This window comes from Natronococcus sp. JC468 (assembly GCF_012163165.1).
Lineage (GTDB): Archaea > Halobacteriota > Halobacteria > Halobacteriales > Natrialbaceae > Natronococcus > Natronococcus jeotgali.
This window is the reverse complement of record NZ_JAAVUO010000024.1, coordinates 1-53591: the sequence shown is the minus strand read 5'-3', so window position 1 is coordinate 53591 and position 53591 is coordinate 1. Positions and strand designations below refer to the sequence as shown.

Here is a 53591-nt window from a genome sequence, read left to right as displayed (position 1 = left end):
ATGTTAATGGTTTCAAACTCAGATGTGCTATTGACTGTGGACGGAGGAGTCAATTGTTGGATTCATCCCCGCGCTAAAGCACGGGGCTTTCTTCTTGCCCTTCCGTAACGCGCGGTCTCAGTCGACGGTCCGTGGCGCGGTCCCTTCCGGCGTCGACTCCCGGTCGGCAGCGTCCTTGTAGAAGATCCCCCACCCGGTCGCGCCCATCAGGAGCAACACGAGCGGCGAGAGGATCCCGAAGAAGTAGTACGGGGCGTACTCGATCACCGAGACGCCGAGCGCCGAGGCCATGAAGACCCCGCCCGAGCCCCAGGGGACGAACGCCGAAGTCGTCGTCCCGGAGGCCTCGACCGCCCGCGAGAGGTTCCGGCTCTCGAGGCCGTACTCGTCGTAGAGGTTCTGGAGCGTCATTCCGGGGACGACGATCGCCATGTACTGTTCCGCGGCGAGGAAGTTCATCGCGATGGTTCCCGCGGCCGTGCCGGCGGTGAGTCCGGCGACGCTGCCGACTGCCCGCCCGATAGCGTACGCGATCGTCGCCAGCACGCCGGTCTCCTGGAGGATTCCGCCCAGCGCGAGCGCGGCGACGACAATCGTCACGACCCACACCGAACCCGTGAGCCCGTCGACCGCGAGCAGTTCGTTCGTGAGTTCGACGCCCGTCTCGGGGCTCGTTCCGTTGTGGACGACGTCCCAGGCGGCGGCGAAGCCCGCACCCTGGACCGTCATGGTGATGCCGACGCCGACGAAGATCCCGGCCCCGAGCGACGGCAGCGCCGGGAACCCGTAGAACGCGAGCGCGAACGTGACCAGGAGCGGAACGAAGGTAAGCGGCGAGATGACGTAGCTCCCCTCGAGGCCGCCCTGGATCTCGGCGATCCGACCGGCGGGGATCGCCCCGCTCGCGTTCAGTCCCAGCACGACGAACAGCAGCAGCGAGCCGGTAAACGCGATCAGCGTCCCGGGGCGCATCGCACGGATGTGGTCCATCAGTTCCGTGTTCGTCACCGCTGCGGCGAGGTTCGTGGTATCGGACAGCGGCGAGTTCTTGTCCCCGGTGTAGGCGCCCGACAGGACGGCACCGGCGGTCATCGGCTCGGGAATCCCGAGACCGGAGCCGATCCCGATCATCGCCACGCCGAGGGTTCCCGCGGTCGTCCAGGACGAGCCGATCGCGAAGGCGACGATCGCCGAGAGGGCGACGGTGAACGGGAGGAAGATCCCCGGCGAGAGGAACTCGAGCCCGTAGTACATCAGCGTGGGAATCGTCCCGGAGTCGATCCAGGCGGCGATGAGCATGTAGATGACGAACAGGATCAGGATGGCCTGCAGTCCCGTCAGGATGCTGCGCCCGATCCCGTCGTAGAGCTCCGCCCAGGTGTACCCGAAGTAGTAGCGACCGAGCAACCCGGCGAAGGCGATCCCCCACAACAGCGGCATCTGCGGGTCCATTCCGAGCCAGATCATTCCGACCGAGAGGAACAGGATCATCCCCGCGATCGGGACGAGCGCCTCCGCCGTGGACGGGCGCTTCTTCTCGGGTATTTCGTCGTACGTTCGCGGTGTGTACTCCAGCGCCATGTCGTCGAACGGTTCCCGGTTTCGGCGGTGCTCCCAAATAACACCACCATTCGGGCTCGCACACGAGCGACACCAGTACCCGATCCTTTACCTGCCTGCACCCGCTACGAGCGTGTAGATGGGACAGGGAACGGACGGGGAGTTCGGACTGGTCGACCTCGAGGAGGCCGACGTGCCGGGCGACGAGTGGGAGGAGATCGACGTCGCCGATACCGAGGCCGACCGGATCGCCCGTAAGCGGGATCGGGAGTTCAACGAGTTTCAAGAGCGGATCAAGGACGCCGACCAGTTCAAGGTCGAACAGTCGGTGTTCGACGACGCGACCTTCGCCGCGCTGTACAAACTGGTTCAGGACGGCTACGTCGAGGCGTTCGGGGGGCCGCTCTCGACGGGCAAGGAGGCCAACGTCTACCACGCGCTGGGCGACGACCGCGAGGTCGCGGTGAAGATCTACCGGATCAACTCCTCGAACTTCCGTCAGATGCGCGACTACCTCGAGGGGGACCCACGCTTCGAGGGCCTCGGCGGAAAGAAAAAGGACGTCGTCCTCGCCTGGACGAAAAAGGAGCTGGCGAACCTCCGGCGGGCGAAAAAAGCCGGCGTTCGCGTCCCGGAGCCGATCGCGACCGAGCGCAACGTCCTCGTGATGGAGTACATCGGCGGCGAGGACGGCCGCGCCAAGCGGCTGGGCGAGGTCCACATCGAGAACCCGCAGACCGCCTACGAGGTCATGCGCGAGTACATGCGCCGGCTCTACGCGGCGGGGATCGTCCACGGCGATCTGAGCGAGTACAACGTCGTCTTCCACGAGGGCCAGCTCGTCGTCATCGACCTCGGGCAGGCCGTCACCGTCCACCACCCCAACAGCCGCGACTTTCTGGAACGGGACTGCGAGAACGTCGCGAGCTTCTTTTCCCGTCAGGGCCTCGAGACCGATCCCGACGAGTTACTCGAGTTCGTCACGAGTCCGGAACCGGACCCGTCCCGCGGGTAGGTCGATCACCGCGACTCCGACCGCGACCGGGAGACGCCCCACTCGATTCGATCCCAGACCCGCTCGTAGGCGTAGTAGGTGCCCGTCTTCAGGACGTTCGTCGCGAGCCCGATGCTGAGGGCCTCGCCCGCGTTCCCGGTGACGAGCAGGGCGATCGAAACCGTCACGAGCACCATCACCACTCGATAGAGGACGGTCTTGACGATCGCCCGTAGCCTGGCCTGACGGGGGTGTCGGCTCGCGAGACCCGCGCCGTTCATGGTACCAGCTACCGAGGCGCACGTATTAATCACTATGGGGTTCGAAACTCACCGTGAGAAACTACTTTCCGTTACCCCGTCGGTCCGGTGAGACGTCGCTGGACGGATTCGCCCGAACGCCTTAGTGACTCGCCGTCGCCCGACTCGGTATGAACGTCGGAATCGTTTCGGACACCCACGACAACCTCGAGGCGGCCGAGCGCGCGGCCGAGATCTTCGAGGCCGAGGGCGTCGAGGTCGTCCTCCACTGCGGCGACTTCGTCGCGCCGCCCCTGCTGGCGGCCTTCGATGGGCTCGAACTCCACGGCGTCCTCGGGAACAACGACGGCGAAGTATCCGGCCTCGAGGCAGCGTTCGACTCCCTCGGCGAGGGGAGCGCGCTCCACGGCCGGTTCGCCGACCTCGCGTTCGACGGGCTCTCCTTCGCGGTGGTACACGGGGAGTCGATGGCCGAGGTCGAGACCCTGGCCGCGGCCGAAACCTACGACTACGTCTGCTACGGCCACCACCACCGCCGCGAACACCGCGAGAAGGGGCGGACGACGCTGCTCAACCCGGGCGCGCACTTTCCCGCCGTCGAGGACGACCACCGCACGGTCGCGATCGTCGATACGCTCTCGGAGACGGTTCGGTTCCGCTCGGTCCTCGAGTAGCCGCGCTCGCGACGACGAGTCACCGGGGTATTTATCGAGACCCGCCGTTGCGACGAGTATGGGTCGAGATCGTCGCGATCGTCCGCCGGGCCGACTGACCCGCCCCGCCGAAACCCGGACGCGACGCTCCTGGTACGGGTACGGGAAGCTGGCGACCGTCGAGAAGAGCGGCGTCGGCTGCTTTCTTCACGACGTCACCTCCGTCTTCGGCGAGGTATCGATCCTCGGGCTGCCGGCGCTGTTGCTCGTCGCGGCGACGGACTCCGCCGGCGGCGCCGACGTCACGGGCGCTGCGTTCGGCGCGTGGCTGACGATGGTGCTCGTCGGGGCGTTGGTTCGGGGCGGCTGGGTCCGTCCGCCCGGGACGGAGACGCTCGGCTGGGTGACCCTCTCGGCCGCGCTGGTCGCGCTCCGTCTGGGCTACTACAACGCCGTTCTCCTGCTGGCGGGCTACGGCGGCGCGCTGGTCGGGACCGTCCTCGGGGTGCCGTGGTTCGCCCTCGTCGCGGCCGTCGGGATCGCGGCGGGATCGATGCTCGCCTTTCCGGCGCTCGGCGGGGCGGTCGCCCGTTCCCGGCGTACGTGATACCGTAACTTACATGAACATTCGATCGATCGGGAGGTGGCGTTCCTCCGCGCCGCCGGCCTCGATCGCTTCCATGCGATCGGCCAGTTCGCCGTAGTACCGGTTCATCGACTCCGAGCGCTCCCGGAGTCGTTCGTCCTCGACCTCGAGTCCGTACTCCTCCCGGAGAAAGGCCAGGTACCGGATGGCCGCCTCGAAGTCGGGGCCCGGGGGATGGATCGGCGTCACGACAGTGCCCGTCGGCGGGAGTTCGCCGGCGAGGCTTCGGCTCGTGAACTCGCCGGGAACGCCGTCGAGGACGCCGCCCCGGAGCGGGCCGAGGTCGGTCCCCTCGAGCCGTCGATCGCGGTACTCGGGGGTCGCGACGAAAAAGAGCGCGTGCTCGTCGGGGCCGTGCGGGAACGGAACGCCGTGGAGCAGCGTGACCTCCTCGAGTTCGCTCGAGGCGGCGAGGTTCTCGACCGCGTCGGCCAGCGCCGGCCCGGCCCACACCGGAACCACGATCTCGCCGAGAAGGACACAGTGGTCGCGGTCTGGCGCCGCGTAGAGCCGCATCGGGTGTCTGGGGGTACCGTCCTCGAACGGCGCGACGCTCGGAACGTTCCTGGCGCGAACGTGGCCGACCTGCTCGAACTCGAGCTGGGTGGTCAGGTGGTCGACGGCGGTCAGCCCCGCCAGCCCGAAGTTCGAAAGGCCGACGAGGAGGGGGCCCTCGAGCTCGCGGTCGTCCGAAACGACGATCTCGTACCGTGGGTCGCTCGCCATACGACGGGATACGTCGAAATAGGATATAGTGGTTCCACCGTCGATAGCGGACCAAGCGCTTAAACTCGCCGAGCGAGTACCGGAGAGCATGAAACACGTGAAGATTCCGCAGGACCGCATCGGCGTCCTCATCGGCGAGGGCGGCGAGACGATGCGCGAGATCGAGGCGGCGGCCGAAGTTCGGCTGGACATCGACTCGGAGAACGGTTCCGTGGCGGTCGAGACGGTCGGCGATCCCGTTCGCGGCCTCAAGGGTCCCGAGATCGTCCGCGCGATCGGCCGCGGCTTCCCGCCCGAGGAGGCGCTGCAGCTGCTCGAGGACGATATGATGCAGTTCGATGTCGTCGATATCGACGCCGCCGCGCGCAACAAAAACGACATGAAACGCAAGAAGGGACGGCTCATCGGCGAGGACGGGCGCACCCGCGAACTCATGGAGGAGCTCTCGGGCGCCGACGTCGTCATCTACGGCTCGACGCTGGGCGCGATCGGCACGCCCCAGCAAGTCGACGCCGTTCGTACCGCCGCGGAGATGCTACTCGAGGGCGCGCCACACGGATCGGTCTACTCGTTCCTCGAGGAGCGCCATAACGAGATGAAACACCAGGGGATGCAGTACCACCGCTACCCGGGCGGCGAGTCCTGATCGCACCCGATCACCTTTCGACCCCGTTCTGCGATTCCGCGTCACGTCGCCCCGCTCGAGTCCGGCGATCGCGGGCGGCGGACACCAAAAGAGTTATATAGAATAGCAATCAATCCTTCGTCTGACTATGGCACAACAGATGGGCAACCAGCCGCTTATCGTTCTCTCGGAGGACAGCCAGCGAACGTCCGGTAAGGACGCGCAGTCGATGAACGTCCAGGCCGGCAAGGCCGTCGCCGAGTCGGTACGGACCACGCTCGGTCCGAAGGGGATGGACAAGATGCTCGTCGACTCCTCGGGCAACGTTATCGTCACCAACGACGGCGTAACGCTGCTCTCGGAGATGGAGATCGACCACCCCGCGGCGGACATGATCGTCGAAGTCGCCGAGACACAGGAGGACGAGGTCGGCGACGGCACCACGAGCGCCGTCGTCGTCGCCGGCGAGTTGCTCACCCAGGCCGAGGACCTCCTCGACCAGGACATCCACGCGACGACCCTCGCCCAGGGGTACCGCCAGGCCGCCGAGGAAGCCACGGAGGCCCTCGAGGACGTCGCCATCGACGTCGACGAGGACGACGAGGAGATCCTCCACCAGATCGCCGCGACGGCGATGACGGGCAAGGGCGCCGAGAGCGCCCGCGACCTGCTCGCCGAGCTCGTCGTCAGCGCCGTCCAGTCGGTCGCCGACGAGGACGAGGTCGACACGGACAACATCAAAGTCGAGAAGGTCGTCGGCGGCTCGATCGAGAACTCCGAGCTCGTCGAGGGCGTCATCGTCGACAAGGAACGGGTCTCCGAGAACATGCCGTACTTCGCCGAGGACGCCTCCGTCGCGATCGTCGACGGCGACCTCGAGATCCAGGAGACCGAGATCGACGCCGAGGTCAACGTCACCGACCCCGACCAGCTCGAGCAGTTCCTCGAGCAGGAGGAGGCCCAGCTCCAGGAGATGGCCCAGAAGGTCGCCGACGCCGGCGCCGACGTCGTCTTCGTCGACGGCGGTATCGACGACATGGCCCAGCACTACCTGGCCCAGGAGGGCATCATCGCCGTCCGCCGCGTCAAGTCCAGCGACCAGAGCCAGCTGGCCCGCGCGACCGGCGCGACGCCCGTCTCGAGCGTCGACGACCTGACCGAGGACGATCTGGGCTTCGCCGGTAGCGTCGCCCAGAAGGAGATCGCGGGCGACCAGCGCATCTTCGTCGAGGACGTCGACGACGCCAAGGCCGTCACGCTGATCCTCCGGGGCGGCACCGAGCACGTCATCGACGAGGTCGACCGCGCGATCGAGGACTCGCTGGGCGTGGTCCGCACGACCCTCGAGGACGGCAAGGTCGTCGCCGGCGGCGGCGCCCCCGAGATCGAGCTCTCGCTGGCCCTGCGGGACTACGCCGACTCCGTCGGCGGGCGCGAACAGCTCGCCGTCGAGGCCTTTGCCGACGCGCTCGAGGTCATCCCGCGCACCCTCGCGGAGAACGCCGGACTCGACCCCATCGACTCGCTGGTCGAGCTGCGCGCCGATCACGACGGCGGCAACCAGGCAGCGGGCCTCGACGCCTTCACCGGCGACACGATCGACATGGGCGAGGAGGGCGTCTACGAGCCGCTTCGCGTGAAGACCCAGGCGATCGAGTCCGCCACCGAGGCCGCGGTCATGCTGCTGCGCATCGACGACGTCATCGCCGCTGGCGACCTCGCGGTCGCCGACGACGACGATGACGAGGAGATGCCGCCGGGCGGCGGCGGCATGGGCGGCATGGGCGGCATGGGTGGCGGTATGGGCGGCATGATGTAAGCGAGGTTCGAAGAATCCCGAACCCTCGAGCGGGAAGGGCGCGACCCACGGGGGTCAGCCCGGCCCGCTCGGGCACCCACCTGTCCACTCGCGTATCGTCTTCGATCGATTTGTCGGCCCACACGCCGATTTCTTTCGCTGACTCGCTCGAGAGCGCCCGCTGCTCGTTACTTAGCACCACTTAAGTACTCGCCCGCAATATTCGCCGACATGCAGACGCTTCTCCTGGACAGCGACGACGTCGACGAGCACGCGCGGATGGCGGACGTCATCGGTGCAGTCGAGGACGCCTTCGGCGCCTACGAGCGCGGCGACGCGCAGATGCCCGCCAAATCCTACATCGACCTCCCCCAGTACAACGGCGACTTCCGGTCGATGCCCGCGTATCTGGACGCGGGCGAGTGGGACGCGGCGGGGGTCAAGTGGGTCAACGTCCACCCCGACAACCCCGCGGACCACGACCTGCCGACCGTGCTCGGGACGATGATCTACTCCGATCCCGAGACCGCCTACCCGCTGGCGATCATGGACGGGACCGCGCTGACGATGAAGCGAACGGGGGCGGCGGCGGCCGTCGCAACCGACTACCTGGCCGTTCCCGACGCCACGTCGATGGGGATCGTCGGGGCCGGTGTCCAGGCCTACACGCAACTCGACGCGATCAGCGAGGTCCGCCCGATCGAGGAGGTCGTCGTCAGCGACCTCGACGACGAGCGCGTCGAGCGGTTTATCGACGCCTACGACGACGAGTTCGACGTCCGCGCGGGCTCGATCTCGGAGGCGGGCCACTGCGACGTCCTCTCGACGGTGACGCCCGTTAGAGATCCCGTCGTCGGCCTCGAGGACGTCGGCGAGCACACCCACGTCAACGCGATCGGCGCCGACGCCGAGGGCAAACACGAGCTGTCCGACGAGTTGTTGCTCGAGGCCCGCGTCGTCATCGACGACCACGAGCAGTGTACCCACTCCGGCGAGGTCAACGTTCCCTACAGTGAGGGGACGCTCTCGGACGAGGACATCTACGGCGAGATCGGCGAGCTCGTCACCGAAACGAAGGCGGCCCGCGAGGACGACACCGGCGTCACGGTCTTCGACTCGACCGGGCTTGCGATCCAGGACGTCGCGGCGGCCCGCGTCGTCTACCAGGATGCCCGGGAACACGAGGCCGGGTTCGACTTCGGACTGATTCACACCGACCGGTAGCGACGGTCGAAATCGCCGCGAAAAGACAGAGCGGTCAGTCGTCGCTTCCGCTACTGACTGCGTCGCCCCGTTCCGCGTCGCCGACGAGCGCCTTCTCGCGCAGGTCGTCCTCGATCTCCTCGAGGGAGCGTCCCTTCGTCTCGGGGACGAGCTGGTAACAGAAGACCAGCGCCAGCAGGGTCAACACACCGTACAGCCAGAACGTTCCGGACTGCCCGAAGACGTCGACGAGCCGGAGGAACGTCAGGGAGACGAGCAGGTTGCCGGCCCAGTTGAGGACGGTGACGACGCCCATCGCCGTTCCGCGGATCTCCATCGGGTAGATCTCGGAGATCATCAGCCAGAACACCGGACCGAGACCGATCGCGAAGAACGCGACGTACAGCATCAGGCTCCCGGTCGCGAGCCAGCCGAGCCCTCCCGAGAGGCCGGGCAAGAAGAACACCGCCCCCAGGATCGCGAGCATGACGGTCATGCCGCCCAGTCCCGCGAGCAGCAGGGGCCGACGTCCGGTCCGATCGATCAGCAGGACCGCGACGACGGTCATCACGACGTTCACGACGCCGATGCCGACCGTCGCCAGAAGCGAAGCGGTGTCCTGGAACCCGGTCGACTCGAGGATCGTCGGCGCGTAGTACATCACGGTGTTGATGCCGGTTACCTGCTGGAACAGGGCCAGGCCGACGCCGACGATGAGCATCGGACGCACCCAGGACTGGAACAGGTCCCGCAGCGTTCCGGACTCGGTCTGGATGGTCTCCTTGATCTCGCCGAGCTCCTCGGCGACCTGGTTCTCGGAGCGGGTTCTGGCCAACACCTCGCGGGCGTCGGCCTCCCGTCCCTGTTCGTAGAGCCATCGGGGACTCTCGGGCATGAACACCATTCCGGCGAAGAGGACGGCCGCGGGAACCATCCCCAGGCCGAGCATCCAGCGCCACTCGCCACCGTTCGAGAACGCGTAGTTCACGAGGTAGGCGATGAGGATCCCGCTGGTGATCGTCAACTGGTTCAGCGAGACCAGCGAGCCGCGGATCTTCGGCGGCGAGATCTCCGAGAGGTACAGCGGCCCGACGACCGAGGCGAACCCGACGCCGACCCCGTCGACGATCCGCCCGACGATCAGCACCTCGACGTTCGGGGCGACCGCCATGATGAGCGATCCCACGAAGAAGATGACCGCGCCGACCAGAATGAGGCGGCGCCGACCGAGGCGATCGGCGAGACGGCCACCGAACGCCGCGCCGACGATCGCGCCGATCATGGCGCCGCTCACGATGATCCCCTCGATTAGCGAGGGATCTATCGCGAACCCGAGAACGGTCGCCAGTTCGAACGTCTCCCGAATGTACAGCATCGCACCGGAGATGACTCCAGTGTCGAATCCGAACAGCAACCCGTTCAGCGCCGCGAGCGCGGCGACCACGTAGATAAACGAGTTCCGTCCGGAACCGTCGTGGTTTGCGTGTTCTGTTGACATGCGGACTACCGATGAAGAATTATTTCGATCCTCGGTAAACAAACCTGACGGTTTCCAGGATATGTAATGAAAGATATGGGTGTTGGACGGATATTTATCGTCTATTCGTATTATTCGTTATATCTCTCGAGGCGACGATCGACCGTGCGTTCCGACGGAACGACCGCGACGGGACTCGCTCGAGCGGTCACGCATCGGGCAACCGCCGCGGAATCGATCCCCAGATCGGCAGCCGACCGCAGTAGTGGACGACGGGATCGTCCGACGGCGTCGGCAACCCGTTGGCCGCGAACATCGTGTTTTCGCGGATCGTCGCGTCGGCCGGCCGGAGCGGCCACGGACCGTGTGCGATCTCGGCCGCCACGACGCCCCGTCCCGACGGCGCGTAGAACCGTCGGCGCTCGAGCAACCAGTACGCCAGCGAGCCCGTTCGGGGGGTGAAGGTCTCGCCCGTTGGACGGTACGACGCGACGAATCGGGCCGGATCGCCGGTCTCCGAACGCTGACGCTCGCTCGAGAACTCGATCCGATCGCCGTCGTCCTCGAGGGACATCCGGGCGGTGTAAACCGGGAGCCTGGTCGCCCGCCCGATCGTTTCGCCGATCGCCGGGTTGTCGACGTCGACGCTGAAGAAGTACAGCGCGGGATCGCCGCGGTGGCGCACGTAGGTGCGAACGTTGAGTTCGGTAATGCTGATCCGTGCGAGCGAGGGCGTCCCTCGCAGGCCGGCGTCCGCGAGGACGAACGGTAACACGCTCAGCCAGGCCCGCCCGTCCCTGGTCTCGAGGGTAAGCTGGTCGGGAACGTGGGGACGGAGCGCCTCGGGATCGATCGGCCAGTGGACGAACAGACCCTTCCGCCACGTCATCGCGCCGACGTAGGGGGCTTTCGGGCTCGCAACGTCGGCGACCGGCCACCGCGCGGGGTCCGACCGCTCTCGGCCGTCGTTTCTCATCCAGTATCGCCACTACCGACGGGTGCGGAAATAAAAGAACGGCCTGCCCGTTCCACGAGTCCCGCGCGGTCGATACTGCCGGCTCGAGGTCAGTTCCCGTCCTCGATCTCGATCGCCGGCCGTCCGGGCTCGGCGTTTTTCAGCACGCTCTCGTCGGCCTCCTCGGCGCGGCGAACGCTGACCGGTGCCTCGAACTCGCGCTCGAGCAGCCACGCGGCCGACTCGAGGGCGTCGTACTCGGCCTCGGGTTCGAGCGTCGTCGACAGCGCCTCCCGTTCGGCCTGCAGGTCCTGGCCGTAGTCGGCCGCGGCGTCACCCTGCTCGCGGATGTGGTCCTCCCCCATCAGCTCGCCGATCAGGTTGTCGGCGTCGCTCTCGACGGCGATCTCCAGGGCGTCGTACTTCCAGTCGGGCGCGACGACGACGTCGAGCTCAGTCGGGTCCTCGATGCCGGCGACGTCGACGATGTCGCGGACGTCCTCGCGGGTATTTTCGACCAGCTGGCGGCGCTTCCGGACGTGATCGCGGTCGACCTCGGCGGTCGGCCACTCGGCGGCGGCGGCGAACCCGTCGTAGCCGAGCTCGTCGTACAGCTCCTCGGCGATGTGGGGTGCGACGGGCGCCAGCAGCCGGACGACGGCCGACAGTCCGCGCTCGTAGGTGGTGGCGTGGGGTTCGGCGTAGTCCGCGTACTGCCGGAGGGTCCGCACTAGATCCTGGGTCTGTCGCAGCGCACGATTGAACGTCAGCTCGTCGTACTTCTCGGTCGCGATGGCGACGGTGGCGTCGATCTCGCTGTCGACATAGCTCGCGACGGCGTCATCTTCCCCGTTCGGCTCGTTCGCCGTGTAGTCCTCGACCATCCCCTTCAACCGGTTCAGGAAGGCGTACGTCGAGCGTACCCCTTCCTCGCTCCAGTCGAAGTCCCGCTCGGGCTGGGCGGCCTGCATCATAAAGAGGCGGGCGGTGTCAGCGCCGTACTCCTCGACGATGCGCTGGGGCGAGACGACGTTGCCCTTAGACTTGGACATCTTCTCGCCCTCGAGCTGGACCATGCCCTGGGCCAGCAGGTTGGCGAAGGGTTCGCGGTGCTCGAGCCCCTCGTGGTCGGCCAGCACCTTGGTGAAAAACCGGGAGTACAGCAGGTGCATCACGGCGTGCTCGATCCCGCCGACGTACTGGTCGACGGGCATCCAGTCGTTGGCTCGCTCGAGGTCGAACGGGGCCTCGACGAGGTCCGGCGAGACGTATCGCAGGAAGTACCACGAGGAGTCGACGAACGTGTCCATCGTGTCCGTCTCGCGGGTGGCGTCTCCACCGCAGTCGGGGCAGGTCGTCTCCTTCCACTCCTCGGCGGCGTCGAGGGGATTGCCGGTGGTGTTAATGAACTCCGGCAGCTCGACGGGCAGGTCCTCCTCGGGGAGGACGACCGATCCACAGCCGTCGTGACAGTGGACGACCGGGATCGGCGTCCCCCAGTAGCGCTGCCGGGAGATCCCCCAGTCCCGGAGCTGGTACTGGGTGGTCCACTCGGCGGTGTCGATCTCGTCGGTCAGCCGTTCGCGGGCGACGTCGCTCTCGAGGCCGGAGTACTCCCCGGAGTTGACGAGGACGCCGTCCTCGGTATAGGCCTCCTCGCTGACGTCGGGCGCTTCGGGAACGGTCTCGCCGTCCCAGTCCTCCGGCTCGGGGGCGACGACGGGGACGATCTCCTCGTCCATCTTCGTCGCGAAGGCGTGGTCGCGCTCGTCGTGGCCCGGCACGGCCATCAGCGCGCCCGTCCCGACGTCCGAGAGGACGAAGTCGGCGACGTAGACCGGGATCTCCTCGCCCGTGACGGGGTTCGTGGCGGTCAGGTCGGTCTCGACGCCGTTGGGCTCGTCGCCCTCGGGATCGGCCTCCTCCTCGATGAAGCGGCGAACGTCCTCGTCGGTCTCGGCCAGCCCCTCGCTGATCGGGTGGTCCGGCGCGAGCGCGAAGAAGGTCGCCCCGTGGATGGTGTCGACGCGGGTCGTGAAGGCGTCGACGGAGCCGTGCCCGTCTATGGAGAACTCGAGTTCGGTCCCCTCCTGGCGACCGATCCAGTTGCGCTGCATCTGGCGCACCGAGTTGGGCCACCCCTCGAGGTCGTCGATGTCCTCGAGCAGTTCGTCGGCGTACTCGGTGATCTTCAGGAACCACTGCTCGAGTTCGCGCTGCTCGACCGGCGTATCGCAGCGCCAGCAGAGTTCGGCCTCGCCCTCGACCTGCTCGTCGGCCAGCACGGTCTCGCAGTGGGGACACCAGTTGACCTCGGCGTCGCGTCGATCGACGAGTCCCTCCTCGTGGAACCAGGAGAAGAGCCACTGGTTCCACTCGTAGTAGTCGGGCGTGCAGGTAGTGATCTCCCGCTCCCAGTCGTAGCCGAAGCCCATCGACTCCATCTGGTCGCGCATCGTCTCAATGCAGTCGAACGTCCAGTCCCGCGGATTGGTGTCCCGTTCCTTCGCGGCGTTCTCGGCGGGGAGACCGAACGCGTCCCACCCCATCGGGTGGAGCACGTCGTCGCCGCGCAGCCGTCGGTACCGCGCGTAGGCGTCCGTGATCGTGTAGTTACGGACGTGACCCATGTGGAGCTTCCCCGAGGGGTAGGGATACATCCCGAGGACGTACGTCGGGTCCTCGACGTCGTCGGGGGTCCGATAGACGTCCGCCTCGTCCCAGGCCTCCTGCCAGCGTCGTTCGACCGCCGCGTGGTCGTATTCCGCGTCGCTCATCTGTTTATATACGTGTAGGCACCGTCGCCGTCCTATAACTTTCTATACAGCCCATTGAACGTTCTTCGGACGGGTGTCCGGTCAAAACGGAGCGTTCGACTTCGCGAGCCGCCGATACCGACGCCTCGAGTCGGCGGACGCCGCGCTCGACTACTCGATGTCGATCGCCTTCGAGTCGTCACCGCCCTCGAGTTTCGGCAGTCGAACCGTCAACACGCCGTTCTCGTAACTCGCCGACACCGATTCCTCCTCGACGGGTTCGGGTAGCCGGATCCGACGGTTGACCGACGTACGCGTTCGTTCGCGTCGGATGTACCGTTCGGAGGCGTGCTCGAGTTCGTCGGTCCGCTCGGCCTCGAGGCGCAGCGTCCCCTCGGCGAGGGTCAACTCGGTGTCGTCGGTGTCGTAGCCGGGCAGGTCGACCGTGACGACGTACTCCTCGGCCCTGTCGGCGACGTCGACGGGAACCGATCCCGGTACCTGGAGGCCACCGCTCGTCATCCCGCCCTCGACCTGCTTGCTGACGCGGTCGAGCATCTCCTCGATATCCTCGAACGGATTTCGGCGCATACGCCACCGTAGGTTCTCGACAGGGATAAGTTCTGCTCGGAACGAACCGAAATCGACGAACAGCTCGGAAGGGGCCACGCGAACAGGTGGATCGACTCCTCTGTTACCCTCGTTCTCGAGGAGGCGTGGCCCGTATCGTCGTGGTTTTCACACGCGATACGTCGTCCAGCCGATCACCGGACTTGCTATCGTCCAGCGACGTCTTTCCGTTGGTCGTCCGCTCTTATAAATCATGTGCTTGTTATCCACACGCACTCGAGTCGCCCGTCGGCGACCGCTTCCGGAACGCGGATACGACGGCGAGCGCCGACTACTCCGGCAGCGAGACCCGGCCGTCCTCGAGGGCGTCGAGCAGGACCTGCCGGGCGTGGCCGTCGGGATCGACGTCCTCGTAGGCGGCCTTGACCTCGCCGTCGCCGATGAAAAACGTCGTTCGCGCGGTCGCGCCGTTTCGGACCTCGACGTCGAACGCCTCGGCGAGTTCGGCGTCGGGATCAGCCAGCAGGTCGAACTCCAGTCCCTCGGATTCACAGAAGGACTGGTGGGAGTCGACGTCGTCGGTCGACACGCCGTAGACGTCGACGCCCGCCTCGTGGTAGGTCTCGAGTTCGCGCTGGAACTGGGTCGCCTCGGTCGTACAGCCGGGCGTCTCGTCCCGCGGGTAGAAGTACAGCACCGTGGGGTGGTCGAACTCGAGGACGATCTCCTCGCCGTCCTGGTTGCGCGCGGTGACGGTCGGCGCGTCGTCGCCTGCGGTGAGTGCCATACCCGCAATACGGTGGGCGGGTGAAAAACGATTTGGACAGCGACTCGCGAACGCTACGAGAGGTCGGCGTCGCGGAAACGGAGGTAGCCGACCGCGAGCGGGAGTGCGATCCAGAACACCAGTACCGCGACCAGGAACAGCGGCTCGTGTACGAGCGTCTCCGCCGCGCCGGACGGGGTCTGTTCGGTCTGGGTCGCACTGACTCCCTCCTCCGTCGCCGTGATCGCGATCTGGCTCGCCTCAGGCAAGAACACGTCCGCACTCGTACTCATCGCGGTGAGGGGGTTGAGGTGATCGACGACCGCGAGCCACGTCGGCGGGTCGGCGCTCGGAAGGCTTCGAGTAACCGCGTAGTAGAACCCGTCGACGACGTACGACCAGAGGACGGTCGCGAGGAGGTATCCACCGATGGCGACGCTGATCGCTCGAGTTCTGGTCTCGACGACGGCCGAAATCCCGACCGCGATCGAGACGATCGCCGCCGTAGACAGGAAAACGAACAGCACGTACGCTGCGACCGGGACGAGCGGGGGGAGTCCGACCGTCGCGGCGATCATCCCGATCGCTGTCAGAAATCCGCCCAGGACGGCGACCGCAAGGACGGCCGTCCGGCCGACGAACTTGCCGAGCAACACGTCCAGTCGGGAGTGGGGGAGTCCAAGCAGGAGTTTGATATTACCCGTCTCACGCTCGCCGACGATCGCCTGGTAGCCGACCAGAAGACCGAGTATCGGGAGCACGACCTCCGTCGCCGGGCCCTCGAGAAAGCGCGCCGCGAGTTCGGGATCCGGATTCTCGACGACCGCCAGGACGATTCCCTGTGTCAGGACGATAAACCCGAGAAAGATCGCGGTGGCGACCCACAGCGCTCTCGAGCGAACGGCGTCGGCGACGTCCTTGCGCGCGATGTCGACGACCGTCATCGGTTCGCCTCCGCGACGCCCTTCTCGAACAGTGACTCGAGCGACTGCTTTTCAGCGGTAAAATCCTCGACCGTCGAGTGTGCCTCGACCGTTCGGAGAACCTCCGCTTTCGCGGTGTCACTCGAGAGTGAGATAGAGAGTGAGGGCCCTCCATAGTCGCTATCGATGGCAGTACATCCCGTGACGGCTTCGAGCGATTCAACGGCGGTCAGAAGTTCTCGGGAAACGGCGTCGGTCTCGACCTCGAGTTCGACCGCAGCACCGGTGCCGGATTTAAGCTCTTCGAGATTTCCGCTCATTCGGAGTTCACCGTCGACGAGAATTCCGATGCGATCGCTGACCTCTTCGACCTGCTCGAGGACGTGACTGGAAAAGAACACGGCTGCACCGCGATCTCTCTCCTCGAGAACGATTTCCTTGAGAAGTCGAATCCCGGCCGGATCGAGTCCGCTCGAAGGTTCGTCGAGTACGAGTAGATCGGGCTCATTGACCAGTGCTAACGCGATCCGTAGTCGCTGTTTCATCCCCGTCGAGTACTCGCCTACCGAACGCCGAGCTGCGGTCGCCTCAAGCCCAACGCGATCGGCCAACGCGTCCGGATCGTCGCCTGCTCCCATTGAATCGATGGCGAAACGGAGGTGCTTTCGACCCGTTAGTCGATCGTACAGCTGGTATTGTTCCGGCAACACGCCGATTCGATGTTTGATCTCGGCAGGTCCTTCGCGGATGTCTCTGCCGAGGACTCGAGCAGCCCCGTCGGTCGGGTGTACGTACGACAGCAACATCGCGATCGTCGTCGACTTGCCGGCGCCGTTCGGGCCGAGAAACCCGTACACTTCGCCGGTATCTACCTCGAGATTGATCTTCGAGACGACGGTTTGTGATCTATATTGCTTCGTCAGGTCGTTCGTCCGTATTGCGCTCATCGGCTTCTCACTGGCTGCCCTATAGTACTTATTTGTGAAAGTTATTACTTCGGATTATTACTAGATGGAATTTTGACGGTAACCGAGTAGTACGGTGGCCGATGCGACTACCAGTATAAGCAACACGAACGGAGAGATGGTAGCGGTCGCCCAGTTTCCGCCGAACAGGAAACCGGCCTCGGCGTACTCGTAGCTAACTATCGCCCGTTCCGGTTGCGTTTCGGCGGGCCCGATCGAGATTACTTGGGTGTGAAACATGGTATTCCAGATGGCGTGAAGTACGACTGCGTTCCAGACGCTTTCGGTGTAGTAGGTGATGAGCGCGTACAGCAGCCCCGCTGAGGTTGCGACCAGCACGTAGAGTTCCGACGCGCCGGTGCCCGCGACCTTGCCATTGTGTAGCAATCCAAACAGTATCGACGTCAACACGATCGCCGCTGGCCATCCCCAGCTGTGGCCGATAAACGAGAGCAGATACCCGCGAAACACGAGCTCTTCTGTTATCGCGGCGAGCAGTCCCAACAGCACTGCACTCAGTAGTACCCTCGAGAGAAACCGTCCGTCGCTGACGTGTACCTCGAGTATCCCTGACAGGCCTACGACGCTACCGACGGTGACGGCTCCAACGAGGGCGACCGCAACTCCCGTCCACCGAAGGATAGATCGGCTGGGGACCGTAATAAACAGGGCCTCGCGTGGGATCCTAATGAGTCTCGGGATGAGGAGATAGACAACTAGTGCGAGCGGGATGCCGATCAGTGCCCCTTCCGCTTCCGGGAGGAGCCAGGGAATCGAAAGGAGGCTGTTTGCGACGATGTGGGAGCCGATCAGTACTGTGAACATGGCTGCGAGCAGAATCAGTGATAGGGTCGCGACTCTCCACTCTTTGACGCCTTCGACGGGACTGTTGCGATCCGGGCTCATAGATTCGGTATTCTCGTGGTCGGTCTCTGGGGGTTGACCGCCCTTACGACTCGATTCGGCAGCAGCTCGTTACGGCCAAAACGGGTTGGTGATAGGACTGTTCCTCCGAGCGTTGCGTTTAGAAGGATCCGATTTCGATACTGAGACTGCCGCTCAGCGTATCGCCATCGTATCCCGCTTCGATATATTGGAGCATGGGTATGTCACCCGAGTCTGAATAGTCTCGCTTTCGGTTATAAACTTGAAAGACGACGTGGCACCGAGAGTACACACTTGTCACGGTTGTATGCGAGATTATATGTACGATCACGAGGCCCACGCTTCGCTGTATGACTGAGAACGGTAATTCAACAACACGCTCGATCATTTCCGTCGAGAATCTGGTCGTGGCGTACGATCAAACCGAAGAGACGGTTTGTGCAGTCGACGGTGTCGATCTGCAGATCGAACCGGAAAAGATCGCCGGACTAATCGGGCCGAACGGCGCCGGCAAGACAACGCTCCTCAAGACGTTGCTCGGACTGATCTCTCCGACGGGAGGACGTGTTCGAGTTGACGGCGTCGATGTCGCGAAACACCCCCATCGCGCTCACGCGACGATGGCCGCGGTACTCGAGGGCGCCCGAAGCACGTACTGGCGGCTAACGGTCCGTGAGAACCTCGAGTTTTTCAGCCGACTGAACGCCGACGAGTGTAACGACGAGCGCGATCGAATCCGCGCGACCATCGACCAACTGAACCTCACTGATCTCTCGACCGAAGTAGTTAATGACCTCTCTCGAGGACAGAAACAGCGAGTCTCGATTGCCGCAGCACTGGTCCAGAACGTCGACGTACTGTTTCTCGACGAGCCGACGCTCGGACTCGACACCGAGGCGTCCCTCGAGCTTCAGGCGTTGCTCGTCGAACTCGCGGAGCAACGGGGGATGACGATCGTCCTCTCGAGTCACGACCTCGACGCGATCGAGTCGGTCTGCGATCGAGGGATCGTTCTCGACGACGGCCGTATCGTGGCGAACGACGACATCGAAAATTTGGTCGACGTCTTCCGGACGGAGGTGTACGAACTGGTCGTCGAGGGACCGCTCTCACCGGCAGCGCGAAGCGAGATCGATCGGACGTACGACCTCGTCTCCTGCACCGAACATCGGGATCGAACGACGATGGAAGTCGCCGTTCCGGACGCCGGCCGTATCCACGAACTAACCGGAACGGTTGTGGCGCACGGCTCGCAGATCGAGTCGGTACGGACTCTCGAGGGGAGCCTCGAAACCGTCCTCGACTCGCTCGCGTTCGATCGGTCACCGGCCGAGGATCGACGTCAGCCTCGGAGTACGCTATGAGTGGAGGCGATCCACGGACGCTGTCAGCGCTCGCCTCGGCGCTGTCCGCGCTGGTGCGGCGGGACCTACTCATCATGCGACGGTACCCGTTGAACACCGCTGGCGCGGTACTGGGTCTGTACGCGCTGTTTCTTCTCGTCTACGTCGGCGGGCGCTCGTTCGTCGGCCCGAGTTTCGGCGAGACGCTCGGCGCGCTGATCGTCGGATTCTTCCTGTTCGTCATGGCAAACGCCTCCTACCAGTCGCTCGCGGGGCTATTCGCGACAGAGGCGAAGTGGGGGACCCTCGAACAGCTCTATCTCTCGCCGATCGGCTTCGGCCCTATCGCGGTCTTGCTGTCGCTCAGCTCGCTGCTGGTGACGTTCTCGATCGGGTTTGCGATGCTTGCACTGATGCTCCTGACGACGGGGGAGTCGATCTCGCTCGATCTGCTCAGTATCGTTCCAATCGTCGCCCTCACGCTCCTGTCGACGATCGGACTCGGGCTGCTGTTCGGGGGCGCGACAGTTCGTTACAAGAACGTCAGTGCGGTCTTCGGTCTCGTCAAGTTCGCGCTCGTCGCCTGTATTGCCCTCGGACCCGCTTCAACGGAGTTCGTCGCGCTGAAACTGCTCCCGCTCACCCAGGGGAGTTACCTACTCCAACGGGTGATGAACGAGGGTGTCCGGCTCTGGGAGTTCGAGCCCGCGGAGCTCTCGGTGCTCGCGTTCGTGGGGATCGCGTACTTCCTTCTCGGCTACGCTCTCTTCCGGTACTGTACCGACTGCGCTCGAGCAACCGGAGTGATGGGCCACTACTGATTTTCGCCGGCTGCGCTGTGAGCGGAGAAGTTCTCGATCCGTGATCGAGCGGCCCTCCTCACTCGACGACGTGCTCGAGATCGTACGACCCGAGCCGTCGCACCCAGCCCTTCTCGGCCAGTTCCTCGATGTCCTCGAGCGCCTCGAGCGTCCGGGACTCGTACAGTCCCGCCTCGACGTCGATGTGGAAGACGTAGTCGCCGAGTCGCTGGCCGCTGGGTCGGGACTCGACCCGGGAGAGGTTGATGTCCCGCTGGGCGAAGGGCTCGAGCAACTCGAGCAACAGTCCGGGGTAGTTCGCGTTCGGGTAGACGACGAACGTCGACTTCCCGCCGCCGGTCGAGCGCTCGTCGGCGGGTGCGAGCGCGAAAAACCGCGTCGCGTTCGAGTCCTGGTCCTGGATGTCCTCGGCGAGCACCTCGAGGCCGTTCTCGATGTCGGCGTTCGCGGGGTGGCCGATCCCCGCGACCGACGGATCATCGCGGGCGAACTCGACGCCCTGGGCGGTGCTGGCGACGGCCTCGAGGGTCGCGTCGGGGTACTCGCGCTCGAGGTAGGATCGACACTGGGCCAGCGCCTGGGAGTGGCTTGCGATCGTGTCGAACTCCGGTCCCTGGGCGAGCAGCGCGTGGCGGATCGGCGTGACGATCTCGCGGACGATCGCGACGTCGTACTCCGCGACGGCGTCTAAGCTCTCGGTGACGCTCCCTTCGATGCTGTTCTCGATGGGGACGATGCCGCGGTCGTACTCGCCGGTCGCGACGGCCTCGACGATCGAGGTCACCGACTGTCGGAACCCGATCTCGTCGTCGTCGGCGATCGCGCTCGCTGCCCGGTGCGAGTAGGTCCCTTCGGGACCGAGCGTGACTGTACGCATCGGCCGAGTCTTGGCTGGACCGCGCCAAAAGGGCGTCGGAGCATCCGCGTTCGGCCCGGCCGAGCGCGGTCCGCCGCGCGGACGGAATCCGATTCGGCGTCGATCGCTCGACTCGCGGTTCGGACGGCGACTCTCCAAAACGGTCGGTGTCGGGGACGACTACTCGTCGAGGTGGTCGATCCCCTTCTTCGAGACGTTGGCTTCCGTGATCTCGTCGGGCATCCAGCCGGGTTTGTCGTCGGGAGCGGTCTCCTCCCAAGCCCAGCCGTCGTAGATGTGGACCTTGTCGGTCCCCTTCTCGCGGAGCCGGAGCTCGACGCGATCCGCCGCGTCCTCGCTCGAGCCCGGCTCGAGTCGACGGGCCGCTTTGAGCGCCGCCTGGCGGGGCGTGTTTCCCGAGAAGACGCTGGTCTCGTCGCCGCCCGATTCTCGCAGTGCAAAGTTTCGTTTTCCGTCTTCACGTACCATAGTTTCGGCCTCCATGTCAGTTCTGCACACGATCCGACATAAAGATATCCCCAAAATCGACGGACTGCGCCAGTATCTTTAAGTGATCGTGAGGGACGATCCCGACGTCGTTCGATCGACGGAATCGGGTTCGTCTCCGAACGAATCCCGTCGCGGGCCGAACCGAGTCGTTCGCTGTGTCGTAGAAAACACTTAAGTATATCCTACGGCGAAGTGCGAGCTAGAATCCCGCGATGGTCCGGAAAAAGAAGTTGAGTCCAAGCGGTGCGAAAGACGAAGACGGCAACTATCACAACGTCCATCTGAACCTCCACGAGGACGAACTCGCAGTCGCGGGTATGGATATCGGCGACGAAGTTTTCGTTCGCGTTCGGGACGGGAAGATCATCATCCAGAAGGCCAACGAGGAAGAGGTAGAGCACGAGTTTTGACGCGTTCTCCGCCGGGTCCGTTTCGTTTTCGCGTGGCCACCGGTTCGGCCCGCCGTTCGCGTCCGTCGCCGAACTGAGATCGACGCCCAACCGACCAAACCCGGAGTCACACCGGTTCTGATTTCCCGCCAGCCCACCCGCTAGTACGATCGGCTCCTATCGGAGCGCCTCGAGGTCGAACTCGAAGGCCGCGACGGGCACCTCGAGGTCGTGCTCGACGAGTACCTTCGGGTGGACCTCACCGACGACGCCGACGGTCTCGCCGTCGAGGACGACGTCGGCCGCTCGGCCGGGGATGAAGGTCGGATGGTCGGCCGCGGGCGTCTCGAGGTCGACGTCGAAGTCGCGGGCGAGCGCCTGCAGGCGCGCCTTGGCGTCCTCGTAGCCGGCCTCGTGGTCGGCGAGGACTCCGCCGACGTGGCGTCCCTCGGCGACGCCGGTGTTCTCGCTCTCGTTGAGCTCGGCCGCGAACCCGACCTCCGAGAGGTGCTGGGGGTACGCGCGGTGGGTGTTGTTCTCGAGGACCTGTAGCAGCGAGGGCAGCGTCCACGTTCGTAACATTGTGTAGTCCTCGCTGTAGGGTTCCTTGATCGTCGCGGGCTCGCCCGCGCCGTAGGCGTCCTCGCCGGGTTCGACGTCGAGGCGCTCGTAGTTCTGGGCCTCGTTTATCATGTGGAAGTTGAGCAGGTCCTCGAAGCCCAGCCCGACGAGTTGGGTTCGAACCGCGCGCTCGAGCCGGGATCGCTCGTGGCGCCCGCCGACGGTGCCGACCTCGGGGTAGCGGGGCTCGAGGTCGTTGAAGCCGTAGGCTCGGCCGAGGTCGTCGATGACGTCCAGCGGGTGGAGCACGTCGACGCGGTAGGGCGGGATCGTCACCTCGTAGACGAGGTCGTCCGTCGACGCGGCGTCGTCGGCTCTCGACTCGCCCGAACCCCCCGGGCCGTCCCGTTCCTCGAGTCCGTCTCGGTCCTCCAGGGGCGTGATCGAACTCCCGTCGTCGCCCGTCGCTTCGTCCTCGCTTCTCGCGGCGTCGAGCCCCGAGCGTTCGGCCAGATCGATCACGTCGTCGGGGTCGAGATCGATTCCGAGGAGGGTCTCGATGCGGTCGTGGGCAACCCGCTTCGTCTTCGTCGAGAGGTCGGGGCGCACTAACTCGTCGTCGGGGTACTCGACGGTGACGTCCTCGAGGGTCGCGCCCCGCGCCGCGAGCGCGTAGCAGACGATGTTGAGCATCTTGTCGATCGTCCACTGGTCGGTGCCGGTCATCTCGACGAACAGATCGCGCGAGTCGGTCGAGACTTCGGTCCGGCGACCGTTGATCACCGGGGGGAACGAGAACAGACCGATGTCGTCGTAGATCGCTGGATACCGGTTGTACTCGCTGACGAGGTTGGCGTACTCTCGTCCGGTCTGGTGTTCCTCGAGCACCTCTCCGGGCGTCAGCTCGGCGTCGGAATCGAGCGGGACGAACCGGTCCTCGTCGGGCTCGACGCCGACGTACCGGATCGTGGGGTTCCCCTCGGTGGCAGCGGCGCCTTTCAACATCGTCAGATCGTGGATCCCGATCGCGCCCTTCGCGCGCTTGCGGCCCATCGTCGCGTGGAGTTTCTCCTGGAGCTGGATGAGCGAGTCGAGACCGTCCTCGTCCAGATCGACGTCGCGGATCACCGCGCCCGTGACGTAGGGTCGTTCGTCGGGAACCGACTCCTCGACCTCGATCGTCCAGTCGGCGTCGTTCGTCGAGGGGATGTGGACGCCACGGGCATCGCCGTAGTGGTACCGCATCGAGCGCGCGACCCCCTCGACCGAGAGCCGATCGAGGCGATCCGGCGCGAACTCGAGTTCGAACTCGTCCTGGTCGGTCCAGCCCTCGAACTCGAGGCCGAGCCCGAACAGGTCCTCCTGGAGCTCCTCGTCGCTTTTCTCCTCGTGGCCGGTCAGCTCGCGCAGTTCGTCGGGGTCGATGTCGACGGTTGGCATCAGTAGGTCACCTCCGCGTTCCGCAGGAACTCGAGGTCGGCGAGCGTCCCGTGGAGGTCGCGGATGTCCTCCGCGCCCGTAGTCAGCATGGCGAGGCGCTCTAAGGCGAGTCCCCAGGCCATGACGTCGCACTCTACTCCGAGGGGCTCGAGCATCTCCTCGCGGAAGATGCCGGAGTTGCCGATCTCGATCAGTTCGCCCGTCGTCGGGTGGGTGCCAAAGAGCTCGAAGCTCGGCTCCGTGTAGGGATTGTAGTGGGGTTTGAACTGGATATCGGTGATGCCGAACTGGGCGTAGAACTCCTCGAAGGTGCCCATCAGATCGCGCACCGAGAGGTCCTCGGCCATCACCCAGCCCTCGATCTGGTAGAACTCGAGCAGGTGGGTCGCGTCCAAGGTGTCGTTTCGGTAGGCCTTCTCGACGCTGAAGAAGCGCGCGGGCGGTTCGATCTCGCCGATCTGCTCGCCCGAGAGGTACCGCGTCGACAGCGAGGTCGTGTGCCCGCGAAGCGCGAGCGCCCGCGCGAAGTCCTCGTCCCAGGGGGAGTGATACCCCTCGCCATCGTCGCCGACGCCCTCACGGTGGGCGCGCTCGACGCGGTCGACGAGCGCTTCGGGGAGGTCGTCGATGTGGGTCGGCTGCTCTAAGGCAAAGCGGTCCCAGTGCGTTCTGGCGGGGTGGTCCTGGGGCATGAACAGGCAGTCGTTGATCCAGAAGTCCGCGTCGGCGTGGGGGCCGTCCATCTCCTCGAACCCCATCCCGACGAGGACGTCCTTGACCCGCTCGGACATCTCCCGGAGGACGTGGACGCGTCCCCCCTCGACGGTCTCGGCGTCGGCCTCGACGTTGTACTCGGCGAACTCGACCTCCTCCCACTCGCCGCTGGTGAGCAGCTCCGGCGTCACCTGGCCGACCGTCTCGGCGGTCTCGACGCCGGCCATCAGCTCGGTGACGCCCTGTTCGGTGAGTTCCACCTCGCGGACGGTCGATTCGGCGACCTCGACGAGCCCGCGGCGCTCGAGTTGCTCGAGAACGTCGCCCCCTTCGAGTGCTCCCTCGTTCGCGAGTTCGTCGAGAGCGGTCGCCTCCGCGTCCGCGGCGGGCTCTGCGTCGGGGTCGGCCGTGATCTCGCCGCTCTCGATCGAACCGTACCCCTTCCGGGCGTAGTTCGAGAGCGCGATGTCGACAGCTGCACCCTCGAGTCCCGAGGCGCCGATGACCTGCCCCATCGGGGCGGGGTCGGCGTCGGCTCCGGCCTCGAGCGCGGCCTCGTAGAGCCGAACCTCGGGCAGCCCGCGCTCGGCGTACTCCTCGCCCTCTTCGGTGAGCGAGACCGTTTCGTCGACCCGCTCGGCGACGGCGACCAGTCCTTCCTCCTCGAGTTCGAACGCCGCCCCGGTGACGGTTTCGGGCGGCAGGTCGGTCGCCGCAGCGAGGGCGTCGACGGACGTCGCCTCGTCTGCGCTCGCGGCCTCGAGGACCGCGACCTGTGATTCTGGTAGTTGCATTCGCTTGTCTGAATGGCTGTCGGTCGGTCAGTTAGCGGTTCCGACTCCGTTCGACGCGTCCCCGATCCGAGTCGCCCGACTCGAGCGACCTCGAGGACGACGTCGCGGACGGTTTCGACGAGGTCGATCGGTTGTATCGCCCTCGAGTCCACCGCCCCGACCTCACCGGGCGAAGAAGAAACCGAACCCCGGACGCGGCGCTGGCTGGCGGGCGACACACCGGCGGTGGGACTCGGATGCCATGTGCCAACGATCACAACGGGGTTCCAAAAGCGTTACGCGGCCGAGGTCCGATCAGGTCGTTCGGTCGGCGATGTACTGTGTGACGGGCATGTTGAGAAACGTCGCCAGCGTGTACAGCGGTCCCAGGTTCGCCCCGCCGTCGAGGTGCTCCTCGTAACACCGATCGACCCCCGCCGCGTCGAGGAAGGGGAGGGCGCGGATCGTCGACTCGTGTTCCTCGAGGGTGTCGCGGACGAACGGGTGCGTGCGAATGAGTTCGTTGTGGTCGGGCCAGGCGCCGTGGGTCCAGTGGGCTTTCGCCGGCGACCGATCGACGTATCGGCGCTTGAACGCGGTCGCGACCTCGCCGGCCCACTGGACGGGAAACGGCGACGAGAGCGACGTTCCGGTCGACGCGTGCGGGATGGCCGCAAGGTCGGAGTCGAGCATCTCGATCGCGCGACTGATGAGGTTCCCCCGGTGGAAGTACCGTCGCGGAACGCGCTGGAAGAGCTCCAGCAGCCGGTTGTCGAGAAAGAGCGTTCCGGACGGCATCATCTGGAGCGTGCCGTAGTAGAAGAAATGCGACGAGCTGTTGGTGAACGGACAGCGACCGAACAGCAGGGCCTCCTCGAGGGTGTCGTACTCGATCCCGTGATCGACGAGCCCGTCGCCTCGAGACGTCACGTTCGCACGGTAGATGTCCCGTACCGATCGATCGAGCGCGCCGGAGATGTACGCGGGGGCCTCGGTGGTGCGGTAGTCGGCGAACTCCTCGACGGACGACAGCGTCCGTTCGAACGGGACCTCAAACGAGCCGACCGGACCGAGGTCGACCGTTCGGGTCGGCAGGTGATCGCCCTTGAACAGGATATCGCCGTAGTGGCCCGTGAAAAGGACGTCAACGGCGTCGGAGAGGAGATCCTCGAACCCGCCGGCGTGGAGCTGGTTGAAGTAGCCGTTGAACGTCGCGATCCGCGGCACCGACGAGAGCGCGCGCGCCTGGTAGTCGCGGTCGCGTCGCAGGAACGTGATCGGAACGCCCGCCGTTTCGGCGACTCGGCGCGTGATCTCGGCCTCCACGTTGTGCCAGTCGTTCATGTGGAAGGCCCGAACGTCGCGGTCGGCGGCGGTCAGCGCGGCGAGAATCAGCCGCGAATCGCTGCCACCGCTCAGCATGAGTCCGTACTCGCCGTCCGGTCGCGTTCGCTCCTCGGCGACCTCCCGCAGCCGTTCGGCGATCCGCTTCGCGAAGTAGGTCGGCGACCGACTCCGCGGATCGTAGCTCGGTTTCCAGTACCGCCGCTCGTCGACGCCGCCGTCCTCGAGCGAGACGGCGAGGATCGACCCGGGGCGTAGCTGGGCCACCCCCTCGAGGGGCGTCGTCACGCCGAACGACCGCTGCAGCGTGAAGTACTCCGCGAGGGACTCGACGTCGAACGCGGCGGGAACGGCGGGGTGAACGGGGAGCGACTGTGGGTTCGTCGAGAACACCACGCCGTCGTCGGTCAGGGCGTAGTGCAGCGGTCTCGTGCCGAGACGGTCGGTAAAGAGAGTTACCGTCCGGTCCGATCGGTCGTAGACGAGGCCGACGAACGTTCCGTTGAGCCCGGAGACGAACTCGATCCCGTACTCCTCGTAGAGCGAGGCGCAGTACGCCGCGGGCGATTCCGTCGCGACCTCGTACCCGCCGTCGGGTCGATCAAACCCCCAGATCGACCCCCAGATCCAGAGTTCGGCGTCGCCGCCCGTCGCGGCCGGCTGGGGCTCCGATCGAAACGCGTGCGTGACGGCGCTGACCGTAACGCGGTCGCCGTCGCGCGTCTGCTCGATCTCCTCGCCCGTCCACCCCAAATCCGCGCGAATGCGCTCCTGCGTACCGCTGTCCTCGTCGATCGTACCGCCGAGTCCGACCATGCCCCGAACGTCCCCGAGTCGCCGGATAGTCGTTGTGATTACGTCTCCGGTCGCCTCGCCGACGCTCCGTTGTGTCAGCACGAACTGCGTTCGATTTCCCCGCTCTCCCGTGGACGAATCGTCGTACCCAACGGTTATTTTTCTCCTAACCGCTCTCTTTTCGCCGACGCGATTTCCGACCGTCGCGCGAGCGAACCCTCGAGCGAGGACCTCCTCGAGCGCGTTTCGTTCGTCCGCGTTAGGTCGGTCATATATATGCCACCGTTTCGAAAACGTAGGGCCAGTGATCGAATGGTATCTGACATAGCTATCCTTTCGGGCTCGGAACGGTCGGTTTCGGAGGACGATACGCCTGGATCCGACGCTGCGCTCGAGTGGACGCTCTCCGCGTTCGAGGCAGCGCTCGGCGACGTTCGCGTTTGCTTCGTCGGCGCAGCGTCCGTTCCCGACGCCGTGGAACGTCGGTCCGACGGGGCGATTTCCCGCGTCTCCGGACCCGGATCGACGGGCGACGTCGGCGCGCTCCTCTCGGCACCGCTGACGGAGACGACGTACGTCTGTACTGCGGACGCCGCCGTCACGCCGGCCGTCGTCGACGCGCTCGAGGCGACTGCCGGCGACGCGGTCGCCGTCGATCCGACCGCGGGCGAAACTCGAGCCGACGGAGACCTCGCACCGGCGCCGTCGGCCGCGGACCACGGCGTCGCAACGGTCGAAACGGCCGCCCCTTCGACGGACGCGCCCGAGGCGCTCGGGGCGTTCGCGGGCGTCGCGAAGCTCTCGCCGGAGCGTCTGGACGACGCTCGAGCGCTGGTCGACGAGGGCGAACTCTCGGAACGGGACTCCCTGGCGGCGCTGTGTGCGGCGCTCTCGCGGCGGGGTCGGGGCCCGCAGTCGATCGATGCGAGCGGTCGATCCGCGACGATCGAAACCGACGACGACCTCGCCAGGTTCGTCCTCGGAACGAAGGCGGAGACCCTTCGGCGTCTCAGGCCGATCCTCGACCGCTCTCGGATCAAACGTCCGTTCTCGTTCACCGTTGCAGAATGGGAACGGAGCCGCGACGAGGTCTGTGACGCGGTACGCGCACTCTTCGAGGACGAACCCGTCATCGTCCGGAGCAGCGCGCGGGCCGAGGACGGCTGGGAGCGCTCCCACGCGGGGCAGTTCGAGAGCGTCCTCGACGTCCCGGCCAACGACCGCGCCCAACTCGTCGACGCCGTCGACCGGGTCGTGGCGTCGTACGACGGGAACCCTGACGACCAGGTGCTCGTCCAGGGGATGGTCGATGACACCGTCCACAGCGGCGTCGTCACGACGCGGACGCTCGAGTCCGGCAGCCCGTACTACGTGGTCAACTACGACGAGGGGACCTCCTCGACGGAGTCGGTCACCGACGGCACCGGCGAGGAGCTCCGGACGACCGTCGTTCGCAAGGACGCCCTCGACGACGGGCGGGCCGACCTCGATCGGGACGGCGATTCGGAGACGCCGGCGTTCCCGCTCGAGAAGCTGCTCGAGGCCGTTCGCGAGGTCGAGACGACGATCGGTTGCGACCGACTCGACATCGAGTTCGCGGTCTCTCGGGACGACGAGATCTACGTCCTCCAGGTGCGGCCCATTCCGGCGGAGTCCGACGACCGCGACCGATCGGTCGCCGACGGTGCGGTCTATGACGCCGCGGACGCCGCCCGGGAGTCGTTCGCCGTCCTCCAGTCGGCGCCCCCGCAGGTCGTCGGCGACCGGACGATCTTCAGCGTGATGACCGACTGGAACCCCGCCGAGATCGTCGGTCGCCGACCGCGGGCGCTCGCCGACTCGCTGTACCGATTCCTGATCACCGACGACGTCTGGGCCCGCCAGCGCGCCGAGTACGGATACCGGGACGTCCGCCCGCACCCGCTGCTGAAGAGCTTCGCCGGACAGCCCTACGTCGACGTTCGCGCCGTCTGCAACTCGTTTATCCCCGCGTCCGTCCCCAATTCGGTGGCGGCCACGCTCTGCGAGCACTACCTCTCGCGGCTCGAGCGAAACCCCGACCTGCACGACAAGGTCGAGTTCGACGTCGCGATCACGTGTCTCTCCTTCGACTTCGACCGCCACCGGAATCGCCTCGCGACTGCCGGCCTCTCGGACGACGAGATCGATCGATTCAGGGACGGGCTCCGGGAGATCACCCGAACGGCGTACGATCGGACGGCGGCGGACTACGATCGGATCGACGACCTCTCGGAGCGGTACCGCTCGCTCGTCGAGGCCGACCTTCCGCCGCTCCGGACGGCTCGACTCCTGCTCGAGGACTGTCGCCAGTACGGGACGCTCACGTTCGCACACCTGGCCAGATCCGCGTTCGTCGCCGTGGAGCTGCTGCGCTCGCTCGAGCGCACGGGCGTCCTGACGGCCGACCAGCGAACCGCGTTCCTCGAGTCGCTGAGCACGGTCGCGAAGGAACTCGACCGAGACGCCGCCCGCGTCGCGAGCGGCGACCTCGAGTGGGACGCGTTCGTCGAGGAGTACGGCCACCTCCGGCCGGGTACGTACGAGATCATTTCGCCGTCGTACGGACGACGCCCCGACTCCTACCTGCGTCCGCTCGTCGACAACGCCGACGAGCCGGAGCCGGGGTACGACCCGCTCTCGGAGTGGGACGAGGCCCTGATCGCCGACGTCGAGGACGAGCTCGCCGCGATCGGACTGCCGGCGGACGTCCCGGCGTTCGTCTCGTTTCTCAAGACGGCGATCGAGGGCCGCGAGTACGCGAAGTTCGTCTTCTCGCGCAACCTCAGTGCCGCGCTCGAGGAAATCGTCGCCTTCGGCGAGGAGCGCGGACTCTCGCGCGAAGAACTCTCCCACGTCCCGATCTCGGACCTGTTCCGGATCGCTGACGGCGGGCCGCGGACGGACGCTGCGGCGTGGCTTCGTTCCCGCGTCGAGGACGGGAGGCGAACCCAGGAGCTGGCGAACGCGGTCGAGTTGCCCCCGCTGTTGACCGCCGAATCCGACTTCCTCGCGTTCGACCGCCCCGCCAGGGATCCGACGTTCGTGACGGATCGTACGGTCTCCGGCGAGGTCGTCCCGATCGAGGACGCGGACGTGACGGAGCTCTCGCTTGCGGGCAAGATCGCCATCGTTCCGCAGGCCGACCCCGGCTACGACTGGCTCTTCGGGCACGACATCGCCGGCTTCGTCACGATGTACGGCGGCGTGAACTCACACATGGCCGTCCGGGCCGCGGAGTTTTCGATCCCGGCGGCGATCGGCGTCGGTGAGAGCCGTTACGAGGACGTTCGACAGCTCGACCGCGTCGAACTCGACTGCGGCGGAATGCGCATCCGGAACCGCTGACCGCGACCGCGATCAGGCTCGGGGCGACTCGAGTTCGATGTCGGCGTCCTCGAGCAGCTCCTCGACCTCCGCGCGTTTCTCCTGGTGTTCGGCGAGGAACTCTCGCATGAGCTGGGCGGCCTGCTCCTTGCAGTCGCCACAGAGCCGCTCGCCGCCGACGCACTCGTCGTACACTCGCTTGGCGAACTCGTCGTCGTCGCCCGCCAGCAGGTAGGCGTACAGCTCGTAGACGGGACACTCGTCGGCCTTGCCGCCCTTCTCGCGTTGTTCCTCGGCGGTCTCGCGACCGCCCGTCGTGGCGGCCTTGACCTTGTCGTAGCCGTCTTCGGGGTCGTCGAGCAGGGAGATGTGCGAGGCGGGCACCGACGAGGACATCTTCCCGCCCGTGAGCCCGGTCATGAAGCGGTGGTAGATCGAGGACGGTGGGCGGAAGCCGTAGCCGCCGTTGTCGACCTCGACTTCGCGGGCCAGCTCCTCGGCCTCGCCGACCTCGAGCTCGAAGGCGTCGACGTGGTTCTCGTAGACGCGCTTCTCGCCGTCGATCGCGTCGATAAGCGCGTCGAAGGCCTCGTCGGTCGCCCGCCGATCGAAAAAGCGGGTTCGCGGGCGGACGGGCTCCATGCCGGCTTCCTCGAGTTTCGTCAGGACCGAGCCCAGCGTGTCGGCGGAAACCGCGAGTTCCTCGAGGGGCGTCTCCTCGATCGCCTCGGCGACGTGGACGCAGCGAAGCGAGTCGTCGTCGAACTCGGCCGGGTCGAGTCGCTCGTAGAGATCGGCGACGAGCTCTCGTTCCGCGGGCTCGAGTTCGAAACTCGCGTAGGCCTTCGAGACCTTGAAGAAGCGCGTTCGCTCGGCCAGATCCCGCGCCAGGCGAACGTGGGGGTCCTGGTCCGGACCGACCGGGATGACGGTCGGTTTGGGCTCCTCGAGCTGGGGATAGAGAATGTCGGCCATCTGGGTGACGACCGACTGCATGTGCGAGACGTCGGTCCCGCCGTCGAAGCCGTAGATCGCCTCCAGCTCCGAGAAGTTGGCGTCGGCGCCCAGTTCGAAGGCCAGGTCCTGTAGCTCGCGGTTCGTCGACTGTCGGTAGAGCTCGCCCTCCTCGGGATCGAACCCGAGCGCGAGCAAGGAGAGCAGGTAATCGCGGGCGTGCTCATCGATCTCGTCCCAGCTCATCCCGCGGGCCGAGTTTGCCTCGAGGTCGGCGATCAGCCCGTAGGCGTCGGCGCCCCGCTGCTGGTGCCAGATGATCTCGTCGAACACGAGCTTGTGGCCGATGTGGGGATCCCCAGTGGGCATAAAGCCCGAGAGGACCGCGGCGTCCTCGCCCTCCCGCAGTGCCTCGGCGACGGGACGGTAGTCCCGGTGGCCGAAGATGACGCCGCGGCGCATCAGGTAGTGCGGGTCGGGCACCTCCTCGAGGACCTCGTCGAAGCGCTCGATGCCGAACTCCTCGAACAGCTTGCGGTAGTCGGAGACGGCCGAGGAGCCCCACGGGTCCAGCGCGACGTCGTCGGCGCCCGCTGCTCCGCCATCGGTCACTGGTTTCCCTGACTCGGACTCCTCGAGTGGGTCGTCTCCGGTCATCATCACCGCTTTGGCGCTCAGGCACGCAAAAACCTTCGCCTTCGTTCCGTCAGGGCGTCAGCCGCTCGAGGGACCACCAGTCGATTCCGTTCTCGCCGACGAGCGCGACCACCATCGTCTTCCGGACGCCGTGGGCGAGCCTGACGTCGAGTGCGACGTCGCGGGGCTCGAAGACGTGGTTGGCCGGGTGGACCCGAACGAGCAGTTCGGAGTGACCCAGATCGTCGACGCTCTCGACGTCGGCGTAGGTCCGGAAGTCCGCGCCGAACTTGTAGCCCGTCTTGGGGACGAGCCCGCGCTCTCGCAGTTCCGTGTACACCCGGAACCGGCGGTCGAACCGCTCGCCTTCGACCTCGCGGCCCCGTTCCCTGACAGTCGCCGGATCGAGGTCGATCGCCCCTCCCTCGGCGAGGTAGGCCGCCTCGAGCAGCGAGCACTGCAGCGTCGGCTCGTCGTACTCCCGGCCCTCGAGGGGCTGGCCGTAGAAGGTCTCCTCGTAGAGTTCCAGGGGCGGCTCCCAGACAACCACCCGATCGGCGAGCAGGTCCGCCTCGCAGCCCTCCGGCAGTCCCGCCGCCGAGGACCCCGTCGGCTCCCGGCGGTTCACCTCGAAGTACGTGATCTCGCTTTCCTCGTCGACGACCGCGAGGACGCCCGCCTCGAGGTCCCGGCCGGCGACATCGGTTCGCTCCCCCAGCACCCGCAGCGCGTAGGCGATCTCGCCGTCCCCGGGGCCTTTCCCCCGCGGAAAGACGGCGAACTCCGTCTCCGGCGGATTCTCGAGCCACGGCTCGGCCGCCGGCGCGAGATAGAAGCCCCGCTCGCGGAGGTCGGCGTACACCAGAAATCGGACACCGAAGTCGGGGCCGGGTTCGCGGGCCAGAAACGAGCGGAAGTCGAGGCGCTCGTCGCCGTCGACGACGGCCGCGAGGTCGCCCCGGTAGAGCAGGTGGGCCGCCTCGACCGGCGCGAGGGCGATCTCGTTACCCTCGAGCGGATAGCCGTATCCTCGCGAGTCGTGATAGCGCTGGCGGGCGTCGCCGCCGACGCGGACGACGCCGTCCTCGAACCGCCCCTCGAGTGACATACCCGGCCCTTCGCCGGGAATCACTAAGTGGCTGTGGATCGCGTCTCAGTCGTCGACGCCGGCTTCGACGCGGTACTCGCCGACCCGTCCACAGGTCGCGTCGAGACACCGCGCGCCGGTCCCGGTCTCGAAGGTCGGCAGCCCGCAGCCGCAGTCGCCGTCGACGACGCCGGCGGGGAGAGCGAACCCGGTGTCGCAGTCCGGGTAGTGCTCGCAGCCGGCGATCAGGCCCCCTCGACGGAGGATCCGCAACTCGCCCTCGCAGTCCGGTTCCGGACAGTCCCACTCGCGGTCGAACGCCTCGCGGACGGCGTCGTCCAGCGACTCGCAGCTTCGATCGAGACAGACGTCGAACGCGAGCCCGCGCTCGACGCGCATTCGCGGGAGGCCGCAGTCACAGCGCTCCTCGCGGATCGTCGCGTCCGAGGGAATCCCGTAGCGGTCCCCGCAGCCGACGCAGTGCACTCCGGAGGAGCGAACGAGCGCGCCGCCGCAGCCCGGGCAGGCGCCGACGGGCGTTCCCGCCGCCGAGGCCGGGTAGTGGGCGAACCCGTCCTGGTCGTGAGCCGCGATCCGCAGGGTCTGGGTCCCCTTTTTCGCGACCAGCGTGAAGTCGTTCGCCCGGTCGCTCGAGACGCTGTCGGCCCGGGTGAGCCAGGCGACGGGCTGGTAGCCGTCGACGTCGTGGACGAGCACGGTGTTGTCGGGCTTGACGATCGTCGTCACGCGGCCGCGGTACTCCGAACGGTTCGCGTCCTCGTCGATGACGGTACAGTCGCCCGCGAGCACGCGGATTGCGTCGTCGATCATGGACGCCGTTGGCCGCGTTTCGGTACTTAAATTCGGGGCCGATCCCCGCCGATGACGGCGCGACGTCTTCGATCTCGGGTCGGCGACGGGAGGCGGGTTCGAACGCCGCTACAGGTAGCCCAACAGCGGCATCGCAAGCCCGACGATCCATCCCAGGAGGCCGATGCCGAACAGCGCGGCGCCCTCGGCGTCGTTTCGCGCGGCGCCCGCCGCGAGCAACCCGAGCGTGACGAGCAGTCCCGTCCGGTGGAGCAACAGCTCGAGCGGGAGCGCCGTCACGCCGATCGAGGCGAAATCGAGGACGAATCCCAGCCCGAGCCCGACGGCGGCGAACGCGAACGCCGGCTGGGGCTCGAGCGGGCGACCCAGCCAGTTCACGACGCGTTGCAGGCGCAACAGCCGACCCGCCCGCTCGAGGGACTGGGTGAGCACGATCGCCGCCGCCGGCGGTCCGACCGCCAGTACCGGGTACAGAACCACGACGAACGCCTGCGGCGTGATCCAGGGGATCGCCGCCTCGACGGCCAACCCGGCGCTTCGAACGCCGACGACCAGCCCCGCGAGCGTTCCGAGGAGGGCGAAGCCGCGGACGTTCCGGTACGTCCAGCCGAGCAGTCGCCGAGCGCCGCGGGCGATCCCGCCCGCCGTCCCGGTCCCGAACAGCCCGAGGACGGTCCCCGCTCCGAGGGAGACGAGGGTCGCCAGCTCGATCGCCGAGAGCCAGCCGTCGTTCCAGCCGCCGTGGGTTCCGTGGTACTCGCGTCGCACCTCCTCGACGAACGGCTCGTCGAGGTACTCTGCCTCGAGCGCGTTCTGGGAGTTCTGGATGTCGGTGACCGTGTGCCGTAACCGGAAGAAGTCGAAGTGCTCGCGGTGAGCCTGGATCACCGTCCAGTCGTCGTTTTCGGTGGTGTACGCCCGAATGTGGTGCCGACTTCCGAGGTACGTTCCCGCGTGGAGCTGGTAGCTCTCCTCGATCCAGACGCCCCCGCCGCCGTGGGGTTCGGTGTCGACGTAGGTGTACCGGGTCGAGCCGTGCGCGTCGTCCCACTGGGTCGAGTCCTCGGCGTCCCCGTCGGCCCCGGTTCGGTTCTCCTCGTCGACTTCCTCCCACTCGAGTTCGTCCTGGGCGACCAGCGACCGCCTGACCCGATCGTCGTCGCCGTGGACGATCAGGTTGAGCGCGAGCGTCCGTTCGTCGTTCGACCGACTGCGGCTGGTGTACGGCCAGACGTAGCTGCCGTTCTCCGCGGGCTGTATCAGCCGATCGCGATCGAGCGTCTCGGGCTCGGACGACCCCGTAATCGGATCGATCGCCCCGCCGGCGACCAGGTAGCTGGCAGCGAGGACGAACAGCCCGACCAGCAGGAGGTGGCGCCGATTCATCGCACTCTCGAACCCGGCGCGGTCGCCGTTCGCCGTCCTCCGGGTCGCGATCGATGCCGCGTCCGGATCGCCTCGTGCGCGCCCGAGAGGGGCTGCGCCGATCCGCTCGGTCGGTGCCGAACTCGTCGTCGCATCTGCTCCGTGAGATCGCTTTCGAACGGCAAGTAACTGCTGCAGGCTCGAGCGCGCGATCCGAGAGCGGGGCCCGGCGACCTACCGAGAACGACGGAGGACTCCGGAGACGTGTTGTCCCCTCCTAGCAGCGTTCATGACCTGCGTCGTGAGACTTCCGAACGGGACGATGGCTCCGCTACACGAGCGTCCGAAGACGGTCGCGATCCGCGAGGACCGCAACGGAACGGGTACGACTCGTTCGACGACCGACGGGACGGTTCGCCCGACGGCCGACAACCGACGCGCGTTCGGTGTCCGCGGCTACCGAACGGCCGGATTCCGCCGATGAGCGTTCCCGTCGCGGTGCTCGTCGCCGTCTCGTGGATGATCGTGCTGTTGCTCTACCTCGGCCTGTTCTTCGGACCCGGCGAGACTCACTCGCGGGACGAGGAAACGGTCCGGTAAACCCGGCCGAGTCGCTTCCGCGGGCGATCGCCGCGGCGGGTACCGCGGGAGCCGGCGAAACGCGTTTCCGCGCCGACGGAAACGTACTCTCATGGCCGACCTTACCGCGGAACTCCTCCTGTTCGACGGCTTCGACGAACTCGACGCCGTCGGTCCCTACGAGGTGCTCGAGAACGGCCGCGAAGCGGGGGCCGACCTCGAGGCACGACTGGTGACGCTCGAGGACGGAACCGACGACGGGTTCGTCGAAGCGAGCCACGGACTCCGGGTGGAACCCGACGGCACGCTCGGCGACCCCGATCTGCTGGTCGTCCCTGGCGGCGGCTGGACGAGCGCCGACGGCGGCGTGCGAGCCGTCGTCGACGACGGTGCGATCCCGGCCGCCGTCGACGACCGCTTCGCCGCGGGCGCGACGGTCGCCTCGGTCTGTACCGGCGCGATGATCCTCGCCGAAGCGGGGGTGCTCGAGGGCCGTCCCGCGACGACCCACCAGGTTGCGATCGACGACCTCGAGGAGTCGGTCGCGAACGTCGTCGAGGAACGGGTCGTCGACGACGGCGACGTGCTTACGGCCGGCGGTGTCACTGCCGGGATCGACCTGGCGCTGTGGCTGCTCGAGCGGGAGTTCGGCGCCGACGTCGCCGAGGCGGTCGCGGCCGAGATGGAACACGAGCGCCGCGGCGAGGTCTTCGGCTAGCGGCGCGGGTACCTCCCGGGCGTTCGCCCCTCGCCGACCTGTCGTGCCCCGTCGGCGGACGTCGCCGCGTGATGGCCAAACGGCTATACGTCCGTCCCCGGTAGGCCGACGTACATGAGTGCAGTCTTGTTCGACATGGACGGCGTGCTCGTCGACAGCGAGGACTACTGGGTCGAGTTCGAACGCGAGGAGATCCTCCCCGCGGCCGTCCCCGACGAGGACGTCGACGTCGCCGAGGTCAGCGGCATGAACTACGCGGAGATCTACGACTACCTCGAGGCGGAGTACGGCACGGCGATCACCCGCGAGGAGTACCTCCGGAAGTTCGAGGAGACCGCCGAGACGCTGTACACCGAACGCGTCGAGTTGCTCGAGGGAACCCACGACCTGCTCGCCGAACTCGACGAGCGGGGCGTGACGACGGCCGTCGTCTCCTCGTCGCCTCACGACTGGATCGGGATGGTCCTCGAGCGCTTCGAACTCGAGGACGCGTTCGACCGCGTGATCAGTGCCGAAGAGATCGACGGGAACAGCAAGCCCGCCCCCGACGTTTTCGAGTACGCGGCCGAGGAGGTCGGCGTCCCCGCCGCCGACTGCGTCGTCGTCGAGGACTCCGAGAACGGCATCAAGGCGGCCGACCGCGCCGGGACGATCGTCGTCGCCTACCGCATCGACGCCCACGGCGACATCGACTACTCGCCGGCCGACCGGGTCGCCGACTCGCCGGCCGAGGTCCGGGAGGCGGTCCTCGAGCTCGTCGACTGACGTCCCCCACGACTCGAGTCGCGGGCGTTCGTGCTGTTTCTCCGTCGGCCGTCTCTCCCGAGGATCCGTTAGTCGGTTTACTCGTCCGGGTCGATCCGTTCGTCCGGATCGGCCCGCCGGCGCAGCCACTCGAGGCCGAGCGCACCGCCGAGGAGCCCGGCACCGGTCGTGAATCCGGGCGTCCCGTCGGCTCCGGAGTCCTCGTCGCCGTTATCGGCCACCGCGTCATCGTCGCTTCCCCTCTCACCGTCGTCGGTACCGTTTTCGTCACTTTCGCCGTCGTCGATCGCTGCGTCGCCGTCGCTCTCGGTACCGCCGTCGTCGCTGGCTTCGGTACCGCCGTCGTCAGTACCGTTGTCGACGGCTTCAGTACCGCCGTCGTCAGTACCGTCGTCGACGGCCTCGTTGCCGCCGTCGTCAGATTCGGCTCCGCCGTTTTCGCCTTCGCCGGCGTAGTCGTCCTCGTCGTTCTCCGCCTCGGTACCGTCGTCGGGTCGATCGCCGTTCCCGCCGTCTCCTTCGCCTTCGGCAGGTTGGTCGTCCTCCCCGCCGTCGGTAGACTGGTCGTTTCGCTCGCCTTCCTCGCCGTCAGCGGGCTGGTCGCTCTGATCGTCTTCCTCCCCGTCGGCAGACTGATCGTCCTGCTCGCCGTCTTCGTCGTCGGCGGATTGCTCGCCGTCCTCGGCGATCCCTTCGCGAAGCGCCACGAGATCGCCGTCGTGGTCGACGTAGATCGTCTCGCCGCTGATCGCGCGAACGTGTCCGACAGGCGCATCGTCCCTCGAGAGCACCCACTTCTCGGAGCCGTCGTACTTGTTCAGGGCGACGAGGTCCTCGTCGTACTCCCGCCCCCCGTAATTGTAGCCGTCCAGATAGAAGTACGCGTACACCGTGTCGCCGCTGACGACGGCCTGCCCGTAGGTGTACGTCATGTCGAGATTCCAGTCGTACTCGTCACCGTGAATCGAGCCCCCGGAGTACCCGTAGTCGGTGCCGCCGCCGACGTAGATCTCCTCGCCGAACGCTATTTCGCGGGTCCCGGAAGCCATGGTCGCAGGCTCGCCCGTCTGGGCGTCGTACAGCGGCCACTCCTCGTAGGACGCGCCGTCGTAAGCGATCGCTGCCGACGTCGCGTAGGTGGTACTGATGTGGGAACCGACGTAGGTTCCTTTCTGCCAGACCTCGGCGCCGGTCTCCGGCTCGAGCGCGATCGGGCCCGCACCCGTGACGCTGTAGATCACGCCGTTCGCCGCCGCGGGCGCCGTAACGAACTCGTACTCGTCCTCTTCGTCACCGTGCGGTGCAGCGGTGATCGAGTCCTTCGCCCACCGAACCGAGCCGTCGTCAGGCTCGAGCGCGTACAGCGTGCCGTCGACGACGGCGTACACGCCGCCGTAGGCGACCGTCTGCCAGGCGATCTCCTCCTCGGGATCGAACTCGCTCTCCCAGCGAACGGTTCCGTCGGATCGGTCGAGCGCGACGACCTCGCTTCCGCTGAGGTAGACGCTCTCGCCGGCAACCGACGGCGTTCCCGCCTCGGTATCCGTGTTCTCCCAGCGGACGGTGCCGTCGGTCGCATTCAGGGCGAGGACGCCGTCGTCAGTCGACGTGTACACGGTATCGTCGGCAACGGCGACGGAACCCGCGCCCGTCCCCGCACCCTCGACGGACCACTCGGCCTCGAGTTCGCCCCCGTCGAACTCGTGACCGTCGGGGATGTATCTCGCGTGACCGGGGCCGCCCCGGTGTGAGGGCCAGTCCCCGTCCGGGCCCGGATCGCGATCCGGATCCGGAAGTTCGTCGACGTCGACCTCGGACGCTTCGGCCCCCACCGAAGCGAGTCCGGTCCCGATCGACAGCGCTGCACCAGTCGCCAGCACCGAGCGGCGGCGCCACTCTTCCATACCGGGAGAAGACACGTGTAGTACTATAACTATCCGATAATTATCGCCAAATTATCCATTCGGCAACTGTTTCGGCGAACGCGGAGACCGCTCGAAGGAGACGAGCACGACGCTTTCGGCCGTGTTCCCGGCGCGCTGATACCGAGAATGATACCGAGTCGACCAGTCGGGTTCCCGACCCGCCGGCGAAGTGCGAGGGTTCTCGAGCTCGGCGCGGAGTCGTAGTCCGACCATCAGTTCAGGCCGCCCGGAACCCGGGTCCCGCCTGAATTTATAGGTACGCACTCACAAGGTGGGGTATGGGCGATATCGATCTCGACGAACTCGCCGCATCGCTGACGCTTCGCGAGGAAAACCAGGCGATCAAGAGCTACCAGAACACGGTGGCGGTCTCCTGTCCGGCCTGCGACGCGACGTTCGACGACCTCGTCGTCTGCAAGGAGAACCCGGCGAGTCTCAACCTCTCGCGCCAGCTCGATCTCTGCGTCGGCTCGGCCGACGGGCAGGCGGTCATCTTCACCCACAAGAAGTGACTTCTCCCACGACTAAAGTCGTGGGTTTCCCTCACTGAGGGTTAGGCCCACGTCTTCCGGGGAGTTCGCAGGTTCCATCTCACCGTTGGTTCCGTCGAGTACGACCTGCGTTTCGGGCTGAGCCACAACAGCCCCCACCGTCGATAGCGGGCTCTGAATGTCCTTACCAACGGCTCGTTTGCCGATATTCGTCGCGCCATTCTTGTCGCCATTATCGTCCAGCCCGCAATCGTGACACTCGACTCGACCCTGCACGTCACGGCTCGTGTTCTGCGAGCCACATCGCCAGCACGTCACAGACGTGTCGTACTCCGACACTGGGATGCATTCCCGTCCGTCGAGATGCGCCTTGTATGTGAGGATGTTCGCCAGTTTCGCGTACGGCATCTTGTGGGTCTTGTCGTTCACATACCGTCCCTCATCGTTGTCGAAGCGCAACCCGGTCATGTCACCGAACACGATGGCTGCGTTGCGGTCACGGGCGCGAGCGATGAGTTCGTTCGCCACCTGATGCAACTCGTGTTCAACCGTTCGGGATTCCTTGTCACCGATGCGTTCGATGACCTGCGCTCCCGAGCGAACCTTCGCCTTCCCGATTGACTTTCGGAGTTGCTTGTAGTGTTCACGGACACGCCGGACTTCAGCGCCGTGGAACTGCGTATCGCGGTCGGAGAGGAACGTGCTGACGGCGATCCACTTCGCACCCATGTCGACGGCGAGAACATCATCGTATTCGTCTGCGAGGGCCACAGACCGCTTGCAGACGAGGTGAACGTACCATTCCCCGTCTCGATGGACGAGTTCCGAGTCACGGATGTACTCATCGGTGAGCAGATGTGCGTCTTTCTTGGGGACGTGAACGGGAACCCAGATGCTATCCCCACGGTCGATTTCGGGGTTGTAGATTGGGAGTTTGAACCACCACGACGAGAGTACGGTGTCCTCGTTGTGTTCGATGGTGATGCAGTCGTTGCGGAGGACGAGGGGTTGTTCGGTGTCCTCTCGTGGATTCTTGTTCGACCGGACTTTCCCCGCCTGTTGTTTGGTGGCGGAGTAGAGGTTCGCGTCGTCACCGTGAACAACGTCTTGGAACGCGGAGTATTCGCGTTCGACAAGTCGGGCTTTCCGCTCGGTGAGCGAGTGGAGTTTGACACGTACTGTGGTAGTGACTTCGCGGTGCATCGTTATTGCCCAGTCTGTGCTTCGATGTACTCCTCGATGGTCTGACTCGACACTTCGCCCGCCGAGGAGACGAAGTACGAGCGTGTCCACAGCGACGGCAGGCCGAAGTCAAACTCGTCGCGGAGGTTCCGAGAGGTGTAGCCCTTGACCTGTTGGATGATTTTGTTTGGTGTGAGTGTCGGGTTGCCCGTGATGAACAGGTGTACGTGGTCGGGCTGGATTGCCAGTCGGAGGATGGTGAGTCCGAGTTCGTCGGCTTTCTCCTCGATGCGGTGTTCGAGGCGGTCGGCAACCTCGTCCGTTAGCACCGGCTTGCGGTACTTTGGACACCACACGAAGTGGTAGTGGAGGTTGTGAACCGACGTTCGCTCTCGACTGTACCCCCGTGGCATACTGTTATATAGACGTCAACCTATATTAGGTGTTACACTTCTATCAACCTTCGGTCGGCTATTGAGGATGGATTGTGTCGTATTTGGTCGGATTCATCCCACGACTGAAGTCGTGGGCTTTCTCCTTGAACCTCTGTAACGTTCAGCGAACCTCGACCGTTCGGCGCTCCTCGAGGGGGACGAGGGGCTGTTCGGGGAAGGCGACGCTGACGCGGAACTCGAGCTCGTCGGCGTCGGCGCCGAAGACGCCGACGGGAACCGTCTCCTCGTCCCGGAGGTAGGTGCTCGTGCTCGTCATCTCGACGCCGTCGTCGGGAACGTTCGTTCCCGACTGGCTCGAGAGCGCATCACTCTCTCGAACGTGTACGGTCACCCGAATCCCGGCCCGCGCGGGCTCGCCGACGTTTCGCACAAAAACCTCGGAGACGTCGTTCTCCCCGGCGGCGATCGTCTCGGGGAACGATCCCCACTCGAGTTCGGCCGCGGGCAGCGACTGCGCCCCCTCGTAGACCCGCTCGGCGACCCCTTCCGAGAGGCCCGCCTCGACCAGCCCGGCGACGCCGGCGTCGACGACGTCGCCGGGCGTCGACAGCCCCTCCGTCGAGAGTTTACTCGCTCGTCCGGGGCCGATCCCGTCGACCGCCGTGAGGCCGACGGCGTCCTCGGCGACGCCGTTCTCGATCCGGGCCTCGACGCGCCTGGCGAGGTTCGCGGCGTGGGGGCCGACCAGCCGATCGAGGAACGCGCCCAGCGCGGAGAGCAGCCGGGTCGCGTTCCGACGGATGACCCAGGCGTCGCTCCGGAGTTCGGGAGGGACCGAACCGCTCGCGGCTCCGCGCAAGATTGCGAGCACCTTCCGCTGGCCGGGCTCGAGGTCGCCCGTCTCCTGACCCACCAGCACCGCGTCGATCGCGTCGCGTTCGGCCTGGCGGGCCGACACCGAGTCGAACTCCGCGGCGGTCGCGACGACCTCGAGGAGGTCGTCGGTTTCGGCCGACGCTCCCCCCTCGATGCGGTCACACAGCGCCGCGAACCGGGCGGCCGTCTCGAGCCGGAGGTAGTACTTCGAGGCCAGCACGCCCCGCGGGGTGGCCTCGATCGAGAGGTCCGTCTCGTCCATCGCGACGAACCCCCGATCGACCAGGTTCTCGAGGCAGTCCCGGACGCGCCCCCGGAGGTTCGGGAAGTCGTACGCCTCGGGTTTGGACTGCCCGCGAACGTAGTAGAAGGTCGTCTCGAGCCAGTCCATCACGTCCTCGAGGTCGGTGATCGTCCCCATCGCGATCTCGGCGTTGAGGTGGGTGCCGAGGGTCTCGGCGAGCCGGGACTCGATCTCCTTGCCGTCCTCGAGCAGCCGGCGGTACTTGTCGGCCTCGGCGGTATCGCAGACGACCCAGCCGTAGCCGACGTCGTCGTACCCCGGCCTCCCGGCCCGGCCGAGCATCTGGAGGACGTCGAGGGGGCTCATGTCGATCTCGCCCTCGAGGGGGTCGTGGAGCTTCGTGTCCCGGATGACGACACAGCGGGCGGGGAGGTTGACGCCCCACGCGAGCGTCGAGGTCGAGAACAGCAACTCGACCAGGCCCTCCTTGAACCACGCCTCGACGAGGTCGCGGTCGTTCTTCGAGAGCCCGGCGTGGTGGAAGGCGACGCCGTCGAGCACCGAGTTCCGGAGCGTGTCGTTTTCCAGCTCCTGGGCGTCGGTGTGGAAGTCGTAGTCGCCGCGGGCGCCCATCGGGATATCGCGCTCGGCGATCTCGTCTCTGGCCTTCTCGGCCGCCCGGACCGTGTCCTGGCGCGATGAGACGAACACGAGCGACTGGCCGTCCTCGCGGAGGTGGGGTTCCGCGAGGTCCAGCGCCCGGTAGAGCCGGCGGTACTTGTCGGCGAAGGAGTTCTCGCCGTGGGTGTAGGTCTTGACGCCGGCGTTGAGCTCGACGGGCCGGTACTCCGAGCCGAACTCGAAGGTCGCGTCCTCGGGGGCGTCGAGCCAGGCCGCGACGTCGTCGACGTTGGGCATCGTCGCCGAGAGCGCGACGATGCGGGGGTCACAGAGCCGGCGCAGCCGGGAGATCGTCACCTCGAGGACCGACCCCCGTCGGTCGGCGTCGAGCAGGTGGACCTCGTCGATGACGCAGACGTCGACGTCGGTGACGAAGTCGTACCGCCGCGAGTCGTGTTTGCGGGTCGCCGAGTCGAGCTTCTCGGGGGTCATCACGAGGATGTCGGCGCGGCGGGCCCGCCGCGGGTTGAGCTCGCGCTCGCCGGTGACGACGTACACCGAGTAGCCGAGGCTCTCGAAGCGGTCCCAGTCGTCTTCCTTCTCGTTGGTCAGGGCCCGCATCGGCGCGATAAACAGCGCGGTTCCGTCCTCGGCGAGCGCCCTGCAGATCGCCAGCTCCGCGAGGGCGGTCTTGCCGGAGGCCGTCGGCGCGCTCGCGACGACGTTCTCGTCGGACTCGAGCAACGCGGGCAGGGCCTCCCGCTGCATCCGGTTGAACTCCTCGAAGGCGAAGGCGTCGGCGAACTCGGGTAGAACCTCGGCGACCTCCATCAGGCGGAAACGGGGGGTGACGGGCCAAAGGCGTTTCCTTCGGCCGCTCGCGCCGACGGTCGCGGCGCGGGCAGCGAGGAGACTTCCGCAACTCAGTCGGCGGCCTCTGCAGCCGCGGTTTCGGCCGCGCGGGCGTTCATCCCGGTCTCGGTCTCGTACCAGTAGTACGCGCCCAGTCCCAGCGCGGCGACGACGTTCGAGACGGTGACGCCCCAGAAGATCCCGACGACCCCCAGCTCGAGAAGGTACGCGCCCGCGAGCGCGATCGGAAGCCGGACGATCCAGTACTGCAGCAGGGTCGCGACCAGGCTCGTTCGGGTTCGTCGGGCGCCGTTGAACCCGCCCTGCAGGAGATAGGTTGCGCCGATCGCCCAGTAGCCGTACGCGAGGATCCGCAGGTACGCCGCGGCGAGTTCGACTTCTTCGGGGCTGGCGTCGGGGACGAACAGCACCGACAGCGTCCCCGGGACCGCCCACTGGACCGCGCCGACGAGGGAGAGGGCGCTGCCCGCGATGGCGACGCCGACCCACGTCGTTCGTCGCGCGCGCCCGGGCAGTTCGGCGCCGAGGTTCTGGCCGACCATGCTCTGGGCGGCCTGCTGAAGTCCGATCGCGGGGACGAACGCGATCGCCGCCACCCGAGCGCCGATGGTGTACGCCGCCAGCCCCGCCGCGCCGCCGACGATCGCGACCAGCCAGACCATCCCGACGCGAGCCGACTGGCTCGAGAGGTACTGGCCCGCGGTCGGCCAGCCGATGTCGACGATCTCGCGACAGTCCTCGAGTTCGAACGCCACCACGTCCCGCGAGAGGACGAACCCGTCTCGCCCCCGGACGGCTATCCCGAGTCCGAACAGGAGGCCGACCCCGTAGCCGACCCCCGTCGCCAGCGCCGCGCCGGGAACGCCCAGCTCGGGGAACAGCCACCAGCCGAAGATCAGGAACGGGTCGGCGACGACGTTGACCGCGACGGCGACCGCGTTGATGTACAACGCGGCGCGGGTGTCGCCCCAGCCGATGAAACTCGACTCGAGGGCCTCGCTCGCGCTCAGAAGGGGGAAGACGAGCGCGGCGACGCCGAGGTAGGCCGCGGCGTACCGGGTGACCAGCTCGTCGGCACCGAAGACGCCGACGATCTCCGGGGCGAACGCCGCGACGGCGAGGCCCGCGAGACCGCCGGCGAGGAATCCGACGAGGATCCCGTTGCCCGTCGCCCGACGGGCTCGATCGTCCTCGTCGGCGCCGACGCGCTGGGAGACCAGCACCTGCGTCCCGACGCCCGCTCCGACCGAAACAGCCGCGAGCACTCCCATCAGCGGAAACGTCAACCCGACGGCCGCGACGCCCTCGAGGCTGTGGCGGCCGAGCCAGAGGGTGTCGGCGACCTGCTGGAGGACCTGGACGAGATTCTGGACGAGCAGCGGCGCGGCCAGGACGGCGAGCACTCGCGGTATCGAGCCCGTCGTGATCTCCTCGCGCTCGAGGTCGAGCATTCTATATATACGGATATATTTGAGTAAAATAAATATTTCTGTTGTACTCACACTGAGATGAATTGTCGATCACAACCGTTTTTCTCCCTGGCCCGCCACGGTAGAGGTATGAGTAGCGCCCGCAAGCCCGACTGGCTCAAGATGCGTCCGCCGTCGGGACAGGAGTTTACCGACATCCGGGAACACCTCCGCGATCGGAACCTCCACACTGTCTGCGAGGAGGCGAACTGTCCGAACCTCGGGGAGTGCTGGTCCGGCGGCGCCGGAACCGGAGACGGACAGGGAGGAACGGCCACGTTCATGCTGATGGGCGATCGCTGCTCTCGAGCCTGCAACTTCTGTGACGTCCGAACGGGCGGGATGGAGTCGCTTGATCCCGATGAACCCGAAAACGTCGCGGAGGCGATCGCCGAGATCGGTCTCGACTACGTCGTGCTCACGAGCGTCGATCGGGACGACCTCCCCGATCAGGGTGCGGGTCACTTCGCCGAGACCATCCGCGAGATCAAACGGCGCCACCCCGGTATCCTCGTCGAAGTCCTGATTCCGGATTTCCAGGGAGAGGAACGCCTCGTGCGCAAGATCATCGACGCCGACCCGGACGTCATCGCCCACAACGTCGAGACCGTCGAGCGCCTGCAGTTTCCCGTCCGGGATCGCCGCGCCGGCTACGAACAGAGCCTGGGCGTGCTCGAGCAGGTCGACCGGGAGTCCGACATCTACACGAAGACATCGATCATGCTCGGCCACGGCGAGTACGACCACGAGGTCTACCGGACCCTGGCGGACCTCCGCGAGCGCGGCGTCGACATCGTCACCCTCGGTCAGTACCTCCGCCCCTCGCGGGACCACCTCGAGGTGCAACGCTACGACCACCCCGACAAGTACGAGACCTGGCGCCGGGTCGCCGAGGACGAACTCGACTTTCTGTACTGCGCCAGCGGGCCGATGGTCCGCTCGTCGTACAAGGCCGGCGAACTGTTCGTCGACGCCGTCCTCCGCGAGGGGAAAGACGTCGCCGAGGCGCGACGGGACGCGCGAGCAACGACGGAGTCGGCCGAGTTCGCCGAGTAATCCGCCCTGAACTGCGTTCCCGTCTGTCCCCGAGACCGACCGTCCGTCCACTACTGGGCCCGCTGTTCTCCCGACGTACACACAACGTCTCTGTTCGCCGCATTGACACGGACGATCGGTCGATTCGATCTCGGTTCCCCGAACACTCACCGGGTGTCGAGCAAGAATCTCATCGATAGTAAACTATTTACGAAAATCCTTTAACGCGAGCGATAATTCGTTAGGGTATGCACAGGTGGGTACACCCGTGAGTACGATACAGCGAGACCCCCAGGACCGCGTACAGGTGCTCGACGACGCCGGCCGCGTCCTCGAGGGCGCCGAGGTACCCGACCTCGCCGAGACGGAACTCGTCGAGATGTACGAGCAGATGCGACTCGTTCGTCACTTCGACGAGCGGGCGGTGAGCCTCCAGCGCCAGGGCCGGATGGGAACGTATCCACCCCTGTCCGGACAGGAGGCCTCCCAGATCGGCAGCGCACACGCGCTCGAGGCCGAGGACTGGGTGTTTCCGAGCTACCGCGAGCACGGGACGGCGCTCGTCCGCGGGATGTCGCTCGAGCGGACCCTGCTGTACTGGATGGGCCACGAGCGGGGCAACCGGATCCCCGACGACGCCAACATCTTCACCGTAGCCGTTCCGATCGCCACCCAGATCCCACACGCGACGGGTGCAGCGTGGGCCTCGAAGCTCAAGGGCGAGGAGAAGGCGTTCCTGTGTTACTTCGGCGACGGCGCCACGAGCGAGGGCGACTTCCACGAGGGGTTGAACTTCGCCGGCGTCTTCGACACGCCGAACGTCTTCTTCTGTAACAACAACCAGTGGGCGATCTCCGTGCCTCGAGAGCGCCAGACCGCGAGCGAGACCCTCGCCCAGAAGGCGACGGCCTACGGGTTCGAGGGCGTCCAGGTCGACGGGATGGACCCGCTGGCGGTGTACACGGTCACCCGCGACGCCGTCGAGAAGGCCAAAGATCCCGACGCCGTCGAGGACGAGTCGCCCGGCAGCGCGACCCGACCGACGCTCATCGAGGCCGTCCAGTACCGCTTCGGCGCACACACGACCGCGGACGACCCCTCGGTCTACCGCGACGACGACGAGGTCGAGCGCTGGAAGCAGAAGGACCCGATCCCGCGCATGGAGACGTTCCTGCGCAACAACGGGATGCTCGACGACGAGCGCGTCGACGCCATCGAGAGTCGGGTCTCGGCGGAGGTCGCCGACGCCATCGACGCCGCCGAGGCGGTCGAGCGGCCCGATCCCGAGGAGATCTTCGCGCACGTCTACGAGGGGATGCCCAGACGACTACGGGAACAACTCGAGTGGTTCGAATCGGTTCGGGAGCGACACGGCGACGACGCCCTGCTGGAGGGATAACATGGCTGCAGAATCGGAAAACCTCACGCTGGTACAGGCGGTACGAGACGGGTTGCAAAGCGAGATGGAACGCGACGACGACGTCGTCGTCATGGGCGAGGACGTCGGGAAAAACGGCGGCGTCTTCCGCGCCACGGAGGGACTGTACGACGAGTTCGGCGAAAATCGCGTCATCGACACGCCGCTGGCGGAGTCGGGGATCGTCGGTACGGCGGTCGGCATGGCCGCCTACGGGCTTCGTCCGGTCCCGGAGATGCAGTTCCTCGGCTTCATCTACCCCGCGTTCGACCAGATCGTCTCCCACGCCGCGCGCCTGCGGACGCGCTCGAGAGGACGGTACACCTGTCCGATGGTCATCCGCGCCCCCTACGGCGGGGGAATCCGGGCGCCCGAACACCACTCCGAGTCCTCGGAGGCGATGTTCGTCCACCAGCCCGGACTGAAGGTCGTCGTCCCCTCGACCCCCTACGACACGAAGGGGCTACTCGCGAGCGCGATCCGTTCGCCGGACCCGGTCGTCTTCCTCGAGCCCAAACTCATCTACCGGGCGTTCCGCGAGGAGGTGCCGGACGAACCCTACGAGGTTCCGATCGGCGAGGCTGCCGTCCGTCGCGAGGGGTCGGACATCTCCGTGTTCACCTGGGGGGCGATGACCCGCCCGACCCTCGAGGCCGCCGAGAACCTCGCGGGCGAGGTAGACGTCGAGGTCGTCGACCTGCGGACGCTGTCGCCGCTCGACGAGGAGACCGTCGTCGAGTCGTTCAAGAAGACCGGACGCGCGGCGGTCGTCCACGAGGCCCCCAAGACGGGTGGCCTCGGCGCCGAGATCGCGGCGACGATCCAGGAGGAGGCACTGCTGTACCAGGAGGCACCGGTCGAGCGCATCACCGGGTTCGACACGCCGTTCCCGCTGTACGCGCTCGAGGACTACTACCTTCCCGAGCCGGCCCGCATCGAGGACGGCATTCGGGACGCGATGGAGTTCTAACATGGTCCGAGAGTTCAAACTGCCCGACGTCGGCGAGGGGGTCGCCGAGGGCGAACTGGTCACGTGGCTGGTCGAGGAGGGCGATACGGTCAGCGAGGACCAGCCGGTCGCGGAGGTCGAAACCGACAAGGCGCTCGTCGAGGTCCCCTCGCCGGTCGACGGCACCGTCAGGGAACTCCACTGGGAGGAAGGCGAGATGGTCCCCGTCGGCGACCTGTTCGTCACGTACGACGTCGAGGGTGAGGAGAGCGCCGACGAACCGACGACCTCGGAAGAAGAGCAAGCCAGCGAGCCCTCGGGCGTCGACTCGCCAGCGGAGGCTCGGACGGACGCCAAGGACGAACCCGCGGGGGACGCCGGCGCGACCGGAGCCGAAACCGGCGAGGTCGCTCTATCGGAATCCCGGGTCTTCGCGCCGCCGCGCGTACGACGGCTGGCCCGCGAGGAGGGGATCGACCTCTCGGGGCTCGAGGGCAGTGGTCCCGGCGGTCGCATCACCGCGGCCGACGTGGAGGCCGCTGCGGACGACTTGGATCACTCCTCGGAGTCGGTAGAAGTCGAGACGCCGTCCGAGGAATCCGCGTCTGATGCGGGAACGGACTCGAGTTCTGCCACGGCCGACACCGCCGCATCCGACACCGGGGCGCAACCTACCCACTCGACGACTGCGCCGCCGTCGGTCGAGTCGGCCGATCGGGCTCGAACACTGGCTGCGCCCGCGACTCGGAGGCTCGCCGAGGAGGAGGGCGTCGACATCGACGCCGTTCCGACCGACGAGGAACGTGACGGTGAGGCGTTCGTCACGCCCGAGGCCGTCCGGGAGTACGCCGAAACCCAGCGACGGGCTCAGGAGGCCGACGCCGAGGCGGTTTCGGCGGGCGAACCCGTCGGCTCGAAGGGGACGGCGTTCGCCAAGGGCGAGCGTGAGCGCCGGGAGCCGTTCACGGGCGTCCGGAAGACCATCGCTGACGCGATGGTCGAGTCGAAGTACTCGGCGCCCCACGTCACCCACCACGACGAGGTCGACGTCACGGAACTCGTCGCGGCTCGAGAGCGGCTCAAACCACGGGCCGAGGAGCAGGGGATCGGCCTCACCTACATGCCCTTTATCACGAAGGCCGTGACGGCGGCGCTGAAGGAGTTCCCCGAGATGAACGCGGTGATCGACGAGGACAACGAGGAGATCGTCTACCGCGACTACTACAATATCGGGATCGCCACGGCGACCGACGTCGGCCTGATGGTTCCGGTCCTTGAGGACACCGACCGAAAGGGTCTCCTGCAGCTGTCCTCGGAGATGAACGAACTCGTCACGAAGGCCCGCGAGCGCTCGATCAGTCCCGACGAGCTCCGGGGCTCGACCTTTACGATCACGAACGTCGGCGGCATCGGCGGCGAGTACGCGACGCCGATCCTGAACTACCCCGAGTCGGGAATCCTCGCGGTCGGCGAAATCAAGCGCAAACCCCGCGTCGTCACCGACGACGATGGAACGGAATCGATCGAACCGCGGTCGGTGATGACGCTGTCGCTGTCGTTCGATCACCGACTGATCGACGGAGCGGTCGGAGCGCGGTTCACCAACGAAGTGATGGAGTATCTCGAGAATCCGGAACTGCTACTGCTCGAATGATGAACCTTACTACGCTGCTCCGAGAGGGAACTAACTGATGGTCGTTGGAGACGTCACCACCGGAACGGACGTGCTGGTCGTCGGCGCCGGACCTGCGGGCTACGTGGCCGCGATCCGGGCCGGACAGCTCGATCTGGACGTAACGCTCGTCGAAAAGGACGCGTACGGGGGAACCTGTCTGAACGACGGCTGCATCCCCTCGAAGGCGCTGATCACCGCAACGGACGTTGCCCACGAGGCGGGCAACGCCGAGGAAATGGGGATTCACGCCGACCCCGCGGTCGATCTCGCGGGAATGATGGGCTGGAAGGACGACGTTGTCGACCAGCTCACCGGTGGCGTCGAGAAACTGTGCAAGGCAAACGGCGTCAACCTGCTCGAGGGGACCGCCACCTTCGCGGACGAGAACACCGTCCGGGTCTCTCACAGCGGCGAGGGCCAGGGTTCGGAGACCCTCGAGTTCGAACACGCTATCGTCGCGACTGGCTCGCGGCCGATTCAGATCCCCGGCTTCGAGTACGACGACGAGCCGGTGATCGATTCGACGCAGGCGCTCGCGCTCGAGTCGGTGCCGGACTCGATGGTGATCGTCGGCGCCGGCTACATCGGGATGGAGCTTGCCGGCGTCTATGCCAAGCTCGGCACCGACGTCACCGTCATCGAGATGCTCGATTCGATCCTGCCGGGGTACGACGACGACCTCAAACGTCCCGTCAAGCAGCGCGCGACCGACCTCGGAATCGACTTTCACTTCGGGTACGCGGCCTCGGAGTGGACCGAGACGGGCGACGGCATCCGGGTCGTCGCCGAACCGACCGAGGAGGCCACAGCCGACGGCGGGAGCGAGGCGAGCGCCGAGACCGTCGAGGACGACGCTCTCGAGCTCGACACCGAGAAGGTTCTCGTCGCCGTCGGACGAGAACCGGTGTCGGACACGCTCGAGCTCGAGAACGCTGGCGTCGAAACCGACGACCGCGGTTTCATCGAGACCGACTCGCGGGCGCGCTCGAACGTCGAGCACGTCTTCGCCGTCGGCGACGTCGCTGGCGAGCCGATGCTCGCCCACAAGGGGAGCATGGAGGGCCAGGTCGCCGCCGAGGTGATCGCCGGCGAGCCGTCGGCGATCGACTACCAGGCGATGCCCGCGGCGGTGTTTACTGAACCCGAGATCGGCACCGTCGGGATGTCCGAATCAGAGGCCGAAGAGGCCGGCTTCGAGACCGCCGTCGGAAAATTCCCGTTCCGGGCCAGCGGCCGAGCGCTGACGACCGGCGAGACCGACGGGTTCGTCAAGATCGTCGCCGACGAGGAACAGGGGTACGTTCTGGGCGCACAGATCGTCGGTCCCGAGGCCTCCGAACTGATCGCCGAACTCGGACTCGCGATCGAACTCGGCGCGACGCTCGAGGACATCGCCTCGACGGTTCACACGCACCCGACGCTTTCGGAATCGGTGATGGAAGCGGCCGAGAACGCGCTCGGTCACGCGATCCACACGCTGAACCGCTAGCGCGAACCCGGGACTCGAGCGCCCCTCGCCGGGCTGGCTCGAGGTCGGGAACGGTAGACGAACGCTCCCCGTGCGCGACGAGAATCGAAGAGTTCGACGGTGTCGCGTTCGACTCGGCGAGCGAGAGCGATCGAACGGTCCGGTACTACTGGACGTACAGCGAGTACGCGATCACGAAAAAGCCCACGAGCACGAGCAAACTCTCGAGCAACACCCCCATTACGAGCTCGACGCCGAGTATCTCGTGGAGAACGCCCGCAAGTACGAACCCGAGCGTGACGATTCCGAATCCGCCCGCGAGATATCCCAGCGCGGGTTGACGCGTTCGACGGTACGCCTTGAGCGCGAAGTAGGTGATCACCCCACCCACGACGAGAACGAGCGTTTTGACAACTGCCAGTACGAGCGCAAGTTCGGTTCCAGTCATGTCTCCTTTCGCACCTCAGACCACAGTTCGGCGAGTCGTTCGTCGGCTGTCCTGGCCGGACGCTCGATCTGTACCGACAGCGACCGGTCGTCTTCGAGGGAGAGCGTAATCTCGTCGAACGCCACGGAGTACTTGCTCGCGTGGTGGCCGTCCTGACGGATTTCGGTCGACTCCTCGAGGAGCGTCGAATCAGTTAGCAGCTCGAGCTTTCGGTACAGCGTGGACTGTGGTATCTCACACTGCGCGTTGAGCTCGGCCGCCGTCATCGGCTCCTCGAGTTTCCGGATGATCTCCCGGCAGTCGGGGTCGTCGAGCGCAGAACAGATCACTTCCGGTGACGGCGGTGGTTCCGAAGTGATCGGATCCTGGACCATTCGTCTACTCCTTGCAACGCGCCGGGTTTATTCGCATCGATGCACGACTTCATCGCGGACGCCGGCGGTCGAAGCCTTCTTGCGCGTGCGCGCTCGATGTCGAAACTGCGCGGGTATCATTCGGTTCGACTGTCCCTTCGAGGGGAGGATGACCGGCCGACCTCCGCCCGCGTAATATTCTGTACGGAATAGTGTCAAGTATTCTTCTAGATATCGGAAAACCGTGGTATGTGGATCCGGTTCGAACTATCCGATCTTCGACGGCCTTATGTATGGACCGGGTCCTCGTCACTAATGCGAACGACGTGACGTTCTCGTCGCGTCCCCTTCGGCCGATTTCGGCGCGAAGGCAGGTACTCCATCCGAACGCTCATCCGTTCTCGATTGGAACGGGATGTCCTTCGACGGCCGCGGTCAATCCGACGGCCTTAAGTACATACGAGAACTCGGATGGAACGCATTCGAAACCCGACGACGCCGTTCGACGGCCCGTCGGATCGGACGACTCGCCTTCGAAGGGGTTAAGTACTCCTCGGGGCTTACGAGTACGTCCGAAGGAAA

General features: G+C 66.2%; 46 protein-coding genes. 19 read left to right on the top strand and 27 right to left on the bottom strand.

All coding sequences use genetic code 11. From position 1 onward, the window contains the following. Positions 1–117: 117 nt before the first annotated feature. Positions 118–1581 (bottom strand): Na+/H+ antiporter NhaC, encoded by a 1464-nt coding sequence (gene nhaC / locus GWG54_RS14070; RefSeq protein ID WP_167938373.1) that lies wholly within the window; start codon positions 1579–1581, stop codon positions 118–120. 118 nt (positions 1582–1699) lie between these two features. On the opposite strand from nhaC, the gene rio1 reads away from it, so the two are divergent. Then, positions 1700–2575 carry a serine/threonine-protein kinase Rio1 gene (gene rio1, locus GWG54_RS14065; RefSeq protein WP_167938372.1) on the top strand — a complete coding sequence of 292 codons (876 nt, stop codon included), beginning with the start codon at positions 1700–1702 and terminating at the stop codon, positions 2573–2575. A gap of 5 nt (positions 2576–2580) precedes the next feature. On the opposite strand, the gene GWG54_RS14060 is transcribed toward rio1, so the two are convergent. Further along, positions 2581–2835: a DUF2061 domain-containing protein gene (locus tag GWG54_RS14060; protein ID WP_167938371.1), complete on the bottom strand. Its 255-nt coding sequence runs from the start codon at positions 2833–2835 to the stop codon at positions 2581–2583. A gap of 149 nt (positions 2836–2984) precedes the next feature. Between GWG54_RS14060 and GWG54_RS14055 the strand changes: the two genes are divergently transcribed. After that, a complete protein-coding gene (locus tag GWG54_RS14055) occupies positions 2985–3488 on the top strand; it encodes a metallophosphoesterase (protein WP_167938370.1) in 504 nt (167 codons plus the stop codon). A 58-nt stretch (positions 3489–3546) separates the two neighbouring features. Beyond that, entirely contained in the window at positions 3547–4074 is a 528-nt protein-coding gene (locus GWG54_RS14050) for a hypothetical protein (protein WP_167938369.1), read from the top strand. Between the two features lie 9 nt (positions 4075–4083). Here the strand turns inward: GWG54_RS14050 and GWG54_RS14045 are convergent, their stop codons facing one another. Next, positions 4084–4839: a proteasome assembly chaperone family protein gene (locus GWG54_RS14045; RefSeq protein ID WP_167938368.1), complete on the bottom strand. Its 756-nt coding sequence runs from the start codon at positions 4837–4839 to the stop codon at positions 4084–4086. An 88-nt stretch (positions 4840–4927) separates the two neighbouring features. Between GWG54_RS14045 and GWG54_RS14040 the strand changes: the two genes are divergently transcribed. The 3 genes from GWG54_RS14040 (at position 4928) to GWG54_RS14030 (ending at position 8486) form a co-directional block, all read left to right on the top strand. Beyond that, positions 4928–5485 (top strand): pre-rRNA-processing protein PNO1, encoded by a 558-nt coding sequence (locus tag GWG54_RS14040; RefSeq protein ID WP_008420820.1) that lies wholly within the window; start codon positions 4928–4930, stop codon positions 5483–5485. Between the two features lie 139 nt (positions 5486–5624). Further along, a complete protein-coding gene (thsA, locus tag GWG54_RS14035) occupies positions 5625–7283 on the top strand; it encodes a thermosome subunit alpha (protein WP_167938374.1) in 1659 nt (552 codons plus the stop codon). 210 nt (positions 7284–7493) lie between these two features. Further along, a complete protein-coding gene (locus tag GWG54_RS14030) occupies positions 7494–8486 on the top strand; it encodes an ornithine cyclodeaminase family protein (RefSeq protein WP_167938367.1) in 993 nt (330 codons plus the stop codon). A gap of 34 nt (positions 8487–8520) precedes the next feature. Here the strand turns inward: GWG54_RS14030 and GWG54_RS14025 are convergent, their stop codons facing one another. From GWG54_RS14025 to GWG54_RS13990, 8 genes are all read right to left on the bottom strand, one after another. Further along, the gene (locus tag GWG54_RS14025; protein WP_167938366.1) at positions 8521–9963 is read right to left on the bottom strand and encodes a sugar porter family MFS transporter; all 1443 of its coding nucleotides are present in this window, start codon (positions 9961–9963) and stop codon (positions 8521–8523) included. A 187-nt stretch (positions 9964–10150) separates the two neighbouring features. Beyond that, positions 10151–10918, bottom strand: coding sequence for a YqjF family protein (locus GWG54_RS14020; RefSeq protein WP_167938365.1), 768 nt, complete (start codon positions 10916–10918; stop codon positions 10151–10153). A gap of 89 nt (positions 10919–11007) precedes the next feature. Next, positions 11008–13674, bottom strand: a complete 2667-nt coding sequence (gene leuS / locus GWG54_RS14015; RefSeq protein ID WP_167938364.1) for a leucine--tRNA ligase — start codon at positions 13672–13674, stop codon at positions 11008–11010. Positions 13675–13824: 150 nt separating this feature from the next. Next, positions 13825–14244 carry an Hsp20/alpha crystallin family protein gene (locus GWG54_RS14010; protein WP_167938363.1) on the bottom strand — a complete coding sequence of 140 codons (420 nt, stop codon included), beginning with the start codon at positions 14242–14244 and terminating at the stop codon, positions 13825–13827. A gap of 310 nt (positions 14245–14554) precedes the next feature. Beyond that, positions 14555–15010 (bottom strand): peroxiredoxin, encoded by a 456-nt coding sequence (locus GWG54_RS14005; RefSeq protein ID WP_167938362.1) that lies wholly within the window; start codon positions 15008–15010, stop codon positions 14555–14557. 53 nt (positions 15011–15063) lie between these two features. Then, positions 15064–15933: an ABC transporter permease gene (locus tag GWG54_RS14000; RefSeq protein ID WP_167938361.1), complete on the bottom strand. Its 870-nt coding sequence runs from the start codon at positions 15931–15933 to the stop codon at positions 15064–15066. Next, positions 15930–16859, bottom strand: a complete 930-nt coding sequence (locus GWG54_RS13995; protein WP_167938360.1) for an ABC transporter ATP-binding protein — start codon at positions 16857–16859, stop codon at positions 15930–15932. Before GWG54_RS13995 ends, GWG54_RS14000 begins: the two co-directional genes overlap by 4 nt. Before the next feature lie 60 nt (positions 16860–16919). Further along, on the bottom strand, positions 16920–17783 hold the full coding sequence (locus GWG54_RS13990) for a CPBP family intramembrane glutamic endopeptidase (RefSeq protein ID WP_167938359.1): 864 nt from the start codon (positions 17781–17783) through the stop codon (positions 16920–16922). A 386-nt stretch (positions 17784–18169) separates the two neighbouring features. Here GWG54_RS13990 and GWG54_RS13985 point away from each other — a divergent pair, with 386 nt between their 5' ends. Both GWG54_RS13985 and GWG54_RS13980 read left to right on the top strand, forming a co-directional pair. Further along, positions 18170–19126 (top strand): ABC transporter ATP-binding protein, encoded by a 957-nt coding sequence (locus GWG54_RS13985; RefSeq protein WP_312854290.1) that lies wholly within the window; start codon positions 18170–18172, stop codon positions 19124–19126. Beyond that, positions 19123–19926 carry an ABC transporter permease gene (locus GWG54_RS13980; RefSeq protein WP_167938357.1) on the top strand — a complete coding sequence of 268 codons (804 nt, stop codon included), beginning with the start codon at positions 19123–19125 and terminating at the stop codon, positions 19924–19926. Before GWG54_RS13985 ends, GWG54_RS13980 begins: the two co-directional genes overlap by 4 nt. Before the next feature lie 58 nt (positions 19927–19984). Here GWG54_RS13980 and pheA read toward each other — a convergent pair whose 3' ends face one another. Together pheA and GWG54_RS13970 are read right to left on the bottom strand one after the other, a co-directional pair. Further along, a complete protein-coding gene (gene pheA, locus GWG54_RS13975; RefSeq protein ID WP_167938356.1) occupies positions 19985–20803 on the bottom strand; it encodes a prephenate dehydratase in 819 nt (272 codons plus the stop codon). Positions 20804–20962: 159 nt separating this feature from the next. Then, complete coding sequence (locus GWG54_RS13970; protein WP_008420795.1) at positions 20963–21271, bottom strand: non-histone chromosomal MC1 family protein; 309 nt, start codon at positions 21269–21271, stop codon at positions 20963–20965. Between the two features lie 233 nt (positions 21272–21504). On the opposite strand from GWG54_RS13970, the gene GWG54_RS13965 reads away from it, so the two are divergent. Further along, entirely contained in the window at positions 21505–21702 is a 198-nt protein-coding gene (locus GWG54_RS13965) for a hypothetical protein (protein WP_005555160.1), read from the top strand. Positions 21703–21858: 156 nt separating this feature from the next. On the opposite strand, the gene GWG54_RS13960 is transcribed toward GWG54_RS13965, so the two are convergent. The 3 genes from GWG54_RS13960 to GWG54_RS13950 form a co-directional block, all read right to left on the bottom strand. Beyond that, positions 21859–23682, bottom strand: a complete 1824-nt coding sequence (locus GWG54_RS13960) for a phenylalanine--tRNA ligase beta subunit-related protein (protein ID WP_167938355.1) — start codon at positions 23680–23682, stop codon at positions 21859–21861. Further along, positions 23682–25190 (bottom strand): phenylalanine--tRNA ligase subunit alpha, encoded by a 1509-nt coding sequence (locus GWG54_RS13955; RefSeq protein ID WP_167938354.1) that lies wholly within the window; start codon positions 25188–25190, stop codon positions 23682–23684. The genes GWG54_RS13960 and GWG54_RS13955 overlap by 1 nt, the downstream gene beginning before the upstream one ends. Positions 25191–25484: 294 nt before the next feature. Then, a complete protein-coding gene (locus GWG54_RS13950) occupies positions 25485–27329 on the bottom strand; it encodes an asparagine synthase-related protein (protein WP_167938353.1) in 1845 nt (614 codons plus the stop codon). Positions 27330–27620: 291 nt separating this feature from the next. Between GWG54_RS13950 and GWG54_RS13945 the strand changes: the two genes are divergently transcribed. Then, positions 27621–30674 carry a PEP/pyruvate-binding domain-containing protein gene (locus GWG54_RS13945; protein WP_167938352.1) on the top strand — a complete coding sequence of 1018 codons (3054 nt, stop codon included), beginning with the start codon at positions 27621–27623 and terminating at the stop codon, positions 30672–30674. A gap of 12 nt (positions 30675–30686) precedes the next feature. Here GWG54_RS13945 and GWG54_RS13940 read toward each other — a convergent pair whose 3' ends face one another. From GWG54_RS13940 to GWG54_RS13925, 4 genes are all read right to left on the bottom strand, one after another. Further along, on the bottom strand, positions 30687–32264 hold the full coding sequence (locus GWG54_RS13940; RefSeq protein ID WP_167938351.1) for a tryptophan--tRNA ligase: 1578 nt from the start codon (positions 32262–32264) through the stop codon (positions 30687–30689). Positions 32265–32313: 49 nt separating this feature from the next. Continuing rightward, on the bottom strand, positions 32314–33351 hold the full coding sequence (gene endA, locus GWG54_RS13935; protein ID WP_167938350.1) for a tRNA-intron lyase: 1038 nt from the start codon (positions 33349–33351) through the stop codon (positions 32314–32316). Positions 33352–33396: 45 nt separating this feature from the next. Further along, the gene (locus GWG54_RS13930) at positions 33397–34161 is read right to left on the bottom strand and encodes a DUF91 domain-containing protein (RefSeq protein ID WP_167938349.1); all 765 of its coding nucleotides are present in this window, start codon (positions 34159–34161) and stop codon (positions 33397–33399) included. A 108-nt stretch (positions 34162–34269) separates the two neighbouring features. Continuing rightward, a complete protein-coding gene (locus GWG54_RS13925; RefSeq protein WP_167938348.1) occupies positions 34270–35547 on the bottom strand; it encodes a hypothetical protein in 1278 nt (425 codons plus the stop codon). A gap of 301 nt (positions 35548–35848) precedes the next feature. On the opposite strand from GWG54_RS13925, the gene GWG54_RS13920 reads away from it, so the two are divergent. The 3 genes from GWG54_RS13920 to GWG54_RS13910 all read left to right on the top strand — a co-directional run bounded on the left by GWG54_RS13920 (position 35849) and on the right by GWG54_RS13910 (position 37588). Then, positions 35849–36010 (top strand): hypothetical protein, encoded by a 162-nt coding sequence (locus GWG54_RS13920; protein ID WP_167938347.1) that lies wholly within the window; start codon positions 35849–35851, stop codon positions 36008–36010. A gap of 207 nt (positions 36011–36217) precedes the next feature. Beyond that, entirely contained in the window at positions 36218–36823 is a 606-nt protein-coding gene (locus GWG54_RS13915; RefSeq protein WP_167938346.1) for a DJ-1/PfpI family protein, read from the top strand. A 114-nt stretch (positions 36824–36937) separates the two neighbouring features. Continuing rightward, positions 36938–37588, top strand: a complete 651-nt coding sequence (locus tag GWG54_RS13910) for an HAD family phosphatase (RefSeq protein WP_167938345.1) — start codon at positions 36938–36940, stop codon at positions 37586–37588. Between the two features lie 77 nt (positions 37589–37665). Here GWG54_RS13910 and GWG54_RS13905 read toward each other — a convergent pair whose 3' ends face one another. Next, positions 37666–39492: a PQQ-binding-like beta-propeller repeat protein gene (locus GWG54_RS13905; RefSeq protein ID WP_167938344.1), complete on the bottom strand. Its 1827-nt coding sequence runs from the start codon at positions 39490–39492 to the stop codon at positions 37666–37668. Positions 39493–39791: 299 nt separating this feature from the next. Between GWG54_RS13905 and GWG54_RS13900 the strand changes: the two genes are divergently transcribed. Then, positions 39792–40025 (top strand): hypothetical protein, encoded by a 234-nt coding sequence (locus GWG54_RS13900; RefSeq protein ID WP_167938343.1) that lies wholly within the window; start codon positions 39792–39794, stop codon positions 40023–40025. Positions 40026–40037: 12 nt separating this feature from the next. On the opposite strand, the gene GWG54_RS13895 is transcribed toward GWG54_RS13900, so the two are convergent. The 4 genes from GWG54_RS13895 to GWG54_RS13880 all read right to left on the bottom strand — a co-directional run bounded on the left by GWG54_RS13895 (position 40038) and on the right by GWG54_RS13880 (position 45646). After that, positions 40038–41207 (bottom strand): RNA-guided endonuclease TnpB family protein, encoded by a 1170-nt coding sequence (locus tag GWG54_RS13895; protein ID WP_167938342.1) that lies wholly within the window; start codon positions 41205–41207, stop codon positions 40038–40040. Positions 41208–41209: 2 nt separating this feature from the next. Next, the gene (tnpA, locus tag GWG54_RS13890) at positions 41210–41599 is read right to left on the bottom strand and encodes an IS200/IS605 family transposase (protein ID WP_167938341.1); all 390 of its coding nucleotides are present in this window, start codon (positions 41597–41599) and stop codon (positions 41210–41212) included. Between the two features lie 142 nt (positions 41600–41741). Continuing rightward, a complete protein-coding gene (locus tag GWG54_RS13885) occupies positions 41742–44153 on the bottom strand; it encodes a DEAD/DEAH box helicase (protein ID WP_167938340.1) in 2412 nt (803 codons plus the stop codon). Between the two features lie 92 nt (positions 44154–44245). Next, positions 44246–45646, bottom strand: a complete 1401-nt coding sequence (locus GWG54_RS13880) for an MATE family efflux transporter (RefSeq protein WP_167938339.1) — start codon at positions 45644–45646, stop codon at positions 44246–44248. Between the two features lie 108 nt (positions 45647–45754). Here GWG54_RS13880 and lipA point away from each other — a divergent pair, with 108 nt between their 5' ends. The 5 genes from lipA (at position 45755) to lpdA (ending at position 52229) form a co-directional block, all read left to right on the top strand. Then, positions 45755–46720, top strand: coding sequence for a lipoyl synthase (gene lipA, locus GWG54_RS13875; protein ID WP_167938338.1), 966 nt, complete (start codon positions 45755–45757; stop codon positions 46718–46720). Positions 46721–46967: 247 nt separating this feature from the next. Continuing rightward, on the top strand, positions 46968–48098 hold the full coding sequence (pdhA, locus tag GWG54_RS13870; RefSeq protein ID WP_167938337.1) for a pyruvate dehydrogenase (acetyl-transferring) E1 component subunit alpha: 1131 nt from the start codon (positions 46968–46970) through the stop codon (positions 48096–48098). Position 48099: 1 nt separating this feature from the next. Beyond that, complete coding sequence (locus GWG54_RS13865; protein WP_167938336.1) at positions 48100–49086, top strand: alpha-ketoacid dehydrogenase subunit beta; 987 nt, start codon at positions 48100–48102, stop codon at positions 49084–49086. A gap of 1 nt (position 49087) precedes the next feature. Further along, positions 49088–50719: a dihydrolipoamide acetyltransferase family protein gene (locus GWG54_RS13860; RefSeq protein ID WP_167938335.1), complete on the top strand. Its 1632-nt coding sequence runs from the start codon at positions 49088–49090 to the stop codon at positions 50717–50719. Between the two features lie 37 nt (positions 50720–50756). Further along, positions 50757–52229: a dihydrolipoyl dehydrogenase gene (gene lpdA / locus GWG54_RS13855; RefSeq protein WP_167938334.1), complete on the top strand. Its 1473-nt coding sequence runs from the start codon at positions 50757–50759 to the stop codon at positions 52227–52229. Positions 52230–52374: 145 nt separating this feature from the next. On the opposite strand, the gene GWG54_RS13850 is transcribed toward lpdA, so the two are convergent. Then, a complete protein-coding gene (locus GWG54_RS13850; protein ID WP_167938333.1) occupies positions 52375–52656 on the bottom strand; it encodes a hypothetical protein in 282 nt (93 codons plus the stop codon). After that, the gene (locus tag GWG54_RS13845; RefSeq protein WP_049892695.1) at positions 52653–53030 is read right to left on the bottom strand and encodes a helix-turn-helix domain-containing protein; all 378 of its coding nucleotides are present in this window, start codon (positions 53028–53030) and stop codon (positions 52653–52655) included. Before GWG54_RS13845 ends, GWG54_RS13850 begins: the two co-directional genes overlap by 4 nt. Positions 53031–53591 lie beyond the last annotated feature (561 nt).

Coding starts and splice junctions, on each gene's coding strand:
- nhaC (WP_167938373.1), bottom strand. CDS start 1,581: ATGGCGCTGGAGTACACACCGCGAACGTACGACGAAATACCCGAGAAG.
- rio1 (WP_167938372.1), top strand. CDS start 1,700: ATGGGACAGGGAACGGACGGGGAGTTCGGACTGGTCGACCTCGAGGAG.
- GWG54_RS14060 (WP_167938371.1), bottom strand. CDS start 2,835: ATGAACGGCGCGGGTCTCGCGAGCCGACACCCCCGTCAGGCCAGGCTA.
- GWG54_RS14055 (WP_167938370.1), top strand. CDS start 2,985: ATGAACGTCGGAATCGTTTCGGACACCCACGACAACCTCGAGGCGGCC.
- GWG54_RS14050 (WP_167938369.1), top strand. CDS start 3,547: ATGGGTCGAGATCGTCGCGATCGTCCGCCGGGCCGACTGACCCGCCCC.
- GWG54_RS14045 (WP_167938368.1), bottom strand. CDS start 4,839: ATGGCGAGCGACCCACGGTACGAGATCGTCGTTTCGGACGACCGCGAG.
- GWG54_RS14040 (WP_008420820.1), top strand. CDS start 4,928: ATGAAACACGTGAAGATTCCGCAGGACCGCATCGGCGTCCTCATCGGC.
- thsA (WP_167938374.1), top strand. CDS start 5,625: ATGGGCAACCAGCCGCTTATCGTTCTCTCGGAGGACAGCCAGCGAACG.
- GWG54_RS14030 (WP_167938367.1), top strand. CDS start 7,494: ATGCAGACGCTTCTCCTGGACAGCGACGACGTCGACGAGCACGCGCGG.
- GWG54_RS14025 (WP_167938366.1), bottom strand. CDS start 9,963: ATGTCAACAGAACACGCAAACCACGACGGTTCCGGACGGAACTCGTTT.
- GWG54_RS14020 (WP_167938365.1), bottom strand. CDS start 10,918: ATGAGAAACGACGGCCGAGAGCGGTCGGACCCCGCGCGGTGGCCGGTC.
- leuS (WP_167938364.1), bottom strand. CDS start 13,674: ATGAGCGACGCGGAATACGACCACGCGGCGGTCGAACGACGCTGGCAG.
- GWG54_RS14010 (WP_167938363.1), bottom strand. CDS start 14,244: ATGCGCCGAAATCCGTTCGAGGATATCGAGGAGATGCTCGACCGCGTC.
- GWG54_RS14005 (WP_167938362.1), bottom strand. CDS start 15,010: ATGGCACTCACCGCAGGCGACGACGCGCCGACCGTCACCGCGCGCAAC.
- GWG54_RS14000 (WP_167938361.1), bottom strand. CDS start 15,933: ATGACGGTCGTCGACATCGCGCGCAAGGACGTCGCCGACGCCGTTCGC.
- GWG54_RS13995 (WP_167938360.1), bottom strand. CDS start 16,859: ATGAGCGCAATACGGACGAACGACCTGACGAAGCAATATAGATCACAA.
- GWG54_RS13990 (WP_167938359.1), bottom strand. CDS start 17,783: ATGAGCCCGGATCGCAACAGTCCCGTCGAAGGCGTCAAAGAGTGGAGA.
- GWG54_RS13980 (WP_167938357.1), top strand. CDS start 19,123: ATGAGTGGAGGCGATCCACGGACGCTGTCAGCGCTCGCCTCGGCGCTG.
- pheA (WP_167938356.1), bottom strand. CDS start 20,803: ATGCGTACAGTCACGCTCGGTCCCGAAGGGACCTACTCGCACCGGGCA.
- GWG54_RS13970 (WP_008420795.1), bottom strand. CDS start 21,271: ATGGTACGTGAAGACGGAAAACGAAACTTTGCACTGCGAGAATCGGGC.
- GWG54_RS13965 (WP_005555160.1), top strand. CDS start 21,505: ATGGTCCGGAAAAAGAAGTTGAGTCCAAGCGGTGCGAAAGACGAAGAC.
- GWG54_RS13960 (WP_167938355.1), bottom strand. CDS start 23,682: ATGCCAACCGTCGACATCGACCCCGACGAACTGCGCGAGCTGACCGGC.
- GWG54_RS13955 (WP_167938354.1), bottom strand. CDS start 25,190: ATGCAACTACCAGAATCACAGGTCGCGGTCCTCGAGGCCGCGAGCGCA.
- GWG54_RS13950 (WP_167938353.1), bottom strand. CDS start 27,329: ATGGTCGGACTCGGCGGTACGATCGACGAGGACAGCGGTACGCAGGAG.
- GWG54_RS13945 (WP_167938352.1), top strand. CDS start 27,621: ATGGTATCTGACATAGCTATCCTTTCGGGCTCGGAACGGTCGGTTTCG.
- GWG54_RS13940 (WP_167938351.1), bottom strand. CDS start 32,264: ATGACCGGAGACGACCCACTCGAGGAGTCCGAGTCAGGGAAACCAGTG.
- endA (WP_167938350.1), bottom strand. CDS start 33,351: ATGTCACTCGAGGGGCGGTTCGAGGACGGCGTCGTCCGCGTCGGCGGC.
- GWG54_RS13930 (WP_167938349.1), bottom strand. CDS start 34,161: ATGATCGACGACGCAATCCGCGTGCTCGCGGGCGACTGTACCGTCATC.
- GWG54_RS13925 (WP_167938348.1), bottom strand. CDS start 35,547: ATGAATCGGCGCCACCTCCTGCTGGTCGGGCTGTTCGTCCTCGCTGCC.
- GWG54_RS13920 (WP_167938347.1), top strand. CDS start 35,849: ATGGCTCCGCTACACGAGCGTCCGAAGACGGTCGCGATCCGCGAGGAC.
- GWG54_RS13915 (WP_167938346.1), top strand. CDS start 36,218: ATGGCCGACCTTACCGCGGAACTCCTCCTGTTCGACGGCTTCGACGAA.
- GWG54_RS13910 (WP_167938345.1), top strand. CDS start 36,938: ATGAGTGCAGTCTTGTTCGACATGGACGGCGTGCTCGTCGACAGCGAG.
- GWG54_RS13905 (WP_167938344.1), bottom strand. CDS start 39,492: ATGGAAGAGTGGCGCCGCCGCTCGGTGCTGGCGACTGGTGCAGCGCTG.
- GWG54_RS13900 (WP_167938343.1), top strand. CDS start 39,792: ATGGGCGATATCGATCTCGACGAACTCGCCGCATCGCTGACGCTTCGC.
- GWG54_RS13895 (WP_167938342.1), bottom strand. CDS start 41,207: ATGCACCGCGAAGTCACTACCACAGTACGTGTCAAACTCCACTCGCTC.
- tnpA (WP_167938341.1), bottom strand. CDS start 41,599: ATGCCACGGGGGTACAGTCGAGAGCGAACGTCGGTTCACAACCTCCAC.
- GWG54_RS13885 (WP_167938340.1), bottom strand. CDS start 44,153: ATGGAGGTCGCCGAGGTTCTACCCGAGTTCGCCGACGCCTTCGCCTTC.
- GWG54_RS13880 (WP_167938339.1), bottom strand. CDS start 45,646: ATGCTCGACCTCGAGCGCGAGGAGATCACGACGGGCTCGATACCGCGA.
- lipA (WP_167938338.1), top strand. CDS start 45,755: ATGAGTAGCGCCCGCAAGCCCGACTGGCTCAAGATGCGTCCGCCGTCG.
- GWG54_RS13865 (WP_167938336.1), top strand. CDS start 48,100: ATGGCTGCAGAATCGGAAAACCTCACGCTGGTACAGGCGGTACGAGAC.
- GWG54_RS13860 (WP_167938335.1), top strand. CDS start 49,088: ATGGTCCGAGAGTTCAAACTGCCCGACGTCGGCGAGGGGGTCGCCGAG.
- lpdA (WP_167938334.1), top strand. CDS start 50,757: ATGGTCGTTGGAGACGTCACCACCGGAACGGACGTGCTGGTCGTCGGC.
- GWG54_RS13850 (WP_167938333.1), bottom strand. CDS start 52,656: ATGACTGGAACCGAACTTGCGCTCGTACTGGCAGTTGTCAAAACGCTC.
- GWG54_RS13845 (WP_049892695.1), bottom strand. CDS start 53,030: ATGGTCCAGGATCCGATCACTTCGGAACCACCGCCGTCACCGGAAGTG.